A 57,671-nucleotide genomic window follows, 5' to 3' on the forward strand; every position below is an offset into this window, starting at 1 on the left:
ACCGCGGCGGGCTCGACGGCGGGGGCACTCGGGACGGCGGGCTTGGGGGCGGGCGCGCTCGGGACGGGCGGCGCGGCGACAGTGCCGTTGTCGTCGGCCTGCTCGGTCCCGTTCTCGGCCTGCTCGGAACCGGATGGCGTTTCAGCGGCGGCCTGCTCGGAGTGGGACTGCACCGATTCGGACTGCACCGATTCGGACTGCTCGGAGTCGGACTGCACGGTGGCGGGCTGCTCGGCAGCGGGCTCGGGGTCGACGGCGGCCGACTGCTCGGTGTCCGCCGCGGTCTCCGGGTCGGTGGCGGGCGCGCTCGGGGCGGCACCGTTGGCTGTCTGGGTGGTGACCGGCGCGGCGGGGGTGGCCTGCTCAGCGGCCGCGGTGTCAACGGTGTCCGCGGTGTCAACGGTGGCTGCGGTGTCCGCGGCGGCGACTTCGACGGTGTCGACGGTGGCGGTCTCCGCGCGCGGGACGGTGGCCGTCGCCGTGGCGCTCGGCGGTGTGGGTACCGCGCCACCGTCGGTCACCGTGCTCGGGGCTGCCGCGGTCGGGTCGACGGCGCCGCCGCTGTCGTGCTCCGTCACTGCCTCGGCGCTCTCGTCCTTGTCCGTCATGACCGGCTCCTCCTGCCTGCGTGCCCGCGTCACCACGGGCGCCCCGCTCGCGCGGGGCCCAGCACTGTGCGAACGACCCTCGGGCCGTGCGGCTTCTCATACCCGCGCGCATTCAAACAGGTCAAGAGCCGCGTGGATACTCCGAGGGCCGCAATGGTCATCATGGTGCCGCAAAAGCCGCTGTCCGTGGGCCGTGGCGGCCAAGATTGTTCGACGGACAGTAACCTCGGCGCGTGATCCGCCGTGTCGCCGTGCTGCCGAACCCGCCCCTGCTCGTGTCGGAGCTGACCGGGGGTGACGACCCCGCGGCGGCCGAGCTGCGCGAGAAATGCCTGCTCGTGGCCCATTCGCTCGCCGCGGCGGCGTCGACCTGGGTGGTCCTGGGCGCGGGCGCCGAGCCCGCCGTGCTCGGCCCGCGGGTGGCTGGGACGTTCCGCGGCTACGGCGTCGACGTCCGGGTCGCCTTGGGCGACACGGCTGACCGGGACTTCGCGGACCCGGCGCTACCGCTGCCCGCCCTGGTGGCGGGTCTGCTGCGTGAGGCCGCGGCCGCTGGGGATGCCACCGTCCACGTCGTCCCGACCGACCTCCCGCAGGCAGGCTGCGTCGAGGCGGGCACGGCGCTCGCGGAGTCGATCGTCGGCCCCGTGGGTCTGCTCGTCCTCGGCGACGGTTCCCACCGGCACGGCGAGCGCTCGGTGGGCCGCCCCGACGACCGGGCCGCGGGCTTCGACGAAACCGTCCGCCGCGCCCTGGCGACGGCCGACCTCGACGCACTGCTCGGATTGGACCCCGTGTTGGCGGCCGAGCTCGGAGCCGGGGGGCGCGCGCCGTGGCAGGTGCTCGCCGCCGCCGTCCGCGCGGACGGCCGGACGTGGCGCTCGACCAGGGCCGAGCTGGTCATCCCGTTCGGTGTCGCCTACCACCTGGCCGTGTGGGACCCGGCGTGAGCCCGGCGGTCGCCGTGGTGGGTCCGACCGCGACCGGCAAGTCCGACCTCGGGGTCGCGCTCGCCGAGCGGCTGGGCGGCGAGGTCGTCAACGCCGACGCCATGCAGCTCTACCGGGGCATGGACATCGGCACCGCCAAGATCACCGAGGCTGAGCGGCGCGGCGTCGCCCACCACCAGCTCGACGTGCTCGACGTCCGGGAGACCGCGTCCGTGGCGGCCTACCAGCGGCACGCGCGCGCCGCGATCGAGGACGTGCTCGCCCGCGGCCGGGTGCCGGTGCTGGTCGGCGGGTCCGGGCTCTACGTCCAGGCCGTGGTCGACGACCTGGAGTTCCCCGGCACCGACCCGGCGATCCGGGCCCGGCTGTCCGCCGAGCTCGACGAGGTCGGCACCGAGGCGCTGTACGCGCGGCTGCGCGAGCTGGACCCGGTGGCCGCCGAGGCGGTGCTCCCCGGCAACGGCAGGCGGATCGTGCGGGCGCTGGAGGTCATCGAGCTGACCGGCAGGCCGTTCTCCGCGACGATGCCGCGGCCGGGCCCCGCCCGCTACGGCACGGTCATGATCGGCTTGGACCGCGAACCAGCCGAGTTGGACGCTCGTGTGGACCTGCGGGTAGAGCGGATGTTCGCGGGGGGCTTGGTCGACGAGGTGCGCGCGTTGGCGGCGAACGGACTCCGGGAGGGTCTTACCGCGTCGCGCGCGCTGGGCTATCAGCAAGTCTTAGCCGCGCTCGCCGAAGAGGGCGATCTGGCCGCCGCCGAGGAAGAGACGGCGAGAGCAACTAGACGGTTCGTGCGTAGGCAGCGTTCGTGGTTTCGCCGCGACCACCGCCTCACCTGGCTCGACGCCGGCCGGGAAGACCTGGTCGACGCCGCCCTCGCGTTAGTACGGCCGTAACCTGGTAGGCGTGGCGATCGCGTTCCTCAAGGGGCACGGCACTGAGAACGACTTCGTGCTGCTGCCCGACCCTGATGGCGAGCTGGACCTGACCGACGCGCGGGTACGCGCTCTGTGCGACCGGCGTCGCGGGCTCGGCGCGGACGGCGTGCTGCGCGTCGTGCGCACGAAGGCCCTCCCCGACGCGCCAGACGGCATCGATGGCGACGTGTGGTTCATGGACTACCGCAACGCCGACGGTTCCATCGCCGAGATGTGCGGCAACGGCGTCCGCGTCTTCGCCCGCTACCTGCACGACAACGGCTTGGTCGACGCCGATGAGTTCCCGGTCGGTACGCGCGGGGGACTACGCCCCGCTGCCGTGCACGCGGACGGCATCGTCACGGTCGCGATGGGCCCGGTTCGCCGCACCGGTCACTCGACGGCGACCCTCGCGGGCACCTCATACCCCGGCGTCGGCATCGACGTCGGCAACCCGCACCTCGCCTGCGTCACCACCCAGGTCCAAGACCTGGACCTGGGTGTCCAGCCCGGCTACGACACCGCGGCGTTCCCCAACGGGGTCAACGTCGAGTTCATCGAGCCCGCCGGGCCCGGCGCGATCCGGATGCGCGTGCACGAGCGCGGCGTTGGTGAGACCCGTTCCTGCGGCACTGGCACCGTCGCCGCGACCGCCGCTGCTCTAGAGGCTGCGGGTAGCACTACCGGGTCGCTGACCGTGCACATCCTCGGTGGCACCGTTCGCGTGACCATCAACGAGGACTCCAGCACCCTCACCGGCCCGGCCGAGTTCGTCGCCCGCGGCGAGCTCGACCAGGCCTGGTGGGAGTCGCACGCCTGAGCCTCTCGCTCAGGACCCGTTGGCGGCGCTCGGTTCCTGGGCCGCTCCCAGCGGGTCCTCGGCTGTCCGCAGCGGGGAGAAGATCACCCACAGGCCCGCGAGGACCCAGCCGACCGCGGCGATCCACAGCGTCTCCCGGACCCCCAACCAGGTGCCCAGCGCCCCGCCCGCGAGGGCGCCGAGCGGCAGGGTGCCCCAGACGATGAACCTGATGCTGGCGTTCATCCGGCCGAGCAGGTGGTCCGGGCAGATGCCCTGGCGGAAGCTGACCTGCGCGACGTTGTAGACGACCGCGGTGAAGTTGACGATGAAGAAGCCCGCCACCGCCACGCCCACCCGCCAGTCCGCCTCGGCGAGCGGGACGAGCAGCCCGAACAGCGAACCCACCGTCGGCACCAGCCAGATCGCCTTGGCCTGCCCGACCAGCCGGATGATCCGGGCCGAGGCCAGTGCGCCGAGGATGCCGCCCGCCCCGGACAGGCCCACGACCAGGCCGATCGCCGCCTCACCCAGGCCGACGGAGCGCGCCAAGAACAGCACGAACACGGCGTTCTCCACGCCGAAGAACAGGTTGAAGGTCGAAGTGCATCCGACGATCGCGCGCAACCGCTGGTCGGACAGCACGAACCGCAACCCTTCGGCCACCTCCGCCCGCAGGTCAGGCGTCGCGGGCCGCACGGGCGCCGGTTCGGTGGCGGTGATCCGGGACAGGAAGAACGCCGACGCCAGGTACCCCATCCCGGTCGAGAGCAGGGTGGACACGGCGCCGAGCAGCTGGGTGAGGGCACCGCCGATGGCCGGGCCGCCGAACTGGGCCGCCGAGTGGCTCGCCTGCAGCTTCGCGTTGCCCTCCATCAGGTGCTCGCGCCCGACCAGCGAGGGCAGGTACGACTGGTAGGCCACGTCGAAGAACACCGAGCACCCGCCGACGGCCAGCGCCACGGCCACCAGCTGCGGGAAGGTGAGCACGCCGAACCACCCCGCAACGGGGATGCTCAGCAGCAGCACGGCCCGGGCCAGGTCCATCCGGATCATCAGCGGTTTGCTGCGCAGCCGGTCGACCCAGGCGCCCGCGGGCAGCCCGATCAGCAGGAACGCGGCGTTCTCCGCGGCGGTCAGCACGCCCATCTCGGCGGGGGTCGCGTGCAGCAGTCCGACGGCGAGCAGCGGCAACACGATGTTGCCGACCGCGGCGCCGAACTGGGCGATCGTGTCGCCGGTCCAGAGCAGTCGGAAGCCCGGGTGGGCGCGCAGGGTGCGGGTCACGGCGGCCAGGATCGACCAGTGATTGGAAACTGTCAATCACTTTGCCCGCGGCCCTAGGCTGGTCGGGTGAGCGACGCGCGACCGGACCGCAGGATGGCCACCCCCGTCGAACTGGAGGCGCTGGGGTCGGCGATCCGGCTGCGGATCATCCGGCTGACCCACCAGCGCCCGCTGACCAACAAGGAGATCGCCGAGCGGCTCGGCCGGGACCCGGCCACCACGCTGCACCACGTCCGCAAGCTGGTCGCCGCGGGTTTCCTGGTCGCCGAACCGCAGCGGCGCGGCAACCGGGGGGCCAAGGAGATCCCGTACCGGTCCACCGGCGCGTCGTGGGGCCTGGACTTCCGCGACGGCAGGCCGGAGGAGATCAGCGAGGCGATGCTGCAGGCCTACCTCAACGAGGTCTCCGACGTCGGGCTCGGCAACGTCGTGCAGTCCCGGCTGGTCGTGCAGGTCGACGAGCGCGGCCGCGCCGAGCTGGTCGGCCGGATGAGCGCGCTGCTCGACGAGTACGCGGCCAGGCCGCCGGAACCGGGGGTCGAGCGCACCGCCGTGTACCTCGCGTGGTATCCGGGGGAATAACCGGGTCGAATCGGCCGCTGTTCCGTGCGACCATGGGGTCAACGGATACCGAAGGGGTGCCGAGTATTTCGCAACGACACGAAGGACGGGTTCACCAGGTGACAGAGGAATTCTCTCAGCACGGATTCGACGGAGCGCGCTCCGACCCCGCTGACCTCTCCCTCGGTGAACTCGAACTGGAAGAACGATCGTCCCTGCGCCGCGTCGCCGGGCTGTCCACCGAGCTCCAGGACATCACCGAGGTCGAGTACCGGCAGCTCCGGCTGGAGCGGGTGGTGCTGGTCGGGGTGTGGACCGAGGGGTCCGCGCTGGAGTCCGAGGCCTCGCTGACCGAGCTGGCCCGGCTGGCCGAGACCGCCGGGTCCGAGGTCCTCGAGGGCATGGTGCAGCGCCGCGACCGGCCCGACCCGGCCACCTACGTCGGCTCCGGCAAGGTCGTCGAGCTGCTCGAGGTGGTCCGGGCGACCGGGGCGGACACGGTGATCTGCGACGGTGAGCTCTCCCCGTCCCAGCTCCAGCAGCTGGAGGCGCGGCTCAAGGTCAAGGTCATCGACCGGACGGCGCTGATCCTGGACATCTTCGCCCAGCACGCGCGGTCCCGGGAGGGCAAGTCCCAGGTCGAGCTGGCCCAGCTGCAGTACCTGCTGCCCAGGCTGCGCGGCTGGGGCGAGACGCTGTCCCGCCAGGCCGGTGGCCGCGCGGGCGGCGGCAACGGCGGCGTGGGTCTGCGCGGTCCCGGTGAGACCAAGCTGGAGACCGACCGCAGGCGCATCCGCGCGAAGATCTCCAAGCTGCGCAAGGAGATCGCGGCCATGAGCACGGTCCGCGACACCAAGCGCGGCAAGCGGGTGGCCAACGAGGTGCCCAGCGTGGCGATCGCCGGCTACACCAACGCGGGCAAGTCCAGCCTGCTCAACGCGCTCACCGGCGCGGGCGTGCTGGTAGAGGACTCGCTGTTCGCCACCCTCGACGCCACCACCCGGCGCACCGAGACCGCGGAGGGCAACACCTACACGCTGACCGACACGGTCGGCTTCGTGCGGCACCTGCCGCACCAGCTGGTCGAGGCGTTCCGCACCACGCTCGACGAGGTGGCCGACGCCGACCTGGTCCTGCACGTGGTCGACGGCGCCGACCCGATGCCCGAGTGGCAGGTCACCGCCGTGCGCGAGGTGCTGCACGAGATCGGGCAGCGCCGGGACACCTCGATGCCGCCGGAGCTGGTGGTGGTCAACAAGGTCGACGCGACCAGCGAGTTCGCGCTGGCCCGGCTGCGCCACCTGCTCCCCGGCGCGGTGTTCGTCTCCGCCCACTCGGGCGCGGGCATCGCCGAGCTGCGCGAGCGGATCGCCGAGCTGCTGCCCCGGCCGGACCAGGAGGTCGACGTGCTGGTGCCCTACACCCGCGGCGAGCTGGTGGCCCGGGTGCACCGGGAGGGCGAGGTGCTCACCGAGGAGCACACCGAGGTCGGCACGGCGCTGCGCGCCAGGGTGAAGCTGGACCTCGCGGGTGCGCTGGAGGCCTTCGCGGTCAACGGCACGTCCGCCTGAGCTGACGTCCACGGGGGCCCCGGTGGGATGAAGATCCCATCGGGGCCCCCGTGCCAACGGCGCACCCCGGCCGCACGTCTACTCCCTCGGAGCCGTGCCGCGGCTACCGTGGGGGACTGGGAGAGGGAGGCGCCGGTGCGGGCATTGGCCACCGCGGGGATCGTCGTCGTGCTGAGTGTGCTGGGTTCCTCGTGGGCGGTGGCCGAGCCTCCGGTGCCCACGAACGCCTGCGTGCAGTCCGACAAGCGGCTGACCGAACTGTCCGGCCTGGCGGCCGACGGCGAGCACTGGTACGCGCTCAACGACGGCGGCACCAAGGCGATGGTGTTCGTGCTGGGCCGGGACTGCAAGGTGCAGAAGGTCATCAGCGGGCCCACCGACCCGTTCGACGTCGAGGACCTCGCGCTGGCCGCCGACGGCACGTTCTGGCTGGCCGACACCGGCGACAACGACAAGAAGCGCGAGACGATCGCCCTGATCGCCCTGACGCCCGCGGGCAAGACCACGCTGTACCGGCTGACCTACCCCGATGGCCCGCACGACACCGAGGCGCTGCTCCTGGACAAGGCGGGCACGCCGTTCCTGGTGACCAAGAGCCCGTTCGGCGTCGCGGACGTCTACCGGCCGGTGGGCAAGATCGCGTCCCCGGGACCGACCGCGCTGGAGAAGGTCGGCTCGGTGCAGCTGACGAGCACCGACACGAAGGGTGGACCGGTCACCCCGATCGTGGGATCCATGGTGGTCACCGGCGGCACCGTGAGCAAGGACGGCTCAGTGGTCGCCCTGCGCACCTACACCGAGGCTTACCTGTTCGCCGCGCCCGACGGAGACGTGCTCGCGGCGCTGAAGAGCAAGCCGGTGCGGATCCCGTTGCCCGAGGAGAAGCAGGGGGAGGCGATCGCGCTGGAACCGGACGGCACCCTGGTGTCCGGCTCGGAGGGCGCGGGCCAACCGATCCGGGTCGTCAAGGGCGCCACGGCCTTCCTCGCGCAGGCCCCACCCGCCGACCCGAAGCCCGCGGTGGGCGACGCCGCCGCAGGCGGCAACGGCGAGGCGGCCCAGGCGAAGTCCGAAGAGGACGGTGGGCTGCCCATCCTGCCCGCACTCGGCGTGACAGTCGTCGTCGTGGGCGGCGTCCTGCTCTTCATGCACCGACGTTCGTCCCGCCGGTAACCCGACACCACTGGCTCGCGGCCGCCCAAAGCCATGTCGCGCCGTACGGACTCGCGGCTCTTCGTGTACATCGCCGAGCAGCTTGGCCATCTGGTTGCGGGTAGTGGAGGGGCCTGCTCGGTCCTGAGCGGCGCGGTACTGAGCACTTCCCCGGCCCGCCGCTGACAGGGCGCTGTTCGGTCCGGGGTGCGCCGCGGATGCCGGGTGGTGCTGGGGAAGCAAGTGCGGCTATCGCTTGTGGACGTTCGTCCACTTCGTCCCGGCCCTTGTGTGGGTACCCGGGCACCGCGAGCCCCGGCGGTGGCGCCAGCTGTCGTGCCGCCACCGCGTCGACCCGCGGTCGTCGATCGCGAGGTCCTCGTGCGGATCCGCCCGGTCCGGGGAAGCGAGACCGGCCGATGCCGCGCTCAGAGCCTGCGCAGGACCGCTACCACCTTGCCCAGGATCGTCGCCTCGTCGCCGGGGATCGGTTCGTAGGCCTCGTTGTGCGGCAGCAGCCACACGTGCCCGTCGCGGCGTTTGAACGTCTTCACCGTGGCCTCGCCGTCGATCATCGCCGCGACGATGTCGCCGTTGTCGGCGGTGGGCTGTTGGCGGACCACGACCCAGTCGTCGTCGGCGATCGCGGCGTCGATCATCGAGTCGCCCGCGACCTTGAGCATGAACAGCGAGCCCTCGCCGACGATCTCCTTCGGCAGCGGGAACACGTCCTCCACCGCCTGCTCGGCCAGGATCGGCCCACCGGCGGCGATCCGGCCGAGGACCGGCACGTAGGTCGGCCGCGGGCCCTGGTCGGCCTGCTCGATGATCACCGGCGCGATCTGCTCGCCGCGCAGCTGCGCCTGGGTGGCGTCCGCGGGCAGCACGCCGATCGCCCGCGGCCGGTTCGGGTCCCGGCGCAGGTAGCCCTTCTCCTCCAGCGCGCGCAGCTGGTAGGCCACCGACGAGGTCGAGGTCAGCCCGACCGCCTCGCCGATCTCGCGGACGCTGGGCGGGTAGCCCAGCCGCTGCACCCAGGAGCGGATGACCTCCAGGACTTGGCGCTGGCGCAGCGGCAGCTCGGAACCGTCCGCGGTCTGCTCCAGCGCCGGGAAACTGCGCACGTTGCCGCCCACCGGGGGCTTCTTCTTCGGCGCCCCCGCGGGCTTCCGACCACTCGTGCCTGCCACTGCCCTGCCTCCCTGCGGTACCGGCGCGGGGGACCCGCGCCGGTAGGTGGATCGACTTCGATCTTCAGTCCTGGGGTCGACGTTAGCCCGCCGACCTGCGGAGATCAAACACCTGTTCGAGCGACACGCCGGGCGGCTATCGATTTTGTCGGTGCTTGGTGGTAGACACCTCTCGCACGGACGTTCGATCGAACGGCAGTTCGAGGAGGTTGCGATGGCGGCACTGCTGACACCGGGGTCGACGGAGCGGGTCGAGGGCAGGTCCTCGCACGTCGTGGCCCCGGTCCGGCCAGGGCTGCGACCTGGGCGGCGGGTGGGTCAGGGCAGGCTCCGGCCGCCCGGCCGCAGGCGCGTCGCGGGTGCCCCGCACGTCGTCGCGGCCCCCGCCTGCGCACCGCGCCGGGTCGCGCCGCCGCTCGCCGTGCTGGTCGGCCTGGCCGCCGCGGTGGCCATCGGGATCTACGGCCTCGGCGCGTTCGCCGGGTCGATGGCGGGCGGGGAGAACGTCCCGCAGACGACCACGGTGGTCCGCGTCGGCACCGGTGAGAGCCTGTCCGAGCTGGCCGAGCGGATGGCGCCGAACAGCGACAACGACGCCGTGGTCGCGCGGATCCGCCAGCTCAACGGCCTCAACGGCGTCGCGGTCCACGCCGGACAGCCGCTGACGGTGCCCTTCTCGCGCTGAGCTCGCCCGGCCACATGCGCCGGGAGCAGTGACCGCCGGTCCGGTGTGACCGGTCGAAGTGGAGCGGGTCTGTGTGGACACCGGACCCGACCACGGCGGACCCGAGACGACGGCGCCGCTCACCCCGCCGTGTCGATGATCACTCGTTCGTGTGGTGTTCCGGGCCGTCGAGGTCTGCCTCCGGCCGAGCCGGACCACCGCCGGATCGGCGCTCGCGGCCGCCGGTGTGGTTCGTCCGGACGAGTGACCAGGGCCATTCACCCGTCCGCCCGAACCGGTGGGTGCGGCGCCGACTGCGGAGAGTTTCCCCCGTGTCGTGCCGACGTGCCCGACTTGCATCCATGTAGGGTCGAGGCATAAGTTCCACCCCAACATCTAGTGGTTACACCGGTGTAGTTAGTCCACAGGTGGGGTTGAGTTATCCACCGAACCATCCACAGATTGATCACCATGCGTGGCTGGCTGGACTGCGCCGGACGGTACCGCCGGGTGTGCACAGCGGGTGCGAAGGACAGCGGAGAAGGGTCGGATCATGCGGTGTCCGTTCTGTCGCAACTCCGATTCGCGGGTCGTCGACTCGCGGGAGGTCGACGACGGCCAGGTGATCCGGCGCAGGCGCGCGTGCGCCCAGTGCAGCCGCCGCTTCACCACCGTGGAGGAGACCGTCCTCGCGGTGATCAAGCGCTCGGGTGTCACCGAGTCGTTCAGCCGGGACAAGGTCGTCCGCGGCGTGCGGCGGGCCTGCCAGGGCAGGCCGGTCGACGAGGCGCAGCTCCAGCAGCTCGCGCAGAAGGTCGAGGAGACCATCAGGTCCACCGGCAGCGCCGAAATCCCGAGCCACGAGGTGGGGCTGGCGATCCTGGGGCCGCTGCGCGAGCTCGACGGGGTCGCGTACCTGCGGTTCGCCAGCGTCTACCGGTCCTTTTCCTCGGTCGAGGACTTCGAGAAGGAGATCGCCGACCTGCGGGCGGCCATGGCCGGGCGACCGGCCGGGGACGACGCGGGCGGCACGACGGATGAGCAGTAGAAGGCAGACACGGCGCCGCCCCCGGGGTGGGGGCCGCCTGCACAGACTTCGGCCGCATCGCACGGGGAGCCCGGACGTGGCCAGGCCAGCACAAGACGAGGGAGAGGGACCGGTCATGACGGAGACCGTGGAGTCCAACGCGGACCTGCGCGAGGACGTGGCACCGCGCGGGCTGCGGATGCAGCGGGTCTACACCACCGAGGGGGTGCACCCCTACGACGAGGTCACCTGGGAGCACCGCGACGTGGTGATGACCAACTGGCGCGACGGCTCGGTGAACTTCGAGCAGCGCGCCGTGGAGTTCCCGGACTTCTGGTCGGTGAACGCGACCAACATCGTCACCAGCAAGTACTTCCGCGGCGCCGTGGGCACGCCGGTCCGCGAGCACTCCCTGCGCCAGCTGATCGACCGCGTGGTGAAGTCCTACACCGCCGCCGGGATCAAGCACGGCTACTTCGCCACCGAGGCCGACTCGGTGGTCTTCGACCACGAGCTCACCTGGATGCTGCTGCACCAGGTGTTCAGCTTCAACTCCCCGGTGTGGTTCAACGTCGGCACCAGCTCCCCGCAGCAGGTCAGCGCCTGCTTCATCCTGGCCGTCGACGACACGATGGACTCGATCCTCAACTGGTACAAGGAGGAGGGGCTGATCTTCAAGGGCGGCTCCGGCGCGGGGCTGAACCTGTCCCGGATCCGCTCGTCGAAGGAGCTGCTGTCCTCCGGCGGCACCGCCTCGGGCCCGGTCTCGTTCATGCGCGGCGCCGACGCGTCCGCGGGCACCATCAAGTCCGGCGGCGCCACCCGGCGCGCGGCGAAGATGGTCGTGCTCGACGTGGACCACCCCGACGTCGAGGAGTTCATCGAGACCAAGGCCCGCGAGGAGGAGAAGATCCGCGTCCTGCGCGACGCGGGCTTCGACATGGACCTCGGCGGCGCCGACATCGCCTCGGTGCAGTACCAGAACGCCAACAACTCGATCCGGGTGTCCGACCAGTTCATGCACGCGGTGGAGTCCGACGGCCAGTTCGGCCTGCGCTCGCGCACCACCGGCGAGGTCATCGAGGAGGTCGGTGCCAAGGACCTGTTCCGCAAGCTGGCCAAGGCCGCCTGGGAGTGCGCCGACCCGGGCATCCAGTACGACGACACGATCAACGCCTGGCACACCTGCCCGGAGTCGGGCCGGATCACCGCGTCCAACCCGTGCAGCGAGTACATGCACCTGGACAACTCCAGCTGCAACCTGGCCTCGCTCAACCTGATGAAGTTCCTCAACGGCGACGGCACCTTCGACGCGGAGACCTTCGCCAAGGCCGTCGAGATCGTCATCACCGCGATGGACATCTCGATCTGCTTCGCCGACTTCCCGACCGAGCCGATCGCCGAGACCACCCGCAAGTTCCGCCAGCTGGGCATCGGCTACGCCAACATCGGCGCGCTGCTGATGGCCACCGGCCACGCCTACGACTCCGAGGGCGGCCGCACGCTGGCCGCGTCCATCACCTCGCTGATGACCGCCACCGCCTACCGCCGCTCCGCCGAGCTGGCCGGGGTCGTCGGGCCGTTCGACGGCTACGCCCGCAACGCCGAGCCGCACAAGCGGGTCATGCGCAAGCACGCGGCGGCCAACGACCTGATCCGCACCTACCACGCCAACGACGCGTCGGTGCAGCAGGTGGCCACCCGCGAGTGGCAGGCCGCGCTGGAGATCGGCGCCCGCAACGGCTGGCGCAACGCCCAGGCCAGCGTGCTCGCCCCGACCGGCACCATCGGCCTGATGATGGACTGCGACACCACCGGCATCGAGCCCGACCTGGCCCTGGTCAAGTTCAAGAAGCTGGTCGGCGGCGGCTCCATGCAGATCGTCAACCAGACCGTGCCGCGCGCGCTGTCCTCGCTGGGCTACCAGCCCGAGCAGGTCGAGGCCATCGTCGAGTTCATCGCCGAGCACGGCCACGTCGTCGACGCCCCCGGGCTGCGCAAGGAGCACTACGAGGTCTTCGACTGCGCGATGGGCGAGCGCTCGATCGCGCCGATGGGCCACGTGCGGATGATGGCCGCGGTGCAGCCGTTCATCTCCGGGGCGATCTCCAAGACGGTGAACATGCCCGAGGCGGCCACCGTCGAGCACGTCGAGGAGATCTACTTCCAGGGCTGGAAGCTGGGCCTCAAGGCGCTGGCCATCTACCGCGACAACTGCAAGGTCGGCCAGCCGCTCTCGGCGGGCAAGAGCGGTTCGGCGTCCTCGGCGAAGTCGAAGGCGGAGCCGGAGAAGGTCATCGAGTACCGGCCGGTCCGCAAGCGCCTGCCCAAGAAGCGCCCCTCCCAGACGGTCTCGTTCACCGTGGGCGGCGCCGAGGGCTACCTGCACGCGGGCTCCTACCCCGACGACGGCCTCGGCGAGATCTTCGTCAAGCTGGGCAAGCAGGGCTCCACCCTGGCGGGCGTGATGGACGCGTTCTCCATGTCCATCTCGGTCGGCCTGCAGTACGGCATCCCGCTGGAGTTCTACGTCTCGAAGTTCCAGAACCTGCGCTTCGAACCCGCGGGCATGACCGACGACCCGGACGTGCGCATCGCCACCAGCGTCTTGGACTACCTGTTCCGCAGGCTCGCTTTGGACTACCTGCCGTACGAGAAGCGCTCCCAGCTCGGCGTGTTCACCGCGGACGAGCGCTCGGCACAGGTGGCGGCGGACTACAGCACCGTCCCGTCCGACGTGGACCTCGAAGGCCTGCGCACCTCGGTCGACGCCTCCCCGCGCGCGGCCATCGAGCCCGCGGTCACCGCTGAGGCGCACAGCTCCACGGAACTGCTGGAACTGCACCTCGGCAAGGCGGCCGACGCCCCGCTGTGCATGACCTGCGGCACCAAGATGCGCCCCGCGGGCTCCTGCTACGTGTGCGAGGGCTGCGGCTCCACCTCCGGCTGCAGCTAGCACCGAGTCGGAGCGCGTAGGCGCTATCCCGGCGTTCCGGGCCAGGAGTCGACGACATGTCGACTCCTGGCCCGTTCTCGTGTGGGTTTGGTGCGGGAACGGTGAATCTCCGGCCGGCCAGGGGAAAGCGGGGCACAGTCGAGGCATGACCTTCGACGAGTGGTTGCGCGAGTTCACCGAAGAGGCGGCCCGGCGGTCGACTCGGCCTGATCCTGAGTGGACATCGGGTACCGCGCTGCACCCCGAGCTCGTGCGCAGCGTCCAGCGTTTCCAGGTCGGCGAGAACGGCGACGGTGCGAACCTGATTGCGAAGGCCGGGGACGGGGCGTACGGCCAGGCCGCGCGGTTGTTCGTCGCCGAGGAGCAGAACCACGCCCGCCTGCTCGCAGGGGTCTTGGCGGCCAACGGGGCGTCTACGATCGCCTCGTGCTGGACGGACGTTGTGTTCGTGTGGTTGCGGCGCGCGCTCGGGCTTCGCTTGGAACTGATGGTGCTCACCGTTGCCGAGGCCGTGGCGTTGACCTACTACCGGGTCCTGCGTGACGGTGTCACCGATCGGCTCACCGCGGAGGTGGCTGGGCGATTGTTGGCGGACGAGCGGCGACACGTTCGGTTCCACCGGGACTCTCTTAGTGCGTACGGCCGTCTTCCGTTTCCGATCCTCTTACTGTGGCGCGTGCTCTTCCTCGGCGCGGTCGTCGTTGTCGCTCTCGACCACCGCCGGGCTCTGCGTGTCTTGGGTGTCTCGGGCCGGGCGTTCGTCCGCGAGTCCCTGACCCACTTCGCTGTTGTGTCAAACCCGACCCGGTCGGGCGACACTGTCCACAGTGTCGGTGCTCGGTGACACGATGGCCGCACGACACCGCAGCACGACGTGCGAGCACCACACCTGGAGGCGACCAGCGATGCCCACCACCGCGAGCCTGATGATGGTCAACATCGATACCGGCGACCCGCACGGCCTAGCCGCGTTCTACAGCGAGTTCCTCGGCTGGGAGATCACCTACGACGAGGGCGACTACGCCATGGTCACCGGCGACGGCACCTCGATCGGCTTCGGCCGGGTGGAGGGCTACCAGCCGCCGCGGTGGCCGGATGAGGGGGCGCCCAAGCGGTTCCACCTCGACCTCTACGTCGACGACTTCGACCAGGGCGAGGCCCGCGCGGTCGAGCTGGGCGCCACCAAGCCGGACTTCCAGCCGGGCGCGGGCAACTGGGTGGTGCTGCTCGACCCGACCGGGCAGCCCTTCTGCCTGGTGCGCAGGCCCAAGTGAGCACGACCACTCTTGACCTCGACGTTGCTGGAGGTTCCAAGCTGGTCCCATGAGCGATCTGATGACCGCGGTGACCATCACCCGATTCGGTGACGCAGCCGAGCTGCGCCCGACCACCGTGCCCCGCCCCGAGCCGGGGCCCGGCGAAGTCCGCGTCCAGGTGCGGGCGGCGGGCGTGCAGCCGGTGGATCTGGCCGTGCGCGCGGGGAAGGGGCCGCCGAACGCGCCGGTAGCGCTACCGCTGGTGCTCGGCAACGAGTTCGCTGGCACCGTTGACGCAGTGGGCGCCGGCGTGGCCGAGGTCGCGGTCGGCGACGAGGTCCTGGGGTTCGCGACCTTCGGTAGCTACGCCGAGTATCGGCTGATTTCATCCGATCAGGTGGTTCGCAAGCCCGTTGGTATGCCGTGGGAGGTTGCGGGCTCGTTCACCGCTGGCGCGCAGACCGCGACGATCGCTGTCGAGGCGCTCGCTGTCGCCGCAGGGGAGACCTTCTTGGTGCACGCGGGCGCGGGTGCTGTCGGCGCGATGGCCGTGCAGCTCGCACGGTTGCGGGGAGCGACGGTCATCGCCACCGCGCGGGAGGTCAACCACGACTACCTGCGGTCTCTTGGCGCGATCCCGGTGGAGTACGGCGACGGCCTGGTTGACCGAGTGCGCGCCGCGGCGCCGAACGGGGTGGACGTGGTGCTCGACGCCGCGGGTGTCGCGGCGATCCGGGCCTCGATCGATCTGGGGGTGGACCGAGACCGGATCGGCACGATCGTCGCCTGGCAGGAGGCGGCCGAGCTGGGCGTGCGCAGGCTCGTCGGGGTCCGCTCGGCGCGCAGGCTGGCGGCGTTGGTCGGGCTCTACGACACGGGCCTGCTGCGCACCCACGTGCGGTCGGTCTACCCGCTGGCCGACGCCGCCGCGGCGCACCGCGAGGTCGAGACCGGGCACGGGCGCGGCAGGGTGGTGCTCGTGACCGGGTGACCGCTCTATGATGGTCAGGCGCGGGTTCGGGGGGATCCGGTCGCCCTCGCGTGGCCGTCTGAGGTGGGGGAATGGGCGACTTCGGGAACCAGCCGTACTTCGCCGCGATGTCCGAGGTCCCGGTGACGCTCATCGGTCCGCCGCGGCCGCCGCGCGGCAACCGGCCGCTGGTCATCGTCGGTGTGGTCGGGATCGTGCTCGTCGGGCTGCTCTGGATCGGCCTGCTCGGCCGGATCACCAGCGGCGGGCGGGTCGTGCCGGGCGTCGCGGTGGCGGTCGGCGAGTCGGCGGCCGTGGGCGACCCGGAGTCGCTGGCCGAGATCGCCGCCAACAAGCTGCTGCGGCCGGGCGCGCCGTTGGCCGAGGTCGACTGCGCCCTGCCCAAGCTCACCACCGACCCCGCCGGGCTGCGGGCGTACTACGAGGCGGGCATCGGCTGCCTGGACCGCGCGTGGCAGCCGGTGGTGGTCGGCGCGGGCCTGCCGTTCAGCAGCCCCAAGCTCAACATCGACGTGAAACCGCGGGCCAAGTGCGGCTTCACCCCATCGGAGGACGAGGCCACCGCGTTCTACTGCGAGCGCGACCGCACGATCTACATGCCGCAGGACCGCCTCGAGCGCGACGCGGGGGAGGAGACGGCTTTCCACCTCGCCGTGCTCGCGCACGAGTACGGCCACCACGTGCAGGCGCTGTCCGGGATCTTGCAGGCGGCGGGCAACCGCGAGGTCCTCGCGGGCGACGAGGAGGCCCAGCAGCTGTCCCGCCGCACCGAACTGGAGGCCAACTGCTTCGCGGGGGCGTTCCTGGCCGCAGCGCGCGGTCGTGGCGCGGTGAGCGCCGCCGTCGCCGACGAGTCGGTGGTCAGCTTCGACGACACCCTCGACTCCGATTCGCACGGCTCGGCCGACAACCAAGGGATGTGGGCCGAGCGCGGCTACGAGGACAAGACCACCGCCGCGTGCGACACCTGGTCGGCACCCGCCGGCGAGGTCTCTTAGCGGCTGAACTCCATGACCCAGTTGGTCTCCCAGTCTTGCCCGGGCCGTGCGAATGCCTGTTCCCACCGCGCTGCGGTAGGCGTGATCCGCGACCAGAGGTAGCGAACATTGATCGGCTGCCCGTCGTGCAGGTCTTCGCCGTAGAACGTGCCTACGCCGCCGTTGAAGCTACCGATGACAGGTGGTTGTAAGAGGCCGTCGCGGCTGTTGACCCAGTGGATCGTCCACCGCGCCTGGGCGGGGTCGTAGGTGCGGAAACTGCAGCCGGACCAGCCTTTCGTCGGGAAGTGGATCTCGTCGAAGCTGCCCGCGCCGCCGAAGAAGGAGTGCGCGCTCATGGTCGCGGGGAACTCGTCCCAGTCGTCGGTTCCGGTCAACGGGGCGGTGTGCTTGCGGTTGGCCACGGTCCAGCCGCCAACCAGGAAGTCGAAGTCGCTCATGCGGCGCAGCGTGCCGATGATCGCTGACAAGTCCTGTCAGTCATCGGCGGTATGTTCCGCGCGTGCGAGCTAGTCGGTTGCTCTCGATCCTCCTGATGCTGCAGACCGGCGGCAGGCTCACCGCGCGTGAGCTGGCCGAGCGGCTGGAGGTGTCGATCCGCACTGTCTACCGGGACATGGACGCGCTCACCGCGGCCGGTGTGCCCGTCTACGCGGAGACCGGCCCGGCAGGCGGCTACCAGATCCTCGACGGCTACCGGACGAAGCTGACCGGGCTGACCGCGGGGGAGGCCGAGTCGCTGTTCCTCACCGGCATGCCCGGCCCGGCGGCCGAGCTGGGCCTGGGCGCCGCGCTGGCCGCCACCGAGCTCAAGCTGATGGCGGCCCTGCCCGCCGAGCTGCGCGACCGGGCCACCCGCATCCGGGCGCGCTTCCACCTCGACGTCCCCGACTGGTTCCGCGACGCGGACCCCGTGCCGCACCTCGGGGCCACCGCCCAGGCCGTGTGGGAGCAGCGGGTGGTCGAGGTCCGCTACCGGCGCTGGGCCCCGACCCCGGCCGTCGTGCACCGCGTGCTGCAGCCGCTCGGTCTGGTGCTCAAGGCGGGGACCTGGTACCTGGCCGCCCAGACCCCCGGTGGCTCGCCGCGCACCTACCGGGTGGCGAGCATCCAGGCCATCTCCCTCGGCGACCCGTTCACCCGCCCGGAGTTCGACCTGGCCGGGTTCTGGCGCGAGTCCGCCGCCCGCTACGAGTCCGAGGTGTACCGGGACAGCGCCGTCGTCCGCCTCTCGCCCGCCGCCTTCCAGCTCTTGCCCGACTACGCAGACCCCGCCGTCAACCGCGCCGTCGCCGAGACCGCCGGTCCGCCCGGCCCCGACGGCTGGCGCCAGGCCGTCCTGCCGATCGAGTCGGTGGACCGCGCCGTCAGCGTGTTCCTGCGGCTACGAGCCGAGATCGAGGTCTTGGAGCCGGTGGAACTCCGGCAGGCGCTGGCCGACACGGCTGCGGCCATCGCGGCGCTGCACCGCTGAACGTCCGCTCAGCTGGGTAAGCGCCACTGGGTCAGGACGCGGTCGATGTCGTCGCGGATGCGTTCGCGCGCGGTGGCCCGGGGGACGCCCGCCATCAACATGGCGTCGTAGTCGGTCTCCTCGTGCCGGATCGCGGCGACCACGGCGAGCGTCACGGCGTGCTCGTCGAAGGCGCGCCCCGCCGCGGAGCGGCCCACCCGGCCGCTGCTGCGGGTGCCCGCGTGCTCGGCGATCGCCTGGGCGCGATCGGCGGCCAGACCGGGGAACAGCTCGCCGATGCGCACCGCGAACGCGGCCTGGAACTCGACGTCTTGGGCGGCGCGGCGGTCGCGGTCGCGGGCCTTGCGGCGCTCGCGGACCTCCTCGTCGGCGAGGCACTGCTCCTCGGCCGCCTCCCGCGCGGCGTGCTCGACCAGGAGCCCGCGCCGGTCGAAGCGCTTGCGGGACTTGCTCCAGCGCACCACGACCGCGGCCAGGCCGCTCGCCTTGCGGGCCCGCCGGGTCAGCGCGGCGTCACCGGCGGGCAGGTAGACGAGGTGGCCCATGTCCGCGCAGTCCAGGCACAGCGGGAGGTCGTCCTCCAGGAAGTGGAACTCGCCGGTCTCCCGGCACTGCGCGCAGTGCCAGTGCTTCTCCGGCTGGACGACCACCAGGTCCGGCGCCTTCGCCTGCCGCTGCGCGACCCGGGCCAGCCGGGCCGCCGAGAGCCCCGGGTCCGTCCACTGTGTCCGGAAGGCCAGCTCGACCTCGGCCGTCCCGCCGAACCGCAGCGCGCGCCGGTCCCTGGTGGCGGCCACGTAGTCCACTTCGGACCTGTTCAGACCCGCCCCGGCCGCCCACGAGTGCAGGCACACCAGCGCCTCGGCCAGCCGCTCGGCGGGTACGGCGGCGAGGGTGTCCAGCCGCGCCTTGCGGCCCAGCTCCCACGCCTGCACCGACCGCCCGCTCAGCCAGCCCAGTCCGGCGAGCACGTCCAGCGGCACCACGACCTTCTTGCGCCGCAACAGCTCCTCGGCCACGGCCGCCACCCGGCGGTCCAGCCGTGCGCTCACTGCTCCTCCTCGTCGGCCATCGCCCGGTACGCGGGCCGCAGCCACTCGGCCACCGGCCGCCCGCGCACGGTCAGCGGCAACGGGGCCAGCTGGTCGAGCAGCGCGTCCGGCGCCGCCCGCACCGGCGCCGATCCCGGGGCCGCGACGGTTGTCTCCCAGAATGTATCGAGGACCGCCGACAGCGGTTCGCCGTCATCCACAGGCTCGTCGGTGTGGTCCCGGAGCCCGCGCAGACTGTCGAGCAGCTCCTGCCTACTGCGCCCCCTCCAAGCCAAGATCTTGAACGGGTCGGTGTCGAACGATTCAGCCAAGAGGTAGCAGGTAGCCGCTAGATGCTTGCACGGCACCTCCCAGTCCGGGCAGGAGCAATCCATTGACAGCTCACGGAAGTTGTCCGGGAACAGCTGTAGCCCTACCTCGGCGAAGACTGTTTCGATGTCGCGCGGCATGTCCCCCGCGAGCAGCTTGGCCAGGAACAACGCCTGACCCGCCAGCGCCCGCTCGACCTCGGCCCACTGCGCGCCGCTGAACGCCTTGATGCTGATGCGCGCGCGATAGGGCTCCGGTCGCGACCCCTGTACCTGCGCCACCACGATGCTCGTCGACAGCGACAAGCTCAACACCTGCCCCGCGCGCGCGTAGCGTTTACCGCGCTCCAGCCTGCCGCCCATGCCCAACGACTCGAGCACCTCGATGAACCGGCGGGACCACCACGTCCGCGCGATGTCCCCGCGCTGGCTGCGCGCCCGCATGCCGCCCTCGACCCGGATGGTCTTGGTCGGCTCGTCGCGCCACCACTCGTCACTCACCGACGGCCTCCTCGGAGAGCGTGACCAGTTCGCGCAGCTCGTCGGTCGACAGCTCGGTGAGCCAGCTCTCGCCCGCCCCGACCACCAGGCGTGCCAACGCCTTCTTGTCCTCGATCATCGCGTCGACGCGTTCCTCCAGCGTCCCGATGCAGACGAACTTGCGCACCTGCACGTCCCGGCGCTGCCCGATGCGGAACGCCCGGTCGGTCGCCTGGTCTTCCACGGCTGGGTTCCACCAACGGTCAAGGTGGATCACGTGATTGGCCGCGGTAAGAGTCAGTCCGGTGCCACCTGCCTTAAGAGACAACAGGAAGATGGAGGGGCCCTTACCGGACTGGAACCGCTCTACCATCGCGTCTCGCTGCTTCTTAGGCGTACCGCCGTGCAGGAACAAGACCTCGGTGTCGAACCGGGCAGCCAGGTAGGGAACCAGCATTCCGCCGAACTGCGCGAACTGCGTGAAGCACAGCGCCCGGTCACCCTCGGCCAGCACCTCTTCGAGGATCTCCTCCAGCCGCGCGAGCTTGCCGGAGCGACCGCTGATCCGCGACCCGTCGCCGAGGAACTGCGCCGGGTGGTTGCACACCTGCTTGAGCTTGGTCATCGTGGCCAGGACCAGCCCCTTGCGCTGCACGCCCTCGCTCTCGTCGATCTTGGCGAGCATGTCGTCGACCACCGCGCGGTAGAGCGAGGCCTGCTCGGCGGTGAGGTTGCAGAGCTGCTTCATCTCCAGCTTGTCCGGCAGGTCGTCGATGATCGCCGGGTCGGTCTTGAGCCTGCGCAGCACGAACGGGCTGGTGATCCGGCGCAGCCGCGCGGCCGCGTCGTGGTCGCCGTGGCGCTCCACCGGCACCGCGAAGCGCGCGCGGAACGTGGTCAGCGGGCCGAGCAGCCCGGGGTTGGCGAAGTCCATGATCGACCACAGCTCGGCCAGCCGGTTCTCGACCGGGGTGCCGGTGAGCGCGATCCGGTGCCGCGCGGGCAGCGACCGCAGCACCTGCGACTGGCGGGACGCGCTGTTCTTGATGTTCTGCGCCTCGTCGAGCACCAACCGGTCCCAGGTCAGCTCACCCAGCGCGGTCACGTCGCGGGCGGCCAGGGCGTAGGTCGTGACCACCAGGTCGACGTCGGCGACCGCGTCCGCCAGCCGCTGGCCGGTCAACCTGTCCGCGCCGTGGTGGACGTGCACGCGCAAGCTCGGCGCGAACTTCTCCGCCTCGCGCTGCCAGTTGCCCACTACCGACATCGGGCAGATCAAGAGGGTCGGCGGCCGCTTGGACTCCGCGCGTGCGGAAACCTCAAGAGCCAGCAGTTGGACCGTCTTACCCAAACCCATGTCGTCTGCCAGACAGGCACCCAGGCCAAGACGGTCCAGGAAGACCAACCACGCCAGACCACGCCGTTGGTAGGGGCGTAGTTCCGTGCCGAATCCCTCGGGCGTGGCGGCTGGTTCCAGGGTCGCCTCCACCGTGCCGCTGAGCAGGTCCGAGACCCAGCCGGTACCCCCGATGCCGACGACCGGAACCGGGAAGCCGTCATCGTCCGCGGGCATCCCCGCCAGCTCGAGCACCTCGCCGACGGACATCTGCCCGCTACCCGAGTTCTCCAGGAAGGCCAGACCCGCCGCGAGCCTGCGCTGGTCGACCTGCACCCATTGACCGCGCACGCGCACCAAGGGCACTTTCGCCGCCGCGAGCTGCTGTAGTTCGTGCTCGGTAAGGGTTGTCTCGCCCAGCGCAAGATCCCAGCGGTAGTCGACCAGCTCCCTCTTACCCAGAGCGCTTGTCTTGCTCACAGTGCCCGCGGTGCCGCGGCTTGTCGTCGTGAGGCGCAGCCCGATACCCGACGACGCTCGCCACCAAGACGGCACCAGCACGCCGAACCCGGCCTGGTCCAGCGCGGCCGCCTTGGTCAGGAACCGGTGCGCCCCGTCGACATCGAGCTGCAGGCCCTCCGGGTGCGCCTCGCGCAGGGACTCGTCGAGATCGGGCAAGACCCGGGCTGCTCGACCCAGCTCGGACAGCAACAGCTCGCGCGGCCGAGTGACCCACCGCCGCAAGACGTTGTCCCGGTCGCCGTGCCACACCTGGCCGGCGTCGACCAGGACGCTCGGATCGTCGGCGGCCTGCAGCAGGAACTCCAGGTGCCACTCCGTGCCGTCGCCGTCGGGCGCGCGCAGCCGGAAACAGGCTCTCACCGGCCCGTCGTGCCCCGCGCCTGCCCGCCAGGACTCCAGCTCGGCCGCCAGTCGCGCGGCTTTCTCGGGAGCCACGTCGAGCAGCGGGTCACCGGTGAGCCCGGCCAGCAGCGCGGCCGCGGCCGCCTCACCGGGGGACAGGGGGCCGCGCGGGCCCAGCCGCGTCCCCGCCAGCCGCGACCTGGCCGCGGAGTCCACGAACGCGTCCAGCACCGGGCGCAGCACGTCGTCGGACCGGCTGCCTTCCACACCACGCACGCGCAGAGCGCGCAACACGGGTGGCACGGCCTCTCGCAGTCGGGCATAGCGCGCTGAATCCGCTCCGACCAGCGCGGGGCGCCACCGCGCCGCTGGGCCGTCCTCCTCGACGGAGACCGAGGGCAGCACACGGCCACGCCCCACCAAGTCTTCGGCGAACGCGGCGACCGTCCCCAGGAACCGCACACTCGCGCCCGCGCGTACGTCACCCCGCTCCGGAACCGCCCCACGCGCGAAGGCGGCGGGCGACATCCGCACGGTCGGCACCCGCCACGGGTGCAACCGGACCGCCCCGCGCGGGACCGGCGACTCGGTCAACGGGTCCCGGACGAGCTCAGGGGAGGCGACCGGTGCCGACGGGTAAGAGGGGAGCAGGACCGGAACCTCGTCCGCGGTCCCCGCGACGAGCTGAGCCAGTGCTCGCGCGGGGACAGCGAACGGGTGGTCCGCGAGTGCCTTGGAGGCGCGACCGAGTCGACGGGAGGGAAGCTCGGAGTCTTCCGCCCAGAGCGCTACCTCGCCGTCGACCGTGACCAGACAGTGCAGCGCCAACACCGCACAGACACTACCTAACGCCGCGCGGTCAGCTCAGGGTGCGCAGGAGGAACTCGTAGACGATCGTCGACATGAACGCGCGCTGCGCGTTGTCGGCAGCCGCCCCGTGACCGCCCTCGATGTTCTCGTAGTAGTAGGGGGAGTGCCCGAGCTCCAGCATCCGCGCGGCCATCTTGCGCGCGTGCCCGGGGTGCACGCGGTCGTCCCTGGTGGAGGTGATGAAGAAGACCGGCGGGTACTTCGTTCCACTGTGGACGTTGTGGTACGGCGAGAACTCCTTGAGGTAGGCCCAGTCCGCGGGCTCGTCCGGGTCGCCCCACTCGGCCATCCAGGATGCCCCCGCGAGCAGCAGGTGGTAGCGGCGCAGGTCCAGCAACGGCACCTGGCTGACCACGGCGCCGAAGAGCTCGGGGTAGCGGGTCAGCATCACCCCCGCGAGGAGACCGCCGTTACTACCGCCCTGCATGCCCAGGCGGGCAGGCGTGGTGATCCCCCTTGTGACGAGGTCGCGCGCGACCGCGGCGAAGTCCTCGTACGCCCGCGGCCGGTTCTCCCGCAGCGCCGCACGGTGCCAACGGGGGCCGTACTCGCCACCGCCGCGGATGTTCGCGACGACGTAGGTGCCGCCCTGCTCCAACCACGCCCTACCGAGCCCGCCGCTGTAGCTCGGCGTAAGGGAGATCTCGAAGCCGCCGTAGCCGTACAGCAGGGTCGGGCCGCTTGTGTCCGGACCCGCGACGACGAAGTACGGCACGCGCGTGCCGTCGTCGGAGGTCGCGAAATGCTGCTCGACAGTCAGCCCCGTCGTGTCGAAGAACGCGGGAGCCTGCTTGAGCGTCTCCAACTCACCACCGACCTCCCCGCGCAGGAGGGTGGCGGGCTGGAGGTAGCCGCTGACGTTGAGCAGGTACTCGTCGCTGTGGTCCGGGTCGGTGTCGATCACGTCGGCGGACCCGAGGTCGGGTGAGCCCGGCAGATCCGCCCTGGACCAGCCGTCCGGACCGAGCGTCAGCACCTCCATGCGGGTCTTGACGTCGGAGAGCTCCACGAGGATCAGGTGGTTCTTGGTCCACGAGAACCCGTTCAGCGAGGTGTGCTCGTCGGGCTCGAAGAGCGGCGTCAGCTCCCGTTCACCGGCGATGAAGGCGTCGAACCCGGTGGCCAGCAGCGAGCCGGACCGATAGGTGGTGCCTGCCACGGTCCAGTCCGAGCGCAGGGTGATCAGCAGCCACTCGCGGTGCACGTCGGTGGTGGCGTCGTCGGGCACGTCGATGCGCACCAGATCGCCCTCGGTCGTGCGCAGGAACTCCTCGGAGCTGAAGAAGTCCGGGTAACGGCCCACGATGTCGCGCTCGAAACCCGGCGTGCGGTCGTGGTAGGCGTAAACGGTGACGTCTTCGGGCTTCCCCTCGAAGACGGTCGCGGCCTCGGCCAACGGCGTCCCCCGTCGCCAGACCTTGACCACGCGCGCGTAACCGCTCGTGGTTAGCGAGCCCTCGCCGAAATCAGTGCCGACGTAGATCTGGTCCTCGTCGATCCAGCTCACCTGGGTCTTGGCCTCGGGCAGGGTGAACCCGTCGGCGACGAACTCCAGGGTGCGCAGGTCGAACTCGCGGACGACGGTCGCGTCCGCACCCCCGCGAGACAGTTCTACCAGCGCGAGGTGGTAGTCCGGCCGGAGCACGGCTGAGCCCTTCCAGACCCAGTTCTCACCCTCTTGCTCGGCGAGCGCGTCGACGTCAAGAAGAACCGACCAGTCCGGGTTGCCCGACCGGTACTGCTCGAGAGAGGTGCGCCGCCACAGGCCGCGGGGGTGCGCGGCGTCCTGCCAGAAGTTGTACAAGAACTCGCCGCGCCGCCGCGGGTACGGGATGCGGTCGTCGGCGTCGAGCACCTCCAGCACCCGCGCCTTGGTTGTCTCGAACCGCTCGCTCCCGGTCAGCTCGGCGACGGTCTCGGCGTTGCGCGCCTTCACCCAGTCGAGCGCCTGCTCGCCGGTGACCTCTTCGAGCCAGATGTGCGGATCGGGGGGAGCGGTGTCAGTCATGGGCGCCAGTCTGCCGGCGGGTGGGTTAGCGTGGACGGCGTGGAGATCGGTTTCGCCGCACCCGTGTCCGGCTCTTGGGCCACTGTCGACAACCTCGTCCGGGTAGCCACCCGCGCCGAGGAGTTGGGCTACCGCTCGTTGTGGACCATGCAGCGCCTCTTGTCCCCACCGGACGGTAGCTGGGGCGCGGCGTACCGCAGCGTGCTCGACCCGGTCGCCACGCTGGCGTTCCTCGCCGCCCACACCAGCCGCGTCCGGCTGGGCGTCGCGGTGATCAACATGCCGTTCTACGCCCCGGCCCTGCTGGCCAAGCAGCTCGCGACCGTGGACCTGCTCTGCGCCGGGCGGCTCGACGTGGGCCTGGGCATCGGCTGGGCCGACGAGGAGTACACCGCCGTCGGGGTCGACAAGGCCGCCCGGGGCAAGCGGGCCGAGGAGTACCTCCCACTGCTGCGCCGCTGCTGGACCGACGACGTCGTCGAGCACCACGGCGCCTTCTACGAGGTGCCCGCCTCGCGGATGGAGCCCAAGCCCGCGCAGCCCGGTGGGCCGCCGGTGCTGCTGGGTGCGGCCGCCGAGCCCGCGCTACGCCGGGCCGGGCGGCTGGCCGACGGCTGGGTGAGCAGCAGCCGGGCCGACCTGGCCACCATCGGGCAGTCCGTGCGGGTCGTCCGGGCCGCCGCCGAGGAGGCCGGGCGCGACCCGGACAGCCTGCGGATGGTGTGCCGCGGTGCCGTCCGGGTGCGCGACAACGCCGCCCGACGGCCGCTGACCGGGACGTTCGAGCAGGTCAGGGCCGATTTCGGCGCGTTGGCCGAGCAGGGGGTCACCGAGCTGTTCGTCGACCTCAACTTCGACCCGGAGATCGGCTCGCCGGATGCCGACCCGGTCGCCGCGATGGAGCGGGCCGAGGCCGCGTTGGAGGCGTTCGCCCCGGGCCGTCGCTGACGGTGACCGCGATGTCCCCCGAAAACGCCACCGGCCAGGGGAAACGGACACGGCCCCCGCGCCGATCCTCTGCATGGGCGTGTTCGGCGGGTGCCCCCGCCGAACCCGGGTCCGCTCGCGGCGCGGTCGAGCGGACCCGGCCCCGCGTCAGTCGCGCCAGCCGGTCAGCGTCTGGCCCTTGGCGATCTCGACCCGGAAGCCGATCCCGATCTCCACGGTCTGCCCGGCCGCGACGTCCAGCTTCCAGGTGACCTCGCCCAGGTCGGTGCGCTCGGCGGGTTCCGGGGTCAGGGTCAGCTCGCGCACCTCGACCGCCTCGCTGCGCGAGACCGGCACCTGGTCGACCACCGTGATCTTCGCCTGCCGAGGGCCGAAGTTGCCCACCTTGATCCGGTAGGCCGCCTCCTGCTTGCGCTTGCCGCCCAGCACGGCCTTGCTCGCCGAGCGCCGCACCAGCTCCCGCTCCACCCGCACCCGGTCGTCGATCCCGAGCGTCAGCTCGACCTCTTCGCCCGGTGCCCAGGACACCAGCTCGGTCACACCGACGAACTCGGCGTCGTGGAAGATCGACGCCCGCCCGGGCCGCAACGTGTGTTCAGAGGTGTTGGTGACGGTCGCGCGAAGGTACGCCTCGGGCCCACGAAGGGGCACCGTGACGTGGTCTACGTCCGCCGGTAGCTCTACCGAGGCCACGGTAGTGCGGTGCGACGTACCGTCCGAGGGCACAGCTACCGGGCGCGAGGGCTGGTAGGTCGTCGCGGACACCCCGTGCTCCGCCACCGCGAACGACTCCGCGATGGGCGCGGACTGGGGCGAGTAACCGGCGGGCGCGGCAGCCATCGGCATCGGCGGCGGCCCACCGCCGTAGGCGGAGTCCATCGCCCCCCGCGCGGCCATCTTCGGCGCGACGGGCCGCTGCACGTCCAGGTACCACGGGTCCAGCTCGGGCACCTCCACGCTGTTGGCAGGCCGCGCCGTGGACAGCCGCAGGTCGCACTCGGGCCAGTCTTCACCGCTGTGCTGCGCTACCAGGCCGTACCAGGTGAGCGTCAGCGCGGACCCGGCCAAGCGGATGTCGTAGCGCGACTCCCAGCTCGCGGCGTCGACCAGGTAGGAGACCTCCAGCTCGACCGCGCCCGCCTCGGACACCGCCAGGTCAACCGCGATCGCGGTGCTGTCGGGCGTGCCGTAGGCGTCCCGGTCGTTGATCCGCCGGTCCACCTCGTCGAGCTCCTGGGCGGTCGTGCGCTGGGCCTCGAGCAGCTCACGGCGCGCGGTCAGCACCTCGCCGAGCTGGCCCGCCAGCGCGTCGGCCACGGTCGCCACGCGCGCGGGGTCGGCCTCGTCCTTGGCCAGGGCCTGGGCGAAGGTGCCGCCGGAGCGCCGGGCCAGGGTGTTGATCAGCTCGATCCTGGCCTCCAGCACGCTGTGCCGGTCGGCCAACTCCTGGAGCACCGCGCGCAGCGCGTCCCGGCGCTCCTCCAGTCCGGCCAGCGCGGCGTCCGGGGTGCGCGGGTTGCGCTCGGGCACCACGTCGACCCCCAGCACGGTGGCGGGCCCGCGCCCGCTCACCCGCACCGAGTCCGCGTGCAGGTGCGGTGGCAGACCACCGACCAGGACCCGCTGCTCACCCGGTGCGGCGTCGAGGGCGCCGCGGCGGGTGACCCGGGCCTGTCCGGGGTAGACGGTCACGGCGACGATCGGGGCATCAACTCGACTGGTCACGCCGCGAGGCTACTCATCCAGCGCGTTCGACGGCGTGGATGCGGCCGAGCAGGTCGTCCTTGAGCTCTTGTCCGCAGAACGCGGCGCGCACGCCCGTCCGGGCGATGTCGGCCAGCTCGCCCCTGCTGAGGCCGAACAGCTCGTGGCAGAGCAGGTACTCGCGGTCGAGGTCGGTGTGGAACATGCCGGGGTCATCCGTGGCCAGGGTGACCGGCACACCCGCCTCGAGCAGGCGCGGCAGTGGGTGGTCGGTGAGGTCGGGCACGGCGCGGGTGCACTGGTTCGACGTCGGGCACACCTCCAACGGGATGTTGTGCTCGGCCAGATGGCGCAGCAGCAAGGGATCCTGGACAGCGCTAACGCCGTGACCGATCCGCACGGCGTTCAACTCGCGTAGCGCCGCCCAGATCTCTTCGGGCCCCACGGTTTCCCCCGCGTGGGGGACTGCGTGCAGGCCAGCGCTGGCTGCCAAGTCGAACGAGCGCCGGAAAGCCGCCCTTGACACCCCGAGTTCCATACCGCCGAGCCCGAAACCAACGCTGCCCTCTGGCCGGTGTCGCAAGACCCAGTCGATGGTGCCCTCGCGGCTGGGCGGTTCAAGACCGCCTGGGATGTCGTAGATCCAGGCAAGCGCCACGCCGTGCTCATCGAGTGCCCTCTTACGGCCTACCGTGAGCGCTTCAGTCAGCTCTTCCGGATCAATACCGGTGGATAGATGGCCAAATGGCGTAACGGTGATTTCGGCGTAAGAGGCATTGGCCGCTGCAAGACCCGCTGCTGCGCCCAAGACGAGCGTGGTCACATCCGCGCCGGTCTTGACCAGTTTGTTCACCGTGCCGTAGACGGTGATGAAGTGCAGGAAGTCGGTGAAGTCGTAGAACCGCGCGAGCTCGTCGCGGTCGGTGGGCACGCCGTGCTCGGGGTGGCGGCGGGCGAGTTCCAATACGGTGTCGAGCGTGGCGGAACCGACCAGGTGCAGGTGCAGTTCGACCTTGGGCAGGGCGCGGACGTACTCGATCACGGCGTGGACCTCTCGGCTGGGGTGTGCGGGCGCGGGGAACCGCGCGCGTCACCAGGCGAGGTCACCGCGCTGGTGGTCCTCCCCGTAGAGGGGCAGCGGCACCAGCCAGCCGAGGATCACGGACACGCGCCCGAGTCTGGCCCAGCCCCGCGGGAGCGTCAAGCAGGCACGTCATTGTCTGCTGTGGACAGTCGGATCGGCCCTTGACACCGCCCCGACGCGGGCGCAAGGGTGCGGGCAAGTCCCCGTCGATCCCCATGGAGCACCAATGAGACGTGCGCGACCCGCCGTCATCTCCTTGCTCGCCGCCTTGCTCGTCGTGCCGCTGGCCACCACCCCGGCGGCCGCCGAGCCGGACCCGCCCGCCCCCGTCTTCGTCGACGGCCAGGCGCAGCCGGTCTTCAGCCCCACCGACGTCGTGCGCGAGTCGCTGTGGGTCAACGCCCCGGTCGACAGCGACAACGACGGCCGCGACGACCTCGTCCACGTCGAGGTCGTGCGCCCGCGCGCGACCGAGCAAGGCCTCAAGGTCCCGGTCGTCTACCAGGCCAGCCCGTACTACGCGGGCGGCAACGACGTGCCCAACCACGACGTCGACGTCGAGCTGAACGTGCCGAACGCGCGCTCCGGGGCCAAGGTCTCGCGGGTGGGCCTGGGGCCCAACCCGGCGATCACCTGGCGCTACGAGCAGTACTTCACCGCGCGCGGCTTCGCGGTGGTCTACGCCGAGTCCCTCGGCTCCGGCCTGTCCACCGGGTGCCCGACCAGCGGTGGCCGCAACGAGACCATCGGCGCCCGCTCGGTCATCGACTGGCTCAACGGCCGCGCGCGCGGCCAGGACGCCGCGGGCGCGACCGTCGGCGCGAGCTGGACCACCGGCAAGGTCGGCATGATGGGCGTGTCTTACAACGGCACCCTGCCCAACGCCGTTGCCACTACCGGTGTGCGGGGCTTGGAGACGATCGTGCCGATCGCCGCCATCTCAAGCTGGTACGACTACTACCGCGCCGACGGTGCCGTCGTCGCCCCGGGGACCTACCAGGGTGAGGACCTCGACGTGCTCGCCGAGTACGTGCACACCCGCGCGGACCGTGCGCCGTGTGCCCCGGTTATCGCCGACATCGCGGTCAAGCAGGACCGCGTCACCGGTGACTACAGCCAGTTCTGGGACGAGCGCAACTACCTCAACGACGTCAGCAAGGTCCGCGCGTCCGTGCTCGCCGTGCACGGGCTCAACGACTGGAACGTCAAGATGACGCACGTGGCGCAGTGGTACGACGCGCTCAAGCGCCAGGGCGTCGAGCACAAGATCTGGCTGCACCAGTCCGGCCACGCCGACCCGTACTCCCTGCGCCGGGACGAGTGGCTGGTCACGCTGAACAAGTGGATGTCGCACTACCTCTACGGGGTGGCCAACGGCGCGCAGGACGGTCCGCGCCTGACGATCCAGCGCGAGGACAAGTCGTGGACCGACGAGCCCGAGTGGCCCGCTCCCGGTGCCGCGCAGGCGACGCTCTACCCCGGGGCGGGCGGCGCGTCCACCGGCGGTCTCACCATCTGGCGGCCGGACCGGCGGGTGGTCGAATCGCTCACCGACGACGCCACGAAGCTCGCGTCCGCGCTCGCTTCCGCGCCCTCTTCGCCGAACCGGCTCTCCTACCTCACCCGCCCCGCGAGCACTTCCCTGCGGATCAGCGGCAAGGCTGAGGCGTACCTGCGCTTGTCGTTCAGCCGCCCGGCGGCGAACGTCACCGCGCTCTTGGTCGACCGCGCGCCGGACGGCTCGATCTCGATCGTGACCCGCGGCTGGACCGACCCGCAGAACCGCAAGAACATCAGCCGCACCGAGCCGATCCAGCCGGGCAAGGCCTACGACCTGCGGGTCGACCTGGTGCCGGACGACTACGTGCTGCAGGCCGGCCACCAGTTCGGCCTGGTCGTGCTGTCCAGCGACAACGAGTACACGCTGCGCCCCGCGCCCGGCGCCGGGGTCTCGGTGGACCTCAAGGGCAGCAACCTGACCCTCCCGGTCGTCGGCGGTCTCGACGCCCTCAAGGTCGCGGTGGGCTAGTCAGGCTGTGCCATAGGGGGATTGTGAAATCCCCCGCCCGCGTGCGGGCACTACCGCCGTCGCGGCGGCTCTCCTCGTCACCGGCGAGGAGGCCACCGCGGCGGCGGTCCCATGTCGACCACCGCGGTCGGCCCTCATGCCAAACCCGCCCAAGGTACGCCCCCGCAACGCATCCGTCACACCTCCATCCACAAAGGCCCCACCGCTCCCCAGTTCCCAACTCCCACTTTCGCGCCCACCCCGCCCGCCCGACAGTGGACCCATGACCGCGACCGACCTCCACCACGGCGACGACCTCGTCGCCGCCGTCCCCTACCTCATCGGCTACCACCCGCTCGAGTCCCTGGTGATCCTGACCCTGCGCGCGGACGACGACGTGTCCATCGGCCCCGTCGTGCGCGCCGACCTGCCGGAACCGGGCGAGGACCACGGACTCGCCCGGCACGTGGCGACCATCGTCGCCGACCACGGCGTGCACACCGCGCTGATCGTGGTGATCACGGGCAAGACGCTGGCGCACAGACCGTTCGTCGACCTGGTGACCTCGATGCTGGCCGAGGCCGACGTCGAGGTCGCCCACGCGCTCTGGACACCGTCGGTGGACCGGGGGCAACCCTGGCTCTGCTACCACGACCCGGCCTGCGCGGGCCGGGTCGCCGACCCGGACACCTCGGAGATCGCCGCCGCGTTCACCGTGGCGGGCGTGGTCAAGTACCCCAGCCGCCAGGCCATGGCGGCCAACCTGGCGCCCGACCCGCCCGCGGCCATCGCCCACCGGACCGCCCTGATCAACACCCGGGTGGCCGCGCTGCTCGACGACTGCCCACCCCTGACGGTCGAGCAAGAGCTCGCCTTCATCGACACGATCATCACCGACTTTCACACCCGCATGGAAACCGAGATATCCACAAAGGACGGAATCATCGCGGTACCCCCGCGCCCCACCACGTCCCCCGCACCGGATCCCGGCCCGCCCACCCCGCCGCCCACCGCTGCGACTCCCTCGCGGTCCACTGTGTCCATGCCGACCACCGCGGGCACGGAGACGCCCCTTCGGCCCACCGAGTCGCTCGCGGGCGGATCACCTGGTGCGCCCATCTCCGGCTCACCCGCGCCATCGACCGTCGGCGCGGAATCGCCTGCCCAGGCTGGCGATTCGCTTGTTCTCGAACCGCCCGGGCCTGCTCTTCCGAGCACTGCGGCACCCGCCGCCGGCGCGGAATCACCCGCCACAAACGGTGATTCACCTGCCCCGGCACCGCCCAGCGGCACCCCTGCCAACGGCGAAGCCAGTTCGCCCACGACCACTCGTCATCCAGCCGAGGCCCTCTCGAACGCGCGGAGACCCGCGACCTCGACACCCGAGCTGTCCCGATCTCACTCCCGATCAAGCGGCCCGCCCGGCCCGCCCGGCCCGCCCGGCCCGCCCGGCCCGCCCGGCCCGCCCGGCCCGGCCGGGTCCGCCACGGCACCTGCCCTCGGGTCGGCCCCTCGCGCTGACCCGCCCAGCACCGCCGAGATCGACACTTTCGGTGTGCGGCGCGACGAGTACTCCGCCGACCTGCCCGACGCCGAGTTCAACCGCCGCCTGATCGAGGCCGCCGCGACGCACCCGTCCGGCCCGGCCAGCCGGGACGGCGTGCCACTCCCGGACCTCACCGACGAGCAGATCGCCGACCTCGCTGTCGCCCTCAGCAACGCCGACGTCCGCGGTGAGTGCCTCACCTACGCGCTCACCGACAAGGACACCGCCGCCGCACGCCTGTGGACCCGACTGGTCCGAGCCCTGCCCGCCCCGGAACGCGCCGAGCCCGCCTGCCTGCTGGCCGTGAGTTCCTACCTGGGCGGCAACGGTGTCATGGCGCGGATCGCCCTGGACGTGGCCATCGAGGCCAACCCCGCCCACTCCCTGGCCGCGCTGCTCACCGCCGCTGTCCAGCAGGGCATCCCGATAGCCGAACTACGCGACCTCATCGCCCGCGCCGCCACCGAGGCCCAACACGACGAGAACGCCCCATGACCACGTCGCCCACAGCCACACCACTCGGTGCGAGCACGCGTTCCCGCCCGGTGGCGGTGCCGCACCCGTGCGCACCATGACCGCCGCGGTGGCGATGCGCCGCGAGTACGACATCGAAGCGCTGGGCGACCTGCGCTCGGCCGTAGACGAGGCTTGCACGCTCCTGGTGCGGCGGGCACTGCCGTTCACCGCGCTGACGGTGGCGAGGCTCGGGCCCGCAGAGCAGGCATCGCGACTTGGTCCAGCCGGCACCCGCGCATCGCGCGAACGTCAGCGGGAGCCAGTCCGGCGGGCCGCACACGATCACCAACTGTCCGGCAACTCGGGAGGCGTCCAGAGGCTTCACAGTCTGGCGGCCATAAGACGCTGCACCCGATCGTCAGGCGCGGCTGCGGGTGAACTCCCAGGCGTCCGCGACGATCGTGCGCAGGTCGGTGCGCTCGGGGGTCCAGCCCAGGTGCTCGGTGGCGGCCTCGGCCGAGGCGACCAGCACCGCCGGGTCGCCCGCGCGGCGCGGGGCGAAGTCGGCTGGGATCTCGTGGCCGGTGACCTCGCGGCAGGCTTGCACGACCTCGCGGTTGGAGAAGCCGGTGCCGGTGCCCAGGTTGTAGATCTGGTGCTCGCCCTTGGCCGCGTGCTCCAGCGCCAGCAGGTGCGCCTCGGCGAGGTCGGCCACGTGGATGTAGTCGCGCACGCAGGTTCCGTCGGCGGTCGGGTAGTCCTCGCCGTAGATGGAGATCTTGTCGCGGGTGCCCAGGGCGACCTGCAGGACGATCGGGATCAGGTGGGTCTCGGTGGTGTGCCGCTCCCCGAAGCGTCCGTAGGCGCCCGCCACGTTGAAGTACCGCAGGCTGACCGCGGCGAGGCCGTGGGCCTTGGCGTAGGAGGTGATCGCGTGGTCGATGGCGAGCTTGCTGGCGCCGTAGGTGTTGGTGGGCCGGGTCGGCGCCGTCTCCACGATCGGCACCACCTCGGGCTCGCCGTAGGTGGCCGCCGTGGAGGAGAACACCAGCCGCGGGGTGCCGGTGTCGCGCATCGCGTCGAGCAGGCGCAGGGAGGTGAGGACATTGCCCGACCAGTACTTCGACGGGTCCACCATGGACTCGCCGACCAGTGACTTCGCCGCGAAGTGCAGGACCCCGTCGAAGCCCTCGGCCAGCAGCGGGGCCGCCGCCTCGGCGATGTCGGCCTCGACGAACCGCGCGCCCTCGGGCACGGCGTCCGCGTGGCCGGTGGTCAGGTCGTCGACCACGACGACGTCGTGGCCGGTCTCCACGAGTCGGGCCGCGCACACGCTGCCGACATATCCCGCCCCGCCCGTGACGAGCAGCTTCATCGTGGTCCTCCTGCTGTTCCTGTGGTCAGTGGTCGCGCCCCGCCCCCGCCGACGGCACCGCGGCGAACAGCCGGGGCGTGGTCAGCGAGCGTTCCGCGTACGCGGCGAGCACCGCGGCCCGCACGTCGCCGTGGGCGCCGGTGGGCACCAGGGCGATCGCGGAGCCGCCGAAGCCGCCGCCGGTCATCCTGGCACCCAGCGCGCCCGCGCCGACAGCCGCGTCCACCGCGATGTCGAGTTCCAGGCACGACACCTGGTAGTCCGCGCGCAAGCTGGCGTGCGAGGCGGCCATGTCGTCGCCGATGTCGGCCACCCGACCCGCGCGGAGGGCGGCGACGGTGCGCAGCACGCGGTCGTTCTCGGTGACCACGTGCCGAACCAGTGGCCGGAGGGCGTCGGGCAGCCTGTTCAGCGCGTCGGCGAGACCGTCGAGCGGTACGTCGCGCAACGCGGGCACACCCAGCAGGCGGGCGGCCTCCTCGCAGCCCTTCCGGCGCTCGCCGTAGGCCGAGTCGGCCAGCGAGTGGCGGGCCCGGGTGTCGATCACGAGCACCTCCAGGTCGGCCGCCGCCGGGTCGAAGGGCACCAGCTCGCGGACGCCCGAGCGGACGTCGAGGAAGAGCACGTGCCCCTCGACGCAGCACAGCGACGCCGTCTGGTCCAGCAGACCGGTGGGCGCGCCCACGAAGTCGTTCTCCGAGCGCTGGACCCACCGGGCGACCTCGGCCAGGGTGGGCCCGGCGTGCTCGTCCGGCGCCACCCCCGCGAGGCCGAGCAGGGCGAGCGCGATGGCGCACTGGAGCGCGTGCGAGGACGACAGCCCCGCGCCCGCGGGGACGTCACCGACGATCACCAGGTCGGCGCCGCCGGTCACCCCCTGACCGCGCAGGACCCACGCCACGCCGGACGGGAACGCCGCCCACCCGGTGACCGAGCCGGGCTCCAGGTCGGCGACCGCCACGGGGTCGGCGCGCTGGGGGACCCCGTCGTCGCCGACGGTGGTGACCACCAAGAGACCGTCGGCCCGGGGCGCCGCCGCCACCGCGATCCGGTACGGCAGCGCGAACGGGAGGACGAAGCCGTCGTTGTAGTCGGTGTGCTCACCGATCAGATTCACCCGACCGGGGGCCGACCACACCCCGGACGGGGCACGCTCGTGCAGCCGCTGGAACTGCTCGGCGGCCCGGTCGGCCTGGCTCACTGCGAACGGGCCAGGACCGCGTGCAGCACCGTCGGGGCCAGCTCGGCGGTGTTGCCCGCGCCGGTGATCTCGATCGAGTTCCCGTCCCCTTTGGACGGTCCGACCGAGATCACGTTGCCGGGCAGGATGCCCACCGCCTTGAGCTCGGCCATCATGTCCGGGTCGAGCTGGATGTGCTCGGCGATCCGCCGGATCTCCACCTTGCCGCCGCCGCGCCGGGCGACCTCGTCGACGCGCACCAGGCCCGCCTCGACCGGCGGGGCGGGCTCGCCCTCGCCGAGCTTGTCCAGACCGGGGATCGGGTTGCCGTACGGCGAGGTGGTCGGGTGGCCCAGGAGCTTGACAAGCTTGCGCTCCACGGCCTCGCTCATCACGTGCTCCCAGCGACAGGCCTCGCTGTGCACGTGCTCCCACTCCAGGCCGATCACGTCGACCAGCAGGCGCTCGGCCAGCCGGTGCTTGCGCATCACGGCGATGGCCAGGGAGCGGCCGTGGTCGGTGAGCTCGAGGTGCCGGTCGCCCGCGACGACGACCAAGCCGTCGCGCTCCATCCGACCCACCGTCTGGCTCACCGTGGGGCCGCTCTGGCCCAGGCGTTCGGCGATGCGGGCACGCAGGGGGACGACGCCCTCCTCTTCGAGTTCGTAGATAGTGCGGAGGTACATCTCGGTGGTGTCGATGAGATCGTTCACGCCGGTTCCCCTTCGTCACCTCCATGTTAGTCGCTCGCCCCGACAGAGCAGCGCGCCAGTAGCAGTCAGTGACCAAAGTCCCCGGCCGGCAGGATGGGCCGGTGGTCGCGGCCGACGCCCGCCCGGTGTCGACCGCCGAACTGGTGGCGCTGCCGGGCCCACCCCAGCCCCCGCGCGGGCTCGACATCCGCCGGTACTCGGCCGGTCCGCCCGGGCGGTGACCACGCGCCGGGCACCTCCCGGCGCGGTGCCCCCGACGCCGACTGGCGGCCGTTCAGGTGGGCGGCACCCGTTGCCCGACTCGGCCAGTCAGGTAGGGCAGGTTGGTGGGGTCAGGTAGGGCAGGTTGGTGGGTCAGGTCGAGGGGAGGCGGCCGGCCAGGCGGCGGCGCGATGGGAGCGCGACCGGGCCACACCTGCTCGCTGGTCCGAGCCTGCTCGCCTACCTCACCTACTCGCGGGCCGACCAGCTAACCAGGCTGCCCGCCGCGGCCCCGTCGAGCCGGTCGGTCAGCTGCCTGTAGGCCGCATTGAGCACCCAGTGGGGCGCCGATTCGGTGCTCGCGCGCGGGTCTCGGCTGCTGGTGGTGGCGGGCGTCGATCACGCTGCCACCGGCTGTGATCTGGGCATAGGGTGCTGGGCATGGGTGATCGAGCGGACGCGGCGGCTGTGGTCTGGGATCCGGCGTTGTTGGGGTACGACCTCGGTGGGGACCACCCGTTCAACCCGGTCCGGTTGGAGCTGACCATCCGGCTGGCGCGGGCGTTGGGGGTGCTGGACGGGGTCGAGTTCCTGGCGCCCCAGCCCGCTGACGACCACGACCTCGAACGCGTCCACGACGGCGGTTACCTCGCCGCCGTCAAGGAGGCGCCGGGGGTGTCGTGGGATGTGGGGCACGGGTTGGGCACGTCGGACAACCCGGTGTTCGACCGGATGCACGCGGCGTCCGCGTTGGTGGTGGGTGGGTCGTTGGTGGCGGCCAAGGCGATCGCCGCCGGGACCGTCGACCGGGCGGTGAGCATCGCGGGCGGGCTGCACCACGCGATGCGGGACCGGGCGGCGGGGTTCTGCGTGTACAACGACTGCGCGGTCGCCATCTCCTGGCTGCTGGACAACGGGTTCGACCGCGTCGCCTACATCGACGTCGACGTGCACCACGGCGACGGGGTGCAGGCGGCCTTCTACGACGATCCGCGCGTCCTCACCGTCTCCCTGCACCAGCACCCGGCGACGTTGTGGCCCGGCACGGGCTCGGTCACGGAGCTGGGCACCGGCGCGGCCCAGGGCACCTCGGTCAACATCCCGCTGCCGCCGGGCACCCGGGACCCCGCGTGGCTCAGGGCGTTCCACGCGACCGTGCCGTCACTGCTGGCGGCGTTCCGCCCACAGGTCCTGGTCACCCAGTGCGGTGTGGACACCCACGAGGAGGACCCGCTGGCCGACCTCTCGCTGTCGGTCGACGGCCACCGCGAGATCTATCGGACCCTGCGCGACCTCGCGAACCGCCACGCGGGCGGCAAGTGGCTCGCCACCGGCGGTGGTGGCTACCAGCTCCTGCGCGTCGTCCCCCGGTCGTGGACCCACCTGCTGGCGACCGCCCTCGACCGGGACATCCCAGTCGACACCCCACTCCCCGCCGAGTGGGTCAGCACCGTCCGCAAAGCCGCCCCGAGAGCGGAACTCCCCCTGTCGATGGGCGACCACCGCCCCACCTCCTTCGAACCCTGGGGCGGCGGCATCTCGGACCCGGTCGACACCGCCATCCACGACGTCCGGGCCGCGGTGTTCCCCCTGCACGGCCTCGACCCGGACGACCCGAGGGACTGACATGGCGACCACCCCAAGCCCGGCCACCGACCGCCCCCGCGACGTCCGCGGCACAGACTCCGGCCACTTCGGCGCCGCCCCCATGACCACCGCCACCGCCATCGCGTCCGCGGCCGAACTCCGCCACCACGAACTCGGGGACTGAACCATGGACGCTCCGCAGCGCGACCCGTTCGGTTATCCGCGCCGGTGGGAGGCCGACGTGGTCCTCTCCGACGGTGGCACCGTCCACTTGCGACCCATCGTCCCCACCGACGCCGAGGCGTTGCTCGCCTTCCACGCGCGGCTGTCCGAGCGCACCCGGTACTTCCGCTACTTCGGGCCCTATCCGCGCATCCCAGACAAGGATCTGCGACGTTTCAGCACCGTCGATCACCATGATCGGGTGGCTTTCATCGCCTTGTTGGGTGATGACATCGTCGCTGTCGGTCGGTACGAGCGGTTGCCGGACAGTGACTCCGCCGAGGTCGCGTTCGTGGTGCAGGACGCCCACCAGGGGCGCGGTCTGGGGTCGATCCTGCTCGAGCACCTCGCCGCCGCCGCGCGGGAGCGGGGGTTGGGGCGGTTCGAGGCGGAGGTGCTGGCCGAGAACGGGCAGATGGTCCGGGTGTTCCGCGACGCCGGGTACCAGGTCAGCCGGGTGTTCGACGAGGGCGTGCTGCACCTGGAGTTCGACATCGACCAGACCGCCGCCTCGGTGGAGGTGGCCCACTCGCGGGAGCAGGCCGCGGAGGCGCGCAGCGTGCACAACCTGCTGCACCCGCGCTCGGTCGCGGTCATCGGCGCCTCCACCGACCGCGCCAAGGTCGGCAACGCCGTGCTGGTCAACCTGCTCGCTGCCAACTTCGCCGGGCCGGTCTTCCCGGTCAACGCCGAGCACACCTCCGTCCGCGGTGTCCGCGCCTACCCGACCGTGCTCGACATCCCTGATCCGGTGGACCTCGCGGTGGTCGCAGTCCCGGCCGCCGGGGTAGACGAGGTGATGGACGCCTGCCTGGCCAAGGGGGTCAAGACCCTGGTCGTGGTGAGTTCCGGCTTCGGCGAGACCGGGCCGGACGGTCGCGGGGCCGAGCGGCGGCTGGTGGACGAGGCCCGCGCGCACGGCATGCGCGTGGTCGGGCCGAACGCGCTCGGCGTGGTCAACCTCGACCCCGCCGTCCGCCTCAACGCCACCCTGGCGCCGACGCTGCCCAGGCCAGGGCGCACCGGGTTCTTCTGCCAGTCCGGTGCCCTGGGTACCGCTATCCTCGCCGACGCGGCCGCACGCGGTCTTGGACTGTCCACTTTCGTCTCCGCCGGTAACCGTGCCGACGTCTCCGGCAACGATCTGCTCCAGTACTGGGAGACCGATCCCGCTACCGATGTCGTCTTGCTCTACCTCGAGTCGTTCGGCAATCCGCGCAAGTTCGCGCGGTTGGCGCGCAGACTTGGGCGCCACAAGCCGATTGTGATGGTCAAGTCCGGTCGCAATACCGTTCTGCCAGCGCTTGCGGCTACCGGTGTCGCGGTAGACGAACCGAGCGTGCAGGCGCTCTTCGAGCAAACGGGTGTTATCCGCGTCGAATCTATCGCGCAGCTCTTCGACGCCGCGCTGCTCTTGGCGCATCAACCGCTACCGCCGGGTGACCGGGTCGCGGTTGTGGGCAACTCCTCGGCGATCGGTGTGCTGGCCGCCGACGCGGCGCTCGGTCAGGGTCTCATCCTCGCGGGCGACCCGGTCGACGTGGGCGCGCAGGCGGGGCCAGAGGAGTTCGCCGCTGCGGTCGCGGCCGAGTTGCGCCGGGAAGACGTCGATTCGCTCATCGTGGTGTTCGTCCCGCCCGTGGCCATTCCCGGCACTGCCTACGCCCGAGCGTTGCGCGAGGCCGCCGCCGACCTCCCCGAGGCAGTCAGCAAACCGGTCGTGTCCACCTTCCTTGCCGCGGAGGGGATTCCCGCCGAACTCGCGGTCGCGGGCCCCGATGGCGCACCTGGTCGCGGCTCCATCCCGTCGTACCCGAGCCCGGAACGCGCGGCCCTCGCGCTGGCCCGGGCGACCAGCTACGCGCGTTGGCGGTCGGCGCCCGCGGGCAAGCTCGCCCGTCCGGAGGGGCTGGACCCGGACGGCGCGGCCGTCGTCGTGCGCGCCGCACTGTCCGGTGTGGATGGTGATGTCGAACTGACCGACGAGCAGGTCCTCGCCCTGCTCGCCTGCTACGGCATCTCCGTCATGCCCTACCGGGTGGTCGGTGACGCCGACGCCGCGGTGGCCGCGGGCGCCGAGGTGGGCCTGCCGGTGGTCATGAAGACGGCGAGCAAGCGCTACCGGCACCGCAGCGACCTGGTCGGTGTGCGGCTGGACCTGACCACCGACGACGCCATCCGCAACGCCTACCACGACCTGCGCGGGGTGTCCGGTGTGGACGACGTCTACGTGCAGCGGATGGCGCCCAAGGGGAACTCGTGCACCATCGGCCTGCAGGACGACCCGTCGTTCGGCACGGTCGTGTCCTTCGGCCTGGCGGGCATGATCAGCGACCTGCTGGGCGACCGCGCCCACCGGGCCCTCCCGCTCACCGACACCGGCGCCGCGGGCCTGGTCCGCGCGCCGAAGGCCGCGCCGCTGCTGGCGGGCTACGGCGGCGGCGAGCCCGCGGACCTGACCGCCCTCGAGCAGCTGGTGCTGCGGATCGCCGCGCTGGCCGAGGACTTCCCCGAGGTCCGCGCGCTGGCCCTGGAACCCGTCCTGGCGTCGGCGGCGGGCGCCTTCGTCACCGGCGGCCGGGTCACCGTGGGCCCGCCCCCGTCCCGCCACGACACCGGCCCGCGCAGGCTCCGCCCGGTCCCGCCCTCGGCAGGCAGGCAAACCTGAACCCCCGGGACCGAACAAGGCGGCTGAACGCCTGGCCGGCCCCGCCGAGGCGGAGCCGGCCAGACGTGCCCCGGCCAGGTGGTCTACACCGACACCGACACGAACCTCTCGCCCGAGGTGTTCACGATCTCCACCGCCGACACCGACTCCGGCGCGATCAGGGCCGCCCCGTCGAGGTTCGTGCCCTCGGCCGCGCCCTTCTTCGACACGACCCAGCTGCCCGCCTCCTCGCGGGTACCGTCCGCGCCGACCACGACGATCCGGCAGCGCTGGCCCTCCGGGATGCCGGTGACCGAGACGTTGAGCCGCACCCAGCCCGGGGCAGGCACCACGGCGGCGGTAAGCCGCGCCCCGGTGCGCGGGTCAGCGCCCGAGAGCATCTTGGTCCCCTCTGGACGGACCTCGCCGGGCGTCACGGTCACCGTCGGCAGCGCTACCTCGGTCGAGCCAGTCGAACGCCCGATCACCACTCCCGCGCCGAGCACGACCGCGGCCACCACAGCCGCCGCCACACCCGTGACCACCAGACCGCGGTTGCGCTTCGCCGCGGACTCCGCGCGCACCTGGTGCAACGTGCGCATCAGCAGCAGGTCGCCGTCATCCGGGGGCCCGTGCAGCAACGCCTCCTCCGGCAGGTCTCCTGCCATGTCCCGCACCTCCTCCAGGGCGGCCAGTTCGGCGCGGCACTCGCCGCAACCCGCCAGGTGCTCTTCGACGGCCTGGCGCTCGTCGGTGTCCAGCACGCCCAGCGCGTAGGCGCCGAGCATCGGTGTCTCGTGCGTGCTCATGCCGACACCCCTTCCAGTGCGCCGCGCCGCCCGGCCATCGCCACGCGCAGCGCCTGCAGGGCGTAGTGCGACCGGGATTTGACCGTGCCGGGGGCGATCCCCAGCTCCGCGGCGGCCTCCGCCACGCTCCGGTCGCGGAAGTAGATCTCCAGCAGCACCCGTCGGTGGTCCTCGGAGAGCCCCTCGATCGCGGCCAGCACGCTCATCGAGTCAACCACCCGCTGGGAGTGGTCGCGCGAGACCGGCACCGTGGTGGGCGACTCGGCCACCTCGGTGGGCCGGGCGGCCTTGGCCCGCACCTTGTCCACGATCAGGTTCCGGGCCACGGTGAACAGCCAGGCGCGGACCGATCCCTCCTTGTCCAGCAGCGCGTCCGCGTGCCGCCACGCCCGCACCAGGGTCTCCTGGACGACGTCCTCGGCGGCCGCGCGGTCGCCGGTGAGGCGCACGGCGTAGGCCAGCAGGGCCTTGCCGTGCTCCTCGTAGAGCGAGCGCACCAGCGCCTCGTCCCTCGATGTCGCCCGTGCCCGGGCGAACAGCCTCGCCATGCCGACTCCCTGTCCAAACGGCGTCCGGTTGCGCTTCCCCCCTGACACGGCCGCCGGGCCGGGGTGGTTCGAAGCGATTTCCGACTAGCAGACCCGACCCTGGTTCACGCAGGTCACGACCTCGTCCATGGCCTTGTCGGTGCGCACGTTCACGAAGTGCGCGTGGTCGGAGGCGGACGCCCGGTCGGCCACCTCCGGGAAGCTGTCGATGCTGAACAGGGCGTCCGGCGCCAGGTCGTAGCCGACCTCGATCCGCAGCCTGGGCACCGGGAAGCTGCCGTGCGGGCAGGAGCCGTCGGCGCTGGGGAAGCGCAGGTGGGCCTTGTGGTCGGGGCTGTCGGTGCTCCGGCCGTCCCAGCAACTCGGGAAGTCGAAGACGCGCAGCGTGCGGGAACCGGACGGGCAGCGCGGGTACGAGGTGGTGCGGCGGTCGTCGAACCCCGCGCACGTCCAGGTGGCGCGCGCGCCCGGGCCCGCCTTGGCGTCGCCGGTCACCGTGCGCAGGAACCGGGGCATGCCCACCACCTCGCTGACCGGGCTGCCGAGGAAGGTGATCCGCACCGAGTCCGGCGTGCGCGGGCTGTCGTGGTGGCCGCCCAGGCGCAGCACCGGCCAGTAGTAGGTGGAGGCGTCGCCGTCGCGGCAGGACGTCGGCGCCGCGGCCAGGGAGGCGTTCGTGCTGAACGCGTCGGTGGACTCGTTGCCCACGTAGTCGTGCAGGTGGTGGGCGCCGTCGCGGACGCCGGGGGAGGCGACCAGGTTGTCGGAGTTGCGGTGGCCCTCGCGCCCGCAGTCGACGGTGTAGCTGCCGGCGGCAGCGCCGCGGCCGACCGCCGGGGCCGGGGTGGGGGCGACATCGCCGATGTCGACGCGGGACTCCGGCGGGGCGCCCGCGCAGGCGGCGGTCAGCACGCCGACGGCGAGCAGCGTGCTGAGACGGATCACGCGATCACTCTGGTACCGGGCCACAGCCGACCAGTGAACACGATCATGCCCCCCGATGGCACCGTGATGAACGACCCCACAGCGCACGACTCCCCGCGCGGGGCGGCCGTCGCGGCGACGGGTGCCGCCGCGACGGCCGCGGTCCAGGACGGTAGGGGGTGCCCGTCCTGGACCGGCCTCACCAGAGGTCGACTTCCTCGTCGTCCTCCGGTTCGGCGGGTCGTGGGCGCCGCGGCAGGCGCACCGGTGCCCGCGGGGCCCGCGCGCGCTCCTCGGCGGCGTAGTGCTCGCCGTGGTCCTCGGCGCCACCGGGGTCCGGGTTCTCCTCGTCCGGCAGGAACATGTTGACCATGCGCATGGCCTCGGTACCCACGCCCATCGGCGCGAACGCCGCCGCCGCCTGGTGGGTCGCGCGGGTCCGGGCGGCGGCCACCGTTCGCATGATCACCGCGGTGAGCCGGGCCGGGCCCAGCTCGCAGGCCCGGTGGCCCAGCCGCAGGTCCTCCAGCGCGCCGGTCAGCCCGAGGGTGACCGTGACCGACCCGTCCGGCGCGGTCAGCACCACCCGGTCGGTCGCCAGCCGCTCGGCCAGCTCGGTCGACCGCGCGCGCAGGTCGGCCACCTCCCGCAGCGCCTGCTCGAGCGGCGCCGGGTCCTGGTCGGCGCTCACGGCGCCGTCGCCAGGATGGTGTCGAGCCGCTGGGTGATCCGCTCGTTGTCGCTGGGCGCCAAGCTCAGCCAGTGGTCGTCGAGGATCACCAGGTAGCGGCCCGCCGCGGTGTCGAACCAGCACACCACCGGGTGTGCCCGCGAGCGGCCCGCGCTGACGCCGAACTGCCCGCCCGCGACCCGGGACTCGGCCAACTCGCCGAGCACGGCGTAGTCCGGGTTCGGCACACCGGACTCCAGGACGCCGGATCCCGGCCCGCTGTCCTCGCCGGTCAGCTCGGCCACCGCCACGGATACCGCGTGTCCAGGGCCGGGTTGTCCCGCGGGTAAGAGGTCGACCACCGCCCGCGGCAGCTGCGCGTGGCGCAGTTCGCGCAGTGTCACGGTGTCGTCGGCGTGCACGACCGCCAGCGCGCCCGCGCCGTCACGCACCGCGCCCAGCGCTCGGAACGGTCCGCCCGGACCGAGCGCGGGTGAATCGGTCGGTAGGTGACCTACCGCGTCGACCGCGTAGCGCGGCGCGGCGAGCACGGTGAACAGATCGATGAGCAGTCCGTCCGGGCCTCGACCGGTCCACAGCCCGCGCTCCGCCAGGCCGTCGCGCACGCGCTCGGTGATCTTGGCACGCTCGGCCGCGGTAGCGCCGACGCTCGGCACGTCCAACGGGTAGGGCAGCCTGCCGAGCCGCTGCGTGGACCAGAGCACGTCGAACTCCTCGGTGCTGAGCCGGATCGCGGTCACTCGCGGACCCAGCTCTTGGGTGTGAACGTGGCGCCGATGACCGCGGGGGCCACCCGCTCCTCGTCCTCGAAGATCGACTCGCCCCGCACGTACGGCGCGGACTTGCGCTCCTTGTCCGGCTCACCCTTGCTCCCGCCGCCGCCCGCGCCGCCGGGGAAGCCCGACTGGCCCGCGCCCGGCTGGGCCCCGCGCGCCGGTGCGCCGCCTGGTTGGCCGGGTGCCCCGGCGACCACCCGGGCGCCAGACCCGGGACCGCTCTGCCGAGCCGCGCCGCCGGCCGGACCGCCTGTCGGGCCGAAGCCCGCGACCCCGGAGCCCCCGCCCGGCGAGCCCACGACGCCTGACCCGGGTCCACCCGGCCCCGGTCCGCCGAAACCCGTCGGGCCGAAGCCTGCTGGGCCGAAGCCGCCTGCCCCACCTGGGCCGAGTCCATTGGGGACAATCCCGCCGGGGCTGAAGCTGTTGGGGCCGAGGGATTGTGGCCCGCCCAGGGTAGAGGCCGAGACCGGCGGGAAGGTCGACGCCGTGCTGGTCGCGGTGTACTGCGGCGGGTACGGCGCCCCGGACCGGTCCGGCGGGGTCCACTCGCCGCCGGAGGCCGGGTCGAACAGGTCACCGGACAGCGCACCCTGGTCACCCGCCGTCAGGTCTTCACCGCCACCCGACGGGTTGTCGAAAGCGTTCCCGCCCAACGGGTTGGTGCCGAGCGCGTCTGCACCGGCCGCGATGAGCCGCTCGCCCAGAGCCGTGGTGGCGCCCAGTACCGTGGTGTCGTTCGCCGTCGTGGGCAGGGCCGTGTCGGGCGGTAGGGCGAACACCGGCAGCGCCTCGTCGACCGCGCGCGAGTTGGTCTCCAGCTCGGTCATCACCTCGACGGCCCGCTCGTGGCCGGAGCGGGACAGCTCGTTCATCCGCTGCAAGTCCTGCAACGTGAGCAGGAAACCGCCGATGCCGCCGACACCGAAGCTGCCGAACAGCACCGACGGCCAGCTGAACTCGACCGGTTCCGGCATGCTCGCGCGGGCCCGCTCGGCGTGCGCGCCCTGTTCGCCCAGCCGCACCGAGATCGTGGTCGCCGTCGCGGCGGTCTCCCCGCCCCAGTCCGCGAGGGTCGTGGTCGAGGCGCGAGCGGCGGTCGCCGCCTCGCCCTGCCAACCGGACTCGGTCCCGCGCACCGCCTCGGCGAACCGGGTCGCCGAGGAGACCATCGTCGCGCCGAGCTGCTCCCACTCGTGCGCCACGGCCGCGGTGGCGCCGGGGTCGAGGTCGGCGTGCACGGAGAAGTGCAGTTCCAGGTGCGAGCGCGCGGCCCAGTTCACCGGGTCGGTCAACACCAGGTCGGTCCCCATCCGGGCGCTCATCAGGCGTCCACCGTCCGCAGGGACCAGGCGCGTTCGTGGTCGGTGTCCTGGTAGTCCGCCATCGCGCTCGTGACGGCCGTCGTCGCCGCGGCCAGCACCTCGACGTAGCGGCGCAGCACGACCACGAACGAGGTGTCGTCGCTTTCCGCGCGGCGGCGGAACTTCCCCGCCATCGCGACGCCGATGTCGTTGCGACCCAGGGGAATCGAGCACGCCAACGCCTGCGCGCGCTCCAGCCAGCCGTTCGCGTCGTCGGACTGCCCGCGCAGTGCGGAGACCAGCCGCGCGCCTGCTCCCGGCTCGATCGTGACCCGTCCCGCGCGGATGTCGTTCGTCAGCGCGACCACGCCGCTGATCGCCGCCCGCATCGCGGCGCCGCGCAGCGCGGTCGCCCCATCGGAGAGGGGAATGACCTGCGGCGCCTCGACCACTGGGTCGTCCGCGGCCGTCTCGATCTCGGGTTCGAAGTCTTGCACGGTTCTCCTTGCCGGTCAGGGGTGACGGGGGTTGTCGCGCTGGGCCTGCCTGCCCCGTTCGGCGGACCACTTGATGTCCGAGAGCTCGACCACGCCCTTGGTGACCGCCTTGCCGACCCAGCCGATCCACTCCTTGGAGCTGTCCAGGTCGGCGGTCTTGCGCAGCCACGGGTAGTGCTTGGCCAGCAACGCGTTGGTCTTGATCCGCTCCTCGCCGCGCTTGAGCAACGCCCAGGAGTTGGGCGCGCGCGTCTTGAGCACGTGCTCGTGGTACTTGAGCCAGGGCCCGGAATACGGCTTGGGCGGCGTTGGCGGTGGTTTCGCCACCGGTGTGGTCACCGAGGTGAGCGACGGCGTCCTGGTGACCGGCCGGACCGTGACCGGCGCGACCGTGGACGCCGTGGTGGTGGACGCGGTGGTGGTGAGCGGTGCCGTCGTGGTCCGGACCGGGGTCGGTGGGCGGGTGGTCCCGGCGGCGCCCGCGCTGCCCGGCCGCACCTGGCCGGTCTTCGACAGCGAGGTCATCCGGGCCGCCGAGCGGCTCATCAGACCCATCGCCTTGGCGATCTTGGCGAACGCCGCGCCGAGGACCGTGGCCATCCGCACGCCCAACCAACCCAGGAACCCCACGATCGAGGTGCCGCCGGTGATCGGGGCCAGCGCCAGCGCGGTGAGACCGGCCGCGATGGCGTCGCCGACCAGTGTGGTGATCAGGTCGCGGACCAGCGAGCGCACCACCGACACCGCCGCCGCGCACCCGTGCACGATGTAGCCGATGGTCTCCGTGGTCGCCGCCAGGGCCCGCAGCTCCAGGTGGTGGAACTTCATCGCCGGCTTGCAGCTCTCCGCCGCCAAGCCCTGCCAGGGGTCGATCACCGACCGGCCCGCGTCGAACCGGGCGTCGACCTCGGTGAAGGTCTCGGCCAGCGCGTGCGTGTTCTGCGCGACCAACTGTGCCTGGTCGGGATCGCCCGCGACCCAGGTGAGCAGCGTCCTGGTCGGCTCGAAGTGCTCCACCACCCAGCCCAGGCCCGCCGAGATCAGCGAGCCAAACGGGTTGAACACGAACTTGACCACGTCGAAGGCCAGCGCGACCACGTCCACGCCGATCTCCACGCCGAGCCGGGCGACGTCCTCGCCCTGCGCGGCCCGGATCGCGCCGATGTCCCCGATCAGGTTCGCGCCGGAGTCGAAGATCCCCGCGCCCGCCGTCGCGCTGGTCCGCGGCGCGGTCAGGTTCGGGGTGGTCACGCGGTGGTGAAGCTGTCGGCGGCGTCGAGGTCGGTGCCGACGTACCGCGCGACGATCGCGCGCAGCTCGTCGGCGTCGTGGCGCAACTTCGCCGACCGCTGGGCGCAGGACTGCTCCAGGCTGTCCATCGCGATGTGGGCGACGCCGCCGAACACCTGGCCGAGCAAGTAGCCCCAGGCCTGCGGGGCCCAGTGGTCACCCATCCGGGCGGCGGTGTCGCGCACCCAGGTCGCGGCTTCGTCGAGGGTGCCCGCCATCGCGGTCAGGTCGGCCGGGGACACCCGGACCTGCTGGGGGTTCGTCATCTTCCCTCTCAAGTGGACAGTCAGGGGCGGGCGGAGATGTAGCGGGTGCCGTCGGCGCCGACGACCTCGACCGCGGCGACGGCGCCGAGCCGGACCGCCGCGGCTCCGCTCAGCTGGGCGGGCGCGGGCGCCGAGACCCAGCTCGCGGCCTGTTCCCGTACACCGCCGGTGGTGACCACGACGAGCGCGCAGCGCTTGCCGTCGGGAACCCCGGTGACCGTCGCGGTCACCCGCACCCAACCGTTCTCCGAGGTCAGCGCGGCGGTCAGTCGGACACCGGTCGTCGGGTCGGTGCCGAACACCTCGGTGGGCGGCAGCGCCTGGGCCGGTGGTGGCACCTCGGGGGGAGGCGGGGGACTGGTCGTCGTCGGAGTGGTGGTCGGGGTGCTGCTCACCGCGGTCGGTTCCGCTGCCGCGGTCGGGCTGGTGCTGGTCGGGTGGCTCGCACGCGGTGGTGTCGCGGTGCGGGATGTCGGGTCAGCGGGCCGCGCGGCCGAGTGGGTCGTCGCGGCGGCGGTTGGTTCCCGTCCGACGGACGGCTGCTGCGGCGGTTGCTCGGCGACCGCGCGCTCGGGCGCCGACCGCCCGACGAGCACACCGACGCCCACCGCGGCGGCGACCACCACTCCGGCGGCAGCCGCGGTCAAGATCCGCACCCGGGTTCGCCGGGCCCCGGCCTCCGCGCGGACTTGCCGCAGCGTCCGCCGCAGCAGCAGGTCGTCGGTGGGCCTGGTGCGCAGCAGGGCCTCGGGTGGCAGCGCCTCGGCCAGCTCCAGCATCGCCCGCACCGCGTCCAGTTCGACTCGGCAGGGCGCGCAGCCCGCCAGGTGCAGCTCGGTCACGCGGCGCTCCTCGTCGTCGAGCACGCCCAGCGCGTACGCGCCGAGCGGCGGGCAGCCCCGGGTGCTCATGCGGGGGTCCTCTCCGGTGCGCCCACCATCGCGAGCCGCAGCGCTTGGACCGCGTAGTGCGACCGGGACTTGACGGTGCCCGGCGTGATGCCCAGCGCGCGGGCCGCGTCCGCCACGCTCCGGTCGTGGAAGTAGATCTCCACCAGGACCCGGCGGTGGTCCTCCGAGAGCCGCTCGATGGCCGCCAGCACGCTCATCGAGTCGACGACGCGCTGCGCGTGGTCGACCAGCACCGGGTCGAAGGCGGGCGACTCGGCCACCTCCGCGGGCCGCGCGGACCGGGCCCTGACCCGGTCGATGACCAGGTTCCGGGTCACGGTGAACAGCCACGCGCGCACCGAGTCGGCGTTCGCCGCCAGCGCGCCCGCGTTGCGCCAGGCCCGCACGAGCGCCTCCTGCACCACGTCCTCGGCCGCCGCGCGGTCGCCGGTGAGCCGGGTCGCGTAGGCGAGCAGCGGTTGGCTGTGGTCCTCGTAGAGCGAGCGCACGAGTGCCTCGTCCGTCGAGGTCGTCTTGGCCGGGCCGAACAGCCTCGCCATCCCCGACTCCCTGTCCTCCGGCGTGCGGTGGGCCTCCCTGCTGACACGGATGGCGGGGCGTGCCGGTTCGAAGTGGAGCGCAGCTGTTGTCCAGACCACACGGGACAACCGCGGCGGCGGCTCCGCGCGTCTCGGGCGCGTTCTAGTTGCGGTCCAACAACATCCCGACGCCGAGCCCGGCGGCGCCGCTGACCCCGGCCACGCCGAACCGGCCCGCCCGGCGCTCCAGCTCCGCCACGCAGCCGCCCACCATGATCGCGCCGGTGGCGCCGAGGGCGTGCCCCATCGCGATGGTGCCGCCGGAGGGGTTGAGCCGCTCCGGGCCCACGTCGAGGTCGCGGCGCAGCCGCAGGCACAGCGCGGCGAACGCCTCGGCGAACTCGAACACGTCGACCTCGGCGGGCAGCACGTCCGCCCGGAGCATGGCGCGCTCCATCGCCGCCTGCCCCGCGGTCAGCATCGTCACCGGGTCGTGCGCGACCACCGACGACGCCACGATCCGCGCCCGCGGCGCCAGACCGAGCACCCGGGCGGCGCGGTCGTCGCCGATCAGCAGCAGCGCGGCGCCGTCGGCCAGGGCGGGGGAGGTGCCGACGGTGTGCAGGTGCTCGATGCGCTCGGGCCAGGCCCGGCTGGACAGCGCCAGCTCGTCCTGGCCGTCGGCGCCGATCCCGGCGAACGCGGGCGGCAGCGCGGCGAGGGCGTCGCGGCTGGTGTCCGGGCGGACCAGTTCGTCGTGGTCGAGCCCGCCGAGCGGGACCACGACGTCGTCGAACGCGCCCGCCCGCCACGCCGCGGCGGCCTTGTGCTGGGACTCCAGCGCGTAGCCGTCGAGGTCCTCGCGGGTGTACCCGTCGATGGTGGCGTTGAGGTCGGCCGCCACGCCCATGTGCACCGACCCGGTGCGCCGCACCACTTCCACATCAGTCCACAGTGGAGCGCGATCGGCGAACACCGGCACCCGGGAGCCGCTCTCCACTCCGCCGGCCACCGCCAGACCGAGCTCGCCGCCGCGGATCCGGGCCGCGACCTGGGCGACCGCGTCGATGCCGGAGGCGCAGAACCGGTTGATCGTCAGCCCGGGGACCCCGTCGCCCCAGCCCGCCAGCAGCGCCGCGGTCCGGGCGAGGTTGCCGCCCTGCTCGCCGACCTGCGACGCGCACCCGAGGACGACGTCCTCGACCGTGCCCGGGTCGAGCGCGGGGACGCGGTCGGTCAACGCGCTCAGCAGCCCGGTGACCAGGTCGAGCGGGGTCAGGTGGTGCAGTCCGCCGCGCGCGCTCGCCCGGCCGCGGGCGGTGCGGACGTAGTCGAGCACGTACACCTCGCCGCGCACCGCACACCCCCTTCGAACACCCCTCCGCCGGAGCCTGGCCTGGTCACTCTGCCAGTTGTAGTCTCGTTTTCCCGGGACTGGCAAGCAGCGCCGGGAAAGGGAGGGTGGCGCATGGTCGCGGTGCTCGGCGGTTACCAGACCGACTTCGCCAGGAACCTCACCCGAGCCGGTGGCGAGGTGTCCGACCTGGTCGCGGAGGTCGTCGAGGGCACGCTGGCGGCGGCCGGGACCGGGCCGGGGGAGGTCGGCGTGATCCACGTCGGCAACGCGTTCGGCCAGCTGTTCACCGGCCAGGGCCACCTCGGTGCGATGCCCGCCACAGTGTGCGACGAGCTCTGGGGCGTGCCCGCGTCCCGGCACGAAGCGGCCTGCGCCTCCGGCGGGGTGGCGCTGCTGGCGGCGATGGCCGACCTGGAGTCCGGCCGCTACGACCTGGCCCTGGTGCTCGGCGTCGAGATCGAGCGGACGGTGTCCGGCGACCAGGCCGCGCGGCACCTGGGCGCGGCGGCCTGGGTCGGGCACGAGGGGGCGGGGGCCACCTACCTGTGGCCGCACATGTTCGGCGAGCTCGCCGAGGAGTACGACCGCCGCTACGGCCTCGACGGCGCGCACCTCAACGCCATCGCCGAGCTGAACCTGCGCAACGCCCGGGCCAACCCCAACGCCCAGACCCGCGCCTGGACCTTCCCCGCCGCGGGCTTCACCGACGACGACACCGCCAACCCGGTCGTCGAGGGCCGGGTGCGCAGGCAGCACTGCAGCCAGGTCACCGACGGCGCCGCGGGCGTGGTGCTCGCCTCCTACCGCTGGCTGCGCGAGCACCGCCGCCCGGGCATCTCCCGGGTGCTGGGCTGGGGCCACCGCACGGTCGGCCTCCCGCTGGCGGCCAAGCTCGCCCGCAGCGCCGACGAGCCCTACGTGCTCCCGCACGTGCGGCAGGCGATCCTGGACTCCTTCGGCCGCGCCGGTGTGTCCGATGTGGACGACCTGGACGGCATCGAGGCGCACGACTGCTTCGCCATGTCGCAGTACGCGGCCATCGACCACTTCGGGATCACCGAGCCGGGCAAGTCGTTCACCGCGGTGGAGAACGGCGACCTGGAGATCGGCGGCCGGATCCCGGTGAACCCCAGCGGCGGGCTCATCGGCGGCGGCCACCCGGTCGGTGCCAGCGGTGTGCGGATGGTGCTCGACGCGCACAAGCAGGTCACCGGCACGGCCGGGGCGTACCAGGTGGACGGTGCGAACCGGTTCGGCACGCTCAACATCGGCGGCAGCACCGCCACCACGGTCGCCTTCGTCCTGGGCGGCGCCAACTAGGCAGGGGGAGTCCACAGTGGACATCGAGATCCTGGGTCGGGCGCTGAGCACCCTGCCCGCAGACGACGACCACCCCTACCGCAGCGGCCCGTGGCGCCCGCAGACCGTCGAACGCGCCGCCACCGACCTGGAGGTCGTCGGCGAGGTCCCCGCCGACCTCGACGGTGTCTACCTGCGCAACACCGAGAACCCCGTCCACCCCGCGCTCGCCACCTACCACCCGTTCGACGGCGACGGCATGGTGCACGTGGTCGGCTTCCGCGACGGCAAAGCCTTCTACCGCAACCGCTTCGTGCGGACCGACGGATTCCTCGCCGAGCAGGAGGCGGGCGGCCCGCTGTGGGCGGGCATCGCCGAGCGGCCGGAGTCAGCGCCGCGCCACGACGGCTGGGGCGCGCGCGGCCGGATGAAGGACGCGTCGAGCACCGACGTCGTGGTGCACGCCGGTGCCGCGCTCACCACCTTCTACCAGTGCGGTGAGCCCTACCGGCTCGACCCGCTGACCCTGGACACCCTCGGCAAGTCCCCGTGGTCGCCCGAGCACGGCGTCTCCGCCCACCCCAAGGTCGACGAGGCCACCGGTGAGCTGCTGTTCTTCAACTACGGCAAGGACGAGCCGCACCTGCGCTACGGCGTGGTCGACGCGGCGAACCAGCTCACCCACTACACCGACGTGGCGCTGCCCGGCCCGCGGCTGCCGCACGACATGGCGTTCACCGAGAACTACGCGATCCTCAACGACTGCCCGCTGTTCTGGGAGCCCGACCTGCTCGCCAAGGGCGTGCACGCGGCGCGCTTCCACCCGGAGCTGCCGCTGCGGCTGGGTGTGCTGCCGCGTAAGGCCGCCGGCGACCGGATCCGCTGGTTCGAGGCCGACCCGACGTTCGTCCTGCACTTCGTCAACGCCTACGAGGACGGCGACGAGATCGTCGTCGACGGCTTCTTCCAATCCGACCCCGAGGGCCGCGGCGGCACGTTCCCCGGCGATCCGGCCCACGCCAAGCTCTTCCGCATGCTCTCCCTCGACGGTATGCGGACCCGGCTGCACCGCTGGCGCCTGAACCTGGCCACCGGGCAGGCGACGGAGGAGCGGCTGACCGACTCGATCACCGAGTTCGGCATGGTCAACTCCCACTACGCGGGCCGTCCCTACCGCTACGCCTACGCCTCCACCGGCGAGCCGGGGTGGTTCCTCTTCGACGGCCTGGTCCGCCACGACCTGCACACCGGCGGCGAAGAGCGCTACCGGTACGGTCCAGGGGTGTTCGGCAGCGAGACCGCCGTCGCCCCGCGGGTCGGCTCGCGCGCCGAGGACGACGCTTACCTGATCACCATCACCACCGACGTCAACGCCGACCGCTCCGAGTGCCTGGTGTTCGACAGCGCCCGGGTGGGCGACGGCCCGGTGGCCCGGATCCGCCTGCCGGAACGGGTTTCCAGCGGCACGCACAGCACCTGGGCGGCGGGCGACCGGCTACCCGGCTGGCGCACCGCCGACGACCCGGCGACCGCGGTGGGGCTGCCCACGCCATGATCCACCCGCCCGACCGGCCCAGCGCGCTCGGCGCGGGCGGCGCTAACGCCATCGCGTTCGCCATCGGGGTCGTCGCGGACGAGTGGACCCTGCTGATCCTGCGACACGCGCTGCAGCGCGACGTCTTGCGCTTCCAGGACTGGCAGGAGCTGCTGCCCATCTCCAGCGCCGTGCTCACCTCGCGGCTGCGGCACCTGTGCGAGGCGGGTGTCCTGGTGCCCCAGGAGTACGACGACCGCCCACGCCGCTTCGAGTACCACCTGAGCCCGCGCGGTGCCGCGCTGTGGCCGGTGCTCGCGACCATCGGCGCGTGGGAGCTGGCCTGGGCCACCGACCACGGCGAGCGGGTCACGCCGTTGCGGCACCGCGACTGCGGGCGGCACTTCGAGCCGGTGCCCGCCTGCCGCACCTGCGCCGAACCGGTCACCCAGCGCGAGATCACCGCGGCGTTCGGCCCGAGCGGGTCGTGGCCGCGCTCGGCGCCCAACACCACCATGCGCCGCCGGTCCAGCGGGTCCACCAGCCTGGGCGCCGGGTTCTTCCCGCAGAGCCGGGCGCTGATCGGCAACCGCTGGTCGGCCGCCATGCTCGGCGCCGCCTACCTGGGCGCACACCGGTTCTCGGAGTTCCAACGCCGACTCGGCGCGCCCGCGACCGTGGTCGCCGACCGGTTGCGCACCTTCCGCGACCTCGGCGTCCTGACCGCCTCCGGTTCCGCGGACCGCTCCAACCGCTCCACCTACCGGCTCACCGACAAGGGCCGCGCGTTCCTGCCCGTCGTCATGTCCGCGATCGATTGGGGCCAGCGCTGGTTCCTCGCGCCCGAGGGGCCCGCCGTCGTCCTCGGTCACCGCGGCACCGGGCACGAGTACGCCCTGCTCCTGCTGTGCTCCGAGTGTCGGGCGCCGCTCTCCGGCCGCTCGATCGAGGCCGCGGCCAGTGTGTGAGGAAATCACCGGACCCCGTGCAACCCGGCTCCGGCCCGCCTCCGTCCTGTGGGCATGAAACGCCTAGCAACCATGATTGGCGCCGGCGTTCTCCTCGCGGCCATGACCGCCTGCGCCGGACAGGAGACCGCGTCCACACCACCTGGACAGTCGGTGCCCACTTCTACCGCGCCGTCCGTGCCCACGACCGCACCGGGTGAGCCGACCGCGCCGTTGGACCCCACGCAGCCCTCGGGTGAGCCGGAGCGCCAGCCCGCGCGCACGCCCCCGGACGGCGCCGCGCCGGTCCCGGCCGCGCAGGTCGACGCGACCGGGCTGGTGCAGGACTACCCGACCATGGCGTGGACCGACGACGGTGGCAAGACCGTCGGCGTCCAGGGCCAGGAAGGCGGCTGTGGCAAGGCGAGCGCCGAGGTGACCGAGCAGTCCGACACGCAGGTGGTCATCACCCTGGTCGAGACGCAGCCGCCCAAGCCCGCGCAGTGCACGATGGACATCCGCTATCCCAAGTTGACGGTCGAGCTCGCGAAGCCGTTGGGGGAGCGCAAGATCGTCCTCAAGAGCGAACAGCGCACGAAGTGACGAATCGGGTGTAGGCGACAGACCTTCCCTCCATGGTGCCCCGGTCGGTATTGCCCCACCGACCGGGGCACCGCTCTTGCGCGTGAGCCCGGCCCACCGTGCAACCGCGACGGCGTCGACTACCGTCCTGGGGTCATGAAGACCACTCTGTCCACGGCCGTCGCGGCCCTGGCCCTGCTCGCGCTGGCGGGCTGTGGCGGCACGTCCGACCAGGCGAGCCCGGGCACCACCACGCCCGCGGCTTCGTCGGCGGCCACCGTCCCGTCCGACTCCGCCGCCCCGTCCGACCCCTCGGCCCCGCCGCAGTCCCCCGGCCCGGCCCCCACCAAGTCGCGCGCGCCCGAGGTCACCGTCAAGCCCGGTGGCGAGGTCGTCGTCCCGGCGGGCTTCAAGGAGCTGCCCGCCAAGCAGGTCGACGTCAAGGCGCTGCCCGAGGCCTACAAGGAGCGCCGCGTCTGGGCCTCGGCCGACGGCAAGTCGCTGCAGCTCGTCGCCGTGGCGCGGGACGCCTGCGCCGGCGTCGACGCCCAGGTCGTGGAGTCCACCGACAGCACCGTGAAGGTCTCGCTCACCCCGATGACCTCGCCGCAGGGTGGTGCCGAGGGCGGCAAGGTGTGCGCGATGGTGCTCACCCCGCGCGCGGTCGAGGTGCCGCTGGAGAAGGCGGTCGCCAACCGCACCGTGGTCGTCGTCGAACAGGGCTGATCCCGGTGGGGAGGGCCCGTCGGACCCTCCCCACCGCGTGACCTCCGTCACTGAGCAGGTTGGACGTGAGCGGCTTTCGCGTGCGACTGACCACCCGATAGTGGCGGCGTCCGCGCTGACCAGACCGCCCAATATCACGGTGAGTAGTAGATTCGCTCCTTTTGCCCGTCGATTCGGCTGCGCGTCACATTGTGTTTGCCTTCTCCGTTGCGCGGGGTAGCGTCGCCGCGAACGTCACGGTTCGGTTACGAGGGCAGTTCCGGGTCCCCCGCCCGGCACTACTCGGGTCCCCCGCCCGAAGCCCGACCGGATCTCCCCGAGACGGAAGGCAAGGCACCGCCATGTCCGCTTCCCCGAGCGGCGATCCACGCTGCCCTGCGCCCGCGAACGGCGCAGGGGGCAGACACCGCAAGAAACGCACCGCACCGCGCGGGCACTTCATCGCCACCGCCGTCGCCGCGGGCGCGGTAGTGGCCATCGGCCAGCCGTTGCTGGCCGCGCAGAGCGTCCCGGCCGCCCAGGAGGGCGGTGTCCGCGCCGACGTCCTGCGGATGGCCTTCACCGCCCCGGCCACCACCACCGCGGGTACGCCCGCCGCGGGCGGGGCCGTCGTCGAGGCGGAGAAGCTCCAGCGCGCGGGTGACGTCCGCGCCGCTGTCGCCCAGCGCGAGCGCGTCGCGGTCGAGAAGGTGGCCGCCGACCAGGCAGCCGCGGAGAAGGCGGCCGCGGACAAGGTCGCGGCCGAGAAGGCCGCCGCGGACAAGGCGCTGGCAGACAAGGCGGCCGCCGACAAGGCCGCCGCGGTCAAGACCGCCGCGCCCAAGGCCGTGGCGGGCAAGGCGGTCGCCCCGCAGTCCACCAACGGTTTCGTCAAGCCCGCCCAGGGCCGCTTCACCTCCGGCTTCGGCGGTCGCTGGGGCAGCACGCACTACGGCGTCGACATCGCCAACGCCATCGGCACCCCGATCCGCTCGGTCGCCGCGGGCACCGTGATCGAGGCGGGCCCGGCCAGCGGTTTCGGCCTGTGGGTGCGCGTCCAGCACGACGACGGCACGGTGACCGTCTACGGCCACGTGAACACGATCCTGGCCGCCAAGGGCAAGCGGGTGGCCGCGGGCGAGCAGATCGCGACGATGGGCAACCGCGGCCAGTCCACCGGCCCGCACCTGCACTTCGAGGTGTGGCAGGCGGGTGGCCGCAAGATCGACCCGTTGCCGTGGCTGCGCGCCCGCGGCATCACCCTCTAGGCCTGGTGGTCGGCGGGCCAACCGCCGTAGGGCACGGTGATCGCTTCCAGGTAGTGGCCGTCGGGGTCGGTGAAGTAGACCCCGCGGCCACCGTCGTTGGTGTTGATCTCACCCGGCCGGGCCATCCTCGGGTCGGCCCAGTGCTCGATCCCACGCTCGCGGACGCGCGCGTAGAGCGCGTCGAAGTCGTCCTCGCCCACCAGGAACGCCAGGTGGGACGGGGGGAAGTCGACGCCGGGCTCGGCGTAGTCGAGCGCCACGCCGTTGTGCAGCTGAACGGAGACGAAGAAACCCGCCTCGACGGGTTCGGGGAGTCCCAGCACCTCGCTGAGGAAGCGGGCCGCGGCCCACTTGTCCTTGGCCGGGACGATCGTGTGGTTGAACTGGATGGACATCGGTGGATCCCTGTGGTTCCAGTGCCTCCATGCGGTGGCGGGGTCCGCCACAGCACG

At 72.2% G+C, this 57,671-nt stretch carries 51 protein-coding genes; 26 read left to right on the forward strand and 25 right to left on the reverse strand.

What is annotated here, in order from left to right; genetic code table 11:
* Window positions 1–841: 841 nt before the first annotated feature.
* From QSK30_RS11195 to dapF, 3 genes are read left to right on the forward strand one after another with little or no spacing between them, the layout of a single operon-like run.
* The gene (locus tag QSK30_RS11195) at window positions 842–1,558 is read left to right on the forward strand and encodes a class III extradiol ring-cleavage dioxygenase family protein (RefSeq protein ID WP_285502007.1); all 717 of its coding nucleotides are present in this window, start codon (window positions 842–844) and stop codon (window positions 1,556–1,558) included.
* The gene (miaA, locus tag QSK30_RS11200) at window positions 1,555–2,457 is read left to right on the forward strand and encodes a tRNA (adenosine(37)-N6)-dimethylallyltransferase MiaA (protein WP_285502008.1); all 903 of its coding nucleotides are present in this window, start codon (window positions 1,555–1,557) and stop codon (window positions 2,455–2,457) included. Before QSK30_RS11195 ends, miaA begins: the two co-directional genes overlap by 4 nt.
* Window positions 2,458–2,467: 10 nt before the next feature.
* Window positions 2,468–3,298, forward strand: a complete 831-nt coding sequence (gene dapF, locus QSK30_RS11205; protein WP_285502009.1) for a diaminopimelate epimerase — start codon at window positions 2,468–2,470, stop codon at window positions 3,296–3,298.
* A gap of 9 nt (window positions 3,299–3,307) precedes the next feature.
* Here dapF and QSK30_RS11210 read toward each other — a convergent pair whose 3' ends face one another.
* A complete protein-coding gene (locus tag QSK30_RS11210) occupies window positions 3,308–4,564 on the reverse strand; it encodes an MFS transporter (RefSeq protein WP_285502010.1) in 1,257 nt (418 codons plus the stop codon).
* A gap of 93 nt (window positions 4,565–4,657) precedes the next feature.
* Between QSK30_RS11210 and QSK30_RS11215 the strand changes: the two genes are divergently transcribed.
* From QSK30_RS11215 to QSK30_RS11225, 3 genes are all read left to right on the forward strand, one after another.
* Window positions 4,658–5,146 (forward strand): ArsR/SmtB family transcription factor, encoded by a 489-nt coding sequence (locus tag QSK30_RS11215; RefSeq protein WP_285502230.1) that lies wholly within the window; start codon window positions 4,658–4,660, stop codon window positions 5,144–5,146.
* Window positions 5,147–5,244: 98 nt separating this feature from the next.
* Window positions 5,245–6,696 (forward strand): GTPase HflX, encoded by a 1,452-nt coding sequence (gene hflX / locus QSK30_RS11220; protein ID WP_285502011.1) that lies wholly within the window; start codon window positions 5,245–5,247, stop codon window positions 6,694–6,696.
* A gap of 135 nt (window positions 6,697–6,831) precedes the next feature.
* A complete protein-coding gene (locus QSK30_RS11225; RefSeq protein WP_285502012.1) occupies window positions 6,832–7,869 on the forward strand; it encodes an SdiA-regulated/phytase-like domain-containing protein in 1,038 nt (345 codons plus the stop codon).
* A 407-nt stretch (window positions 7,870–8,276) separates the two neighbouring features.
* On the opposite strand, the gene lexA is transcribed toward QSK30_RS11225, so the two are convergent.
* Window positions 8,277–8,984 (reverse strand): transcriptional repressor LexA, encoded by a 708-nt coding sequence (gene lexA / locus QSK30_RS11230; protein WP_502871828.1) that lies wholly within the window; start codon window positions 8,982–8,984, stop codon window positions 8,277–8,279.
* A gap of 268 nt (window positions 8,985–9,252) precedes the next feature.
* Between lexA and QSK30_RS11235 the strand changes: the two genes are divergently transcribed.
* The 7 genes from QSK30_RS11235 (at window position 9,253) to QSK30_RS11265 (ending at window position 16,930) form a co-directional block, all read left to right on the forward strand.
* Window positions 9,253–9,723, forward strand: coding sequence for a LysM peptidoglycan-binding domain-containing protein (locus QSK30_RS11235; protein ID WP_285502013.1), 471 nt, complete (start codon window positions 9,253–9,255; stop codon window positions 9,721–9,723).
* 532 nt (window positions 9,724–10,255) lie between these two features.
* A complete protein-coding gene (gene nrdR, locus QSK30_RS11240) occupies window positions 10,256–10,750 on the forward strand; it encodes a transcriptional regulator NrdR (protein WP_285502014.1) in 495 nt (164 codons plus the stop codon).
* A gap of 115 nt (window positions 10,751–10,865) precedes the next feature.
* Entirely contained in the window at window positions 10,866–13,685 is a 2,820-nt protein-coding gene (locus tag QSK30_RS11245) for a vitamin B12-dependent ribonucleotide reductase (RefSeq protein ID WP_285502015.1), read from the forward strand.
* 145 nt (window positions 13,686–13,830) lie between these two features.
* Complete coding sequence (locus QSK30_RS11250; RefSeq protein WP_285502016.1) at window positions 13,831–14,529, forward strand: ferritin-like domain-containing protein; 699 nt, start codon at window positions 13,831–13,833, stop codon at window positions 14,527–14,529.
* 61 nt (window positions 14,530–14,590) lie between these two features.
* On the forward strand, window positions 14,591–14,959 hold the full coding sequence (locus QSK30_RS11255; protein WP_285502017.1) for a VOC family protein: 369 nt from the start codon (window positions 14,591–14,593) through the stop codon (window positions 14,957–14,959).
* 49 nt (window positions 14,960–15,008) lie between these two features.
* Window positions 15,009–15,932: an NADP-dependent oxidoreductase gene (locus QSK30_RS11260; protein ID WP_285502018.1), complete on the forward strand. Its 924-nt coding sequence runs from the start codon at window positions 15,009–15,011 to the stop codon at window positions 15,930–15,932.
* 71 nt (window positions 15,933–16,003) lie between these two features.
* Window positions 16,004–16,930, forward strand: a complete 927-nt coding sequence (locus QSK30_RS11265; protein ID WP_285502019.1) for a neutral zinc metallopeptidase — start codon at window positions 16,004–16,006, stop codon at window positions 16,928–16,930.
* Here QSK30_RS11265 and QSK30_RS11270 read toward each other — a convergent pair.
* Entirely contained in the window at window positions 16,927–17,370 is a 444-nt protein-coding gene (locus QSK30_RS11270) for a hypothetical protein (RefSeq protein WP_285502021.1), read from the reverse strand. The two genes, QSK30_RS11265 and QSK30_RS11270, sit on opposite strands and share 4 nt — an antisense overlap.
* 62 nt (window positions 17,371–17,432) lie before the next feature.
* Here QSK30_RS11270 and QSK30_RS11275 point away from each other — a divergent pair, with 62 nt between their 5' ends.
* Complete coding sequence (locus tag QSK30_RS11275) at window positions 17,433–18,404, forward strand: helix-turn-helix transcriptional regulator (protein ID WP_285502023.1); 972 nt, start codon at window positions 17,433–17,435, stop codon at window positions 18,402–18,404.
* Between the two features lie 8 nt (window positions 18,405–18,412).
* Here QSK30_RS11275 and QSK30_RS11280 read toward each other — a convergent pair whose 3' ends face one another.
* Genes QSK30_RS11280 through QSK30_RS11295 form a run of 4 tightly spaced genes read right to left on the reverse strand, consistent with a single transcriptional unit; the run spans window position 18,413 to window position 25,322 of the window.
* Window positions 18,413–19,456, reverse strand: coding sequence for a DUF2293 domain-containing protein (locus QSK30_RS11280; protein WP_285502025.1), 1,044 nt, complete (start codon window positions 19,454–19,456; stop codon window positions 18,413–18,415).
* Window positions 19,453–20,265, reverse strand: coding sequence for an SWIM zinc finger family protein (locus QSK30_RS11285; RefSeq protein WP_285502028.1), 813 nt, complete (start codon window positions 20,263–20,265; stop codon window positions 19,453–19,455). Before QSK30_RS11285 ends, QSK30_RS11280 begins: the two co-directional genes overlap by 4 nt.
* Complete coding sequence (locus tag QSK30_RS11290; RefSeq protein WP_285502030.1) at window positions 20,258–23,275, reverse strand: DEAD/DEAH box helicase; 3,018 nt, start codon at window positions 23,273–23,275, stop codon at window positions 20,258–20,260. Before QSK30_RS11290 ends, QSK30_RS11285 begins: the two co-directional genes overlap by 8 nt.
* 28 nt (window positions 23,276–23,303) lie before the next feature.
* Entirely contained in the window at window positions 23,304–25,322 is a 2,019-nt protein-coding gene (locus QSK30_RS11295; RefSeq protein ID WP_285502032.1) for a prolyl oligopeptidase family serine peptidase, read from the reverse strand.
* A 39-nt stretch (window positions 25,323–25,361) separates the two neighbouring features.
* On the opposite strand from QSK30_RS11295, the gene QSK30_RS11300 reads away from it, so the two are divergent.
* The gene (locus tag QSK30_RS11300) at window positions 25,362–26,270 is read left to right on the forward strand and encodes a TIGR03619 family F420-dependent LLM class oxidoreductase (RefSeq protein ID WP_285502033.1); all 909 of its coding nucleotides are present in this window, start codon (window positions 25,362–25,364) and stop codon (window positions 26,268–26,270) included.
* 147 nt (window positions 26,271–26,417) lie between these two features.
* On the opposite strand, the gene QSK30_RS11305 is transcribed toward QSK30_RS11300, so the two are convergent.
* Window positions 26,418–27,995, reverse strand: a complete 1,578-nt coding sequence (locus QSK30_RS11305) for a mucoidy inhibitor MuiA family protein (protein WP_285502034.1) — start codon at window positions 27,993–27,995, stop codon at window positions 26,418–26,420.
* A 13-nt stretch (window positions 27,996–28,008) separates the two neighbouring features.
* Window positions 28,009–29,016, reverse strand: coding sequence for an adenosine deaminase (add, locus tag QSK30_RS11310; protein WP_285502035.1), 1,008 nt, complete (start codon window positions 29,014–29,016; stop codon window positions 28,009–28,011).
* 268 nt (window positions 29,017–29,284) lie between these two features.
* On the opposite strand from add, the gene QSK30_RS11315 reads away from it, so the two are divergent.
* Window positions 29,285–31,087 carry a Xaa-Pro dipeptidyl-peptidase gene (locus QSK30_RS11315; protein WP_285502036.1) on the forward strand — a complete coding sequence of 601 codons (1,803 nt, stop codon included), beginning with the start codon at window positions 29,285–29,287 and terminating at the stop codon, window positions 31,085–31,087.
* A gap of 262 nt (window positions 31,088–31,349) precedes the next feature.
* Complete coding sequence (locus QSK30_RS11320) at window positions 31,350–33,107, forward strand: DUF4192 family protein (protein ID WP_285502038.1); 1,758 nt, start codon at window positions 31,350–31,352, stop codon at window positions 33,105–33,107.
* Window positions 33,108–33,486: 379 nt separating this feature from the next.
* Here QSK30_RS11320 and galE read toward each other — a convergent pair whose 3' ends face one another.
* The 3 genes from galE to QSK30_RS11335 are packed head-to-tail and all read right to left on the reverse strand — an operon-like array spanning window position 33,487 to window position 36,336.
* Complete coding sequence (gene galE, locus QSK30_RS11325) at window positions 33,487–34,443, reverse strand: UDP-glucose 4-epimerase GalE (RefSeq protein ID WP_285502040.1); 957 nt, start codon at window positions 34,441–34,443, stop codon at window positions 33,487–33,489.
* A 25-nt stretch (window positions 34,444–34,468) separates the two neighbouring features.
* Window positions 34,469–35,644 carry a galactokinase gene (gene galK, locus QSK30_RS11330; protein ID WP_285502042.1) on the reverse strand — a complete coding sequence of 392 codons (1,176 nt, stop codon included), beginning with the start codon at window positions 35,642–35,644 and terminating at the stop codon, window positions 34,469–34,471.
* A complete protein-coding gene (locus tag QSK30_RS11335) occupies window positions 35,641–36,336 on the reverse strand; it encodes an iron-dependent transcriptional repressor DtxR (RefSeq protein ID WP_285502043.1) in 696 nt (231 codons plus the stop codon). Before QSK30_RS11335 ends, galK begins: the two co-directional genes overlap by 4 nt.
* A gap of 642 nt (window positions 36,337–36,978) precedes the next feature.
* Between QSK30_RS11335 and QSK30_RS11340 the strand changes: the two genes are divergently transcribed.
* From QSK30_RS11340 to QSK30_RS11350, 3 genes are read left to right on the forward strand one after another with little or no spacing between them, the layout of a single operon-like run.
* Window positions 36,979–38,163, forward strand: a complete 1,185-nt coding sequence (locus QSK30_RS11340; protein ID WP_285502044.1) for an acetoin utilization protein AcuC — start codon at window positions 36,979–36,981, stop codon at window positions 38,161–38,163.
* Between the two features lies 1 nt (window position 38,164).
* Complete coding sequence (locus tag QSK30_RS11345) at window positions 38,165–38,308, forward strand: hypothetical protein (protein ID WP_285502045.1); 144 nt, start codon at window positions 38,165–38,167, stop codon at window positions 38,306–38,308.
* Between the two features lie 3 nt (window positions 38,309–38,311).
* A complete protein-coding gene (locus QSK30_RS11350; protein WP_285502047.1) occupies window positions 38,312–41,014 on the forward strand; it encodes a bifunctional acetate--CoA ligase family protein/GNAT family N-acetyltransferase in 2,703 nt (900 codons plus the stop codon).
* Between the two features lie 83 nt (window positions 41,015–41,097).
* Here the strand turns inward: QSK30_RS11350 and QSK30_RS11355 are convergent, their stop codons facing one another.
* The 12 genes from QSK30_RS11355 to QSK30_RS11410 form a co-directional block, all read right to left on the reverse strand.
* Window positions 41,098–41,802: an anti-sigma factor family protein gene (locus tag QSK30_RS11355; protein ID WP_285502049.1), complete on the reverse strand. Its 705-nt coding sequence runs from the start codon at window positions 41,800–41,802 to the stop codon at window positions 41,098–41,100.
* Window positions 41,799–42,350, reverse strand: a complete 552-nt coding sequence (locus QSK30_RS11360; protein WP_285502051.1) for a sigma-70 family RNA polymerase sigma factor — start codon at window positions 42,348–42,350, stop codon at window positions 41,799–41,801. Before QSK30_RS11360 ends, QSK30_RS11355 begins: the two co-directional genes overlap by 4 nt.
* 84 nt (window positions 42,351–42,434) lie before the next feature.
* Entirely contained in the window at window positions 42,435–43,295 is an 861-nt protein-coding gene (locus tag QSK30_RS11365; RefSeq protein ID WP_285502053.1) for a DUF1996 domain-containing protein, read from the reverse strand.
* 178 nt (window positions 43,296–43,473) lie between these two features.
* Window positions 43,474–43,965, reverse strand: coding sequence for a YbaB/EbfC family nucleoid-associated protein (locus tag QSK30_RS11370; RefSeq protein ID WP_285502055.1), 492 nt, complete (start codon window positions 43,963–43,965; stop codon window positions 43,474–43,476).
* A complete protein-coding gene (locus QSK30_RS11375; RefSeq protein ID WP_285502058.1) occupies window positions 43,962–44,705 on the reverse strand; it encodes an ESX secretion-associated protein EspG in 744 nt (247 codons plus the stop codon). The genes QSK30_RS11370 and QSK30_RS11375 overlap by 4 nt, the downstream gene beginning before the upstream one ends.
* A complete protein-coding gene (locus QSK30_RS11380; protein ID WP_285502060.1) occupies window positions 44,702–46,066 on the reverse strand; it encodes a PPE domain-containing protein in 1,365 nt (454 codons plus the stop codon). Before QSK30_RS11380 ends, QSK30_RS11375 begins: the two co-directional genes overlap by 4 nt.
* Complete coding sequence (locus QSK30_RS11385) at window positions 46,066–46,542, reverse strand: hypothetical protein (RefSeq protein WP_285502062.1); 477 nt, start codon at window positions 46,540–46,542, stop codon at window positions 46,066–46,068. The genes QSK30_RS11380 and QSK30_RS11385 overlap by 1 nt, the downstream gene beginning before the upstream one ends.
* 15 nt (window positions 46,543–46,557) lie before the next feature.
* Window positions 46,558–47,793, reverse strand: coding sequence for a hypothetical protein (locus QSK30_RS11390; protein ID WP_285502065.1), 1,236 nt, complete (start codon window positions 47,791–47,793; stop codon window positions 46,558–46,560).
* Entirely contained in the window at window positions 47,790–48,098 is a 309-nt protein-coding gene (locus QSK30_RS11395; protein ID WP_285502067.1) for a hypothetical protein, read from the reverse strand. The genes QSK30_RS11390 and QSK30_RS11395 overlap by 4 nt, the downstream gene beginning before the upstream one ends.
* A 20-nt stretch (window positions 48,099–48,118) precedes the next feature.
* Window positions 48,119–49,009 (reverse strand): zf-HC2 domain-containing protein, encoded by an 891-nt coding sequence (locus QSK30_RS11400; RefSeq protein ID WP_285502069.1) that lies wholly within the window; start codon window positions 49,007–49,009, stop codon window positions 48,119–48,121.
* A complete protein-coding gene (locus QSK30_RS11405; protein ID WP_285502071.1) occupies window positions 49,006–49,548 on the reverse strand; it encodes a sigma-70 family RNA polymerase sigma factor in 543 nt (180 codons plus the stop codon). The genes QSK30_RS11400 and QSK30_RS11405 overlap by 4 nt, the downstream gene beginning before the upstream one ends.
* 142 nt (window positions 49,549–49,690) lie before the next feature.
* Entirely contained in the window at window positions 49,691–50,884 is a 1,194-nt protein-coding gene (locus QSK30_RS11410; protein WP_285502073.1) for an acetyl-CoA C-acyltransferase, read from the reverse strand.
* A 111-nt stretch (window positions 50,885–50,995) separates the two neighbouring features.
* Here QSK30_RS11410 and QSK30_RS11415 point away from each other — a divergent pair, with 111 nt between their 5' ends.
* The 6 genes from QSK30_RS11415 (at window position 50,996) to QSK30_RS11440 (ending at window position 57,219) form a co-directional block, all read left to right on the forward strand.
* Window positions 50,996–52,204, forward strand: a complete 1,209-nt coding sequence (locus tag QSK30_RS11415) for an acetyl-CoA acetyltransferase (RefSeq protein ID WP_285502075.1) — start codon at window positions 50,996–50,998, stop codon at window positions 52,202–52,204.
* 16 nt (window positions 52,205–52,220) lie between these two features.
* Complete coding sequence (locus QSK30_RS11420) at window positions 52,221–53,738, forward strand: carotenoid oxygenase family protein (protein ID WP_285502077.1); 1,518 nt, start codon at window positions 52,221–52,223, stop codon at window positions 53,736–53,738.
* The gene (locus tag QSK30_RS11425; protein WP_285502079.1) at window positions 53,735–54,685 is read left to right on the forward strand and encodes a winged helix-turn-helix transcriptional regulator; all 951 of its coding nucleotides are present in this window, start codon (window positions 53,735–53,737) and stop codon (window positions 54,683–54,685) included. The genes QSK30_RS11420 and QSK30_RS11425 overlap by 4 nt, the downstream gene beginning before the upstream one ends.
* Before the next feature lie 102 nt (window positions 54,686–54,787).
* The gene (locus tag QSK30_RS11430) at window positions 54,788–55,267 is read left to right on the forward strand and encodes a hypothetical protein (protein ID WP_285502080.1); all 480 of its coding nucleotides are present in this window, start codon (window positions 54,788–54,790) and stop codon (window positions 55,265–55,267) included.
* A 135-nt stretch (window positions 55,268–55,402) separates the two neighbouring features.
* The gene (locus tag QSK30_RS11435) at window positions 55,403–55,972 is read left to right on the forward strand and encodes a hypothetical protein (protein ID WP_285502081.1); all 570 of its coding nucleotides are present in this window, start codon (window positions 55,403–55,405) and stop codon (window positions 55,970–55,972) included.
* A 341-nt stretch (window positions 55,973–56,313) separates the two neighbouring features.
* Entirely contained in the window at window positions 56,314–57,219 is a 906-nt protein-coding gene (locus QSK30_RS11440; protein WP_285502082.1) for a M23 family metallopeptidase, read from the forward strand.
* On the opposite strand, the gene QSK30_RS11445 is transcribed toward QSK30_RS11440, so the two are convergent.
* Window positions 57,216–57,614 carry a VOC family protein gene (locus tag QSK30_RS11445; RefSeq protein ID WP_285502083.1) on the reverse strand — a complete coding sequence of 133 codons (399 nt, stop codon included), beginning with the start codon at window positions 57,612–57,614 and terminating at the stop codon, window positions 57,216–57,218. The two genes, QSK30_RS11440 and QSK30_RS11445, sit on opposite strands and share 4 nt — an antisense overlap.
* Between the last annotated feature and the right edge of the window lie 57 nt (window positions 57,615–57,671).

This window comes from Actinokineospora sp. NBRC 105648, assembly GCF_030269645.1.
GTDB lineage: Bacteria > Actinomycetota > Actinomycetes > Mycobacteriales > Pseudonocardiaceae > Actinokineospora.

What these genes read in the sequence shown, in the direction of transcription:
- QSK30_RS11215 (WP_285502230.1), top strand. Translation starts at nt 4,658, where the DNA reads ATGGCCACCCCCGTCGAACTGGAGGCGCTGGGGTCGGCGATCCGGCTG.
- QSK30_RS11235 (WP_285502013.1), top strand. Translation starts at nt 9,253, where the DNA reads ATGGCGGCACTGCTGACACCGGGGTCGACGGAGCGGGTCGAGGGCAGG.
- nrdR (WP_285502014.1), top strand. Translation starts at nt 10,256, where the DNA reads ATGCGGTGTCCGTTCTGTCGCAACTCCGATTCGCGGGTCGTCGACTCG.
- QSK30_RS11245 (WP_285502015.1), top strand. Translation starts at nt 10,866, where the DNA reads ATGACGGAGACCGTGGAGTCCAACGCGGACCTGCGCGAGGACGTGGCA.
- QSK30_RS11250 (WP_285502016.1), top strand. Translation starts at nt 13,831, where the DNA reads ATGACCTTCGACGAGTGGTTGCGCGAGTTCACCGAAGAGGCGGCCCGG.
- QSK30_RS11255 (WP_285502017.1), top strand. Translation starts at nt 14,591, where the DNA reads ATGCCCACCACCGCGAGCCTGATGATGGTCAACATCGATACCGGCGAC.
- QSK30_RS11260 (WP_285502018.1), top strand. Translation starts at nt 15,009, where the DNA reads ATGAGCGATCTGATGACCGCGGTGACCATCACCCGATTCGGTGACGCA.
- QSK30_RS11265 (WP_285502019.1), top strand. Translation starts at nt 16,004, where the DNA reads ATGGGCGACTTCGGGAACCAGCCGTACTTCGCCGCGATGTCCGAGGTC.
- QSK30_RS11270 (WP_285502021.1), bottom strand. Translation starts at nt 17,370, where the DNA reads ATGAGCGACTTCGACTTCCTGGTTGGCGGCTGGACCGTGGCCAACCGC.
- QSK30_RS11295 (WP_285502032.1), bottom strand. Translation starts at nt 25,322, where the DNA reads ATGACTGACACCGCTCCCCCCGATCCGCACATCTGGCTCGAAGAGGTC.
- QSK30_RS11315 (WP_285502036.1), top strand. Translation starts at nt 29,285, where the DNA reads ATGAGACGTGCGCGACCCGCCGTCATCTCCTTGCTCGCCGCCTTGCTC.
- QSK30_RS11320 (WP_285502038.1), top strand. Translation starts at nt 31,350, where the DNA reads ATGACCGCGACCGACCTCCACCACGGCGACGACCTCGTCGCCGCCGTC.
- galE (WP_285502040.1), bottom strand. Translation starts at nt 34,443, where the DNA reads ATGAAGCTGCTCGTCACGGGCGGGGCGGGATATGTCGGCAGCGTGTGC.
- QSK30_RS11340 (WP_285502044.1), top strand. Translation starts at nt 36,979, where the DNA reads ATGGGTGATCGAGCGGACGCGGCGGCTGTGGTCTGGGATCCGGCGTTG.
- QSK30_RS11345 (WP_285502045.1), top strand. Translation starts at nt 38,165, where the DNA reads ATGGCGACCACCCCAAGCCCGGCCACCGACCGCCCCCGCGACGTCCGC.
- QSK30_RS11350 (WP_285502047.1), top strand. Translation starts at nt 38,312, where the DNA reads ATGGACGCTCCGCAGCGCGACCCGTTCGGTTATCCGCGCCGGTGGGAG.
- QSK30_RS11355 (WP_285502049.1), bottom strand. Translation starts at nt 41,802, where the DNA reads ATGAGCACGCACGAGACACCGATGCTCGGCGCCTACGCGCTGGGCGTG.
- QSK30_RS11360 (WP_285502051.1), bottom strand. Translation starts at nt 42,350, where the DNA reads ATGGCGAGGCTGTTCGCCCGGGCACGGGCGACATCGAGGGACGAGGCG.
- QSK30_RS11380 (WP_285502060.1), bottom strand. Translation starts at nt 46,066, where the DNA reads ATGAGCGCCCGGATGGGGACCGACCTGGTGTTGACCGACCCGGTGAAC.
- QSK30_RS11395 (WP_285502067.1), bottom strand. Translation starts at nt 48,098, where the DNA reads ATGACGAACCCCCAGCAGGTCCGGGTGTCCCCGGCCGACCTGACCGCG.
- QSK30_RS11400 (WP_285502069.1), bottom strand. Translation starts at nt 49,009, where the DNA reads ATGAGCACCCGGGGCTGCCCGCCGCTCGGCGCGTACGCGCTGGGCGTG.
- QSK30_RS11405 (WP_285502071.1), bottom strand. Translation starts at nt 49,548, where the DNA reads ATGGCGAGGCTGTTCGGCCCGGCCAAGACGACCTCGACGGACGAGGCA.
- QSK30_RS11415 (WP_285502075.1), top strand. Translation starts at nt 50,996, where the DNA reads ATGGTCGCGGTGCTCGGCGGTTACCAGACCGACTTCGCCAGGAACCTC.
- QSK30_RS11425 (WP_285502079.1), top strand. Translation starts at nt 53,735, where the DNA reads ATGATCCACCCGCCCGACCGGCCCAGCGCGCTCGGCGCGGGCGGCGCT.
- QSK30_RS11430 (WP_285502080.1), top strand. Translation starts at nt 54,788, where the DNA reads ATGACCGCCTGCGCCGGACAGGAGACCGCGTCCACACCACCTGGACAG.
- QSK30_RS11435 (WP_285502081.1), top strand. Translation starts at nt 55,403, where the DNA reads ATGAAGACCACTCTGTCCACGGCCGTCGCGGCCCTGGCCCTGCTCGCG.
- QSK30_RS11440 (WP_285502082.1), top strand. Translation starts at nt 56,314, where the DNA reads ATGTCCGCTTCCCCGAGCGGCGATCCACGCTGCCCTGCGCCCGCGAAC.
- QSK30_RS11445 (WP_285502083.1), bottom strand. Translation starts at nt 57,614, where the DNA reads ATGTCCATCCAGTTCAACCACACGATCGTCCCGGCCAAGGACAAGTGG.